Below are 57,671 nucleotides of genomic sequence, written 5' to 3'. Positions count from 1 at the left end.
TTTTAATTCACTGTTCAGTTGCTCAGTTACTTTTTCTCGCCAAAATTCGTACAGATTTTTATGACCTTCAAATTTAAATTTCCGACCCATTTCTAGGCGATAAAGCATTACCAGATCAGAAGGTTTGAGCAATCCATATAACCCAGAAAGCATTCGAAAGTTTTTCTGAAGATATTTAATGGCTTTTTCATCCAGCGATTGAGCATCTAAACCACGGTACACTTCGCCACTAAAAGCCATTAAAGCCGGAGCAGCTTCCTTCGATGAAGGTTTTGCTGTCCAGTTTTGATTTCTTTCCCAATTTTCATCAGCGAGTTTGGTTGATATTTCCATGAGCTCAATCAGATATTTGGGAGATTTCTTTTTTAAAGTTTCTTGTATTAATTCAGCTTCTTTAATAAAGTGGGGTTGGGTTGGTTTCAAAAAATTACTCGAATTTTCGATATTCATTAATTTTGCTGGAGAGGATATGATTTTCATTTTTAAAAAATTAGGGCTGTTAGTATTTAAACTGATGTTTTTAAAGAAGCTGGAATTGCGTCCCGGTCTGAGTGGAGCTCTTATTTGCGAAACATTGTGCAGCAAATAAAGCGGGAACGGAGGACGGATTAAGACGCCCGAAAAAACAATTTACAATTCCCCTTTTCCCTGACGTAGAATTTCTGGCTCACCAGAAGTTAAATCAACAATTGTGGAAGCGATATTATCGCCATAACCAGCAGCGATGACGATATCAACGAGGTTATCATATTTTTCAGCAATCAATTCTGGATCGGTAGAGTATTCGATAACCTCATCATCATCTTTAATCGAAGTAGAAGCGATAGGATGTCCCAATTTCTCAACAATCATCTGTGGGATGATATGATCAGGAACTCTTATCCCGACGGTCTTTTTGCCTTTGTAGGCGAGTGGCAAACTCTTGTTGGCTTCTAAGATAAAAGTAAAAGGACCCGGAATATTATTCTTCAAATATCGGAATGTACTGGTCGTAATTGGTCGAGAAAATTCCGAGAGATGACTCAAATCGTTGCAGATGATTGAAAAATGGGCTTTTTCTAAATTGATGTTTTTGATTTTTGCCAGCTTTTCCATGGCTCGAATATCAAAAATATTACAACCTAACGCGTATACTGTGTCGGAAGGATAAATGATTAACCCACCATTTTTTAAGGTGTGAACGACCTCGTCTATTAGGTTCTCCTGGGGATTGTCTGGATATATTTTTAGAATTTTTGCCATATACAAATTTACTAAAAATAAGATGAATAAAATATTTTAGTGATAAATTTGGAACTTTGGATTATAGTTGTATATTTGCACCACAATAACGCGGGGTAGAGCAGTAGGTAGCTCGTCGGGCTCATAACCCGGAGGTCGCACGTTCGAGTCGTGTCTCCGCTACTAAGTAAAGAGAATCATTTGATGGTTCTCTTTTTTTGTGGAGTCAATTCAAGCTTTTGTGTTTTTAATTTTTGATTATTTTCGCATAATACTTTTAAATTACAAGCTCAAAAAAGAAAGCCAAACACTGCTGTTTGGCTTTCCCTATTTTTAATAACTATTTGCTTACTGCTTAATAATTTTAAGATGACTCTGTCCCGAAGCATTACTGATGCTGACGAAATAAACGCCACTTGGTTGCATTGTTAAATCAATCTTCGCTGTATTGAAGTTGACGAAGTTCTGCTGATAGATTTTTCGGCCAGTAGTATCGTAAATTCTTACGTCACTATTTCCGGAAATAATTCTTTCACTTTTAATGTTAAAGATTCCATTACTTGGGTTAGGATAAATTTGATATTTGCTGGCTGTAACTTGATTATCAATAACTGCTAGAGGATTAACGATCGTTCCACCAGACAATTCATATAAATACGCAAATGCCTGATAGTATTGGTTCGCGATATTCAAATCGTGGACGATTAAGGTATTTTCATCATTTTTAGTTTCAGCACCTAAACTCCAGTTATGAGAACCAGTTAAGACCATTGGATCCGAGTTGCTATTATAATTATCCACGACCATAAATTTGTGGTGCATTACGCCTGTGGTACGGTCGGTTTTCACTCGTCCTTCACCAAGTTCATTTTGCAGATACACTTTTTGATTTCCTTGTGGATTTTGAGTATCCATCACCAATTGCGTTGAAACTATATCATTGGAAAACTTAGAAACTAAAGCAGAACTGATATCTTCTCTCGTGATTAGCATGATGGCGATATTGATATCCGTATTAGCACTATTAATGGTTTCTAATATTTTGCTATTTGTACCGTCACTAGGGCTAAAGTAACTGTTCACGATTTTCCCACCGATATTATAGGTGTGTGGAGTATTGTCCAATTTATAAGCCCCAAATCTGGAATTAAAAGGGATAGGAGTTGACGTTGACGAACCCCACATTTCCTCAAATTCTATTTGATAACCCAGAGCCAAAGTTTGATCTTGGATGACGATGGAGTTGTTTTTATCTGGACCATCGATTTGATTTTTTGTCCAGTTGGTAGAACCTGTCCAAACTACTGGTTTATTGGGGTCGCTATGGTTGGCGTCAAAAATTACAAATTTGTTGTGCATTAGTCCGTAATTCCGACCTCCTGGACTTGCAATTCTTTGAATGTCGCTGTTAAGTAATGGCAGCATCGAATTGTTAGTGCCTCCATCGTAAACAATTCTTACCTGTACACCTCTTGCAAATGCAGCATTAATCGCACCTGCAATTCCCGTCTCTTGGCTGGGAGAAAAGGTATTATAAATAGCAATATCTAGGGTGGTAGTACAAGCATTGATATACTCTACTAACTTGTCAACCATGGTGTTCCCAAGATTAACGGCATGTTGCACTTGGCTGTAGCTGGTATTCACAGGGTGATTAAAATAAACATCAATCGTTCCTGTTGATTTTGATGCAGTCGCAACGTAACTTGTTTGAAAACCAGTATTCTCACCCTCTAAAAGCTGATAATTCAACTTAATAATTGATCCTGGTGGCGTGTCCTTTAAAGTATAGACCAATTGGTTCGTTATTTTATTTTCTAAAACAACTTCATCATTGTGGTATCTACCGCTAAACGCTTTTGCGGTTACTGGATAATCAAACTTAAGGTCGATGCTGTTTTCATGATAAGTAATTTTGTAGTCTCGTTCTTTAAAGGAAATCTGGCTTGAGATTACGATACTTTGCAGCACTAAAATGAAAAGGAGTAAATGCTTCTTCATAATTAATATTTAAATGTTATTGTAAACATACAGCTATTTTACATTATTAAAAATGACCTATTTACCGGCTATTTTCGTTATATTAATACTTTTCATTTCTGATATAATGTTGCAGATTAGTGCCTCATAAAGCATTATGATTAAAAAATTAATATCGAGAATTAATCCGAGAATAATTTTAATCGAACATGTTGCAGTGAATCTACGTCATAGTTATAAACTTAATGATAAAGGACGTTTCGTTAAAAATTGTTTAAAGTAATCTCATGGTTTTTTCTTACTTTAAATAAAGTCGTTTAAGATTTGCTTAGTATTTTGAGACTTATAATTATCTGAGATAATTATATCAAGATCAATTTTAAACAATTGATACTTTTTGAGGAAAACTGATTATTATCATCCATGTTTCAAGTACGTCAGGAATTTCTTACAGATTTGAAAACTTCCTACTTTAAGCACAAATCTTGTCTAACCAATTATTGAATTTCTGAATTTTCCAAATTTGATAAAAAGATTATGCGCGTATTTTATCTGATACGGGTTCGTATCCGTTTTAATAACAATTAATACGTTAAATTTCAGCATAAATTTTGTAGTACTCTTTGCGAGATTAAGACTACCTTTAATTGTCAAAAATCAAAATTGATTCGCCATTATCCTGCTTCAAATTTTTTTATATTGAAGGACTTTGTGAATACATTTTTGGTCTATTAGCTCTTCCGATGGGCGTTGAGAGATGTTCATCATCAAAAATCACATCCCATTCTTGTTCAAGCAAATTCATTAGTATAAAGACAGATATACAATTCCTCGCCTAAAATCCAACCCTATGGAACCTAAAAATTTAATCCAAAGAAGTATCGACACCGTCAGAGTGTTATGTGCTGACGCCGTTCAAAAGGCAGATTCTGGACATCCTGGAACGCCCATGGCTTTGGCACCGTTAGGACATGTTTTATGGTCGGAGGTGTTGAACTATAATCCCATAAATCCAGATTGGGCCAATCGTGATCGATTTGTTCTTTCGTGTGGACACGCTTGTATGTTGCAGTACAGTTTTCTGTATTTAACTGGGTACAAAATTTCTCTTGATGATCTTAAAAATTTCCGGCAGCTGCACAGTATTACTCCAGGTCATCCAGAATATGGACTAACGCCCGGAATTGAAGTAACGACTGGACCTTTGGGACAAGGGTTTGCCAATGGAGTCGGGATGGCCATCGCGCAACAATATATGGCAGCGCGTTACAACCAACCTGATTTCAATATTTTCGACTATTATATTTATGCCATCTGCAGCGACGGCGACTTAATGGAAGGAATAACCGCAGAGGGCTGCTCACTCGCTGGTCATCTCGGCTTGGGCAATATGATTTATTTTTATGACAGCAACAACATTACCATCGAAGGAGATACTGATTTGACTTTTGAGGAAGATGTTTCCAAAAGATTTGAAGCTTACGGCTGGCATGTTCAAAACCTTCCTGATATTAATGATCTAGAAGCTCTTTCGACCGCTATTAAAAATGCCAAAAATGAAACCAGCCGTCCATCTTTAATTAAAGTTAAAAGTATCATCGGTTATGGAAGTCCAAATAAACACGGAACTGCCGCAGCGCACGGTTCACCTTTGGGCAAAGAAGAAGTGCGTTTGGTTAAAGAAAATTTCGGATTTGATCCTGGTAAAGATTTCGACATTCCATCTGAGGTTTTAGATTTTTATCACCAAGCTGGTAAAAAATCAGCAGAGAAGGAACAAGAATGGAACGAGCTATATAATAGATACAAGCAACGTCATCCAAACCTTGCCAAAGAATATGAAGACCTAACTACAGGTAAATTGCCCGAAGGATGGAAAGATAAACTGCCTGTATTTGAAGCTGGGGAAGAGTTGGCTACTAGAAAAGCTTCCGGTAAAACATTAAACGCCATTGCGGATTTTCTCCCTCAGCTCATTGGAGGTTCCGCCGATCTTGCTCCTTCTACCGAAACTAATCTTGATGATTATCAGTCATTTTCAGTGAAGCACCGCGATGGTCGAAACTTCCATTTTGGAATTCGGGAACATGCGATGGGAGCAGTCTTGAATGGAATGGCGCTCAGTAATTTTTTAATTCCTTACGGAGCCACCTTTTTAATATTTTCAGATTATATGCGTCCGCCCCTTCGGTTGGCTGCGATTATGAAAATCCGACCAATCATGGTTTTTACGCACGACAGCATTGCGCTGGGGGAAGACGGTACTACTCATCAACCAGTTGAACAATTGATTGGATTGCGAACAGTTCCAAATATGACTGTGATTCGTCCAGCTGATGCTAATGAAACGGCGCAAGCTTGGCGCGTCGCAATTGAACATAAAGATGGACCAGTTTGTATTGTGCTGACTCGTCAGGAAATTCCGATTATTGATCAAAAAAAATATGCAAGTGCCGAAAATTTAGAAAAAGGTGCTTATATCCTTTCCGATTGTGATGGTGAGAAAGATCTTATTTTGATTGCCACAGGATCAGAAGTTCATTTGATTATGCAAGCTCAGAAAAAGTTGAAGAAAGAAAATATCAACGCTCGAGTGGTAAGCATGCCATCTTGGAATTTATTTGATAGACAAAGTTCTGAGTATCGTGAAAAAGTTTTTCCTAAAAATATACGGAAACGATTGGCTGTTGAAGCAGGCTCATCAGTTGGCTGGTTAAAATATATCACTGATGATGGCGACGTCATCGGCATCGATACATTCGGCGAGTCAGCACCTGGAGATGAAGTGATGAAAGAATATGGATTCACCGTAGAAAATGTCTTGAAAAGAGCAAAAGATTTGCTTTCTAAGTAAGACTAAAATCGATTACATAAAAATAAAAGTATGCCTACACAACAATCATTAAAAATAGGAATCTGCGCAGATCACGGCGGTTTTGACCTTAAAGAGAAACTGATTTCCTTTCTCATTAAAAATAATTTTGAAATTATTGACTTTGGTGCAACAGAATTGAATAGCGATGATGATTTTCCAGATTATGTAATTACTTTAGCAAAATCCGTCGCAGCTGAGGAAGTTTTTCGGGGTATTGCAATTTGCGGAAGTGGAGTTGGAGCGTGTATTGCTGCAAACAAGGTTGCGGGTGTGAGAGCTGCGTTGATCACCGAACATTTTTCCGCTCATCAAGGTGTTGAAGATGACAATATGAATCTCATCTGTCTTGGCGGACGTGTCACAGGAGATGCGAGCGCTGAAGAATTAGTTTTGGCCTTTTTAAAGGCAAAATTTATTGGTGCCGAAAGACATTTGAGGCGTCTGAAAAAAATTGAAGATTTAGAAAATAATCGTAATTCTTCATAAATATCCTACGGAAAATTATTAATTTAAAAAAAAACAAAATGAACCCTTTAAATAAAATACAGGAACACAATCAAAGCATTTGGTTAGATTTATTAGATCGCGAAATTATGGATTCGGGGAAATTACAAGACCTTATTGATGATGATGATTTGCGCGGTCTCACTTCCAATCCCTCCATCTTTGAAAAAGCCATCAGCGGAAGTTCGGATTACGATGAAGATATTATAGACCTTTCAAAAACAGAAGACAGTAATGCTGCTATTTTCTTCGATTTAGCACTTTCCGATATCCAAAGAGCTGCAGATTTATTTAAACCAGTTTTCGATAAAACAAATGGGCAAGACGGTTTGGTAAGTTTGGAAGTTTCACCTTATCTCGCTCGCGATACCGACGGAACGATCGAACAGGCGCGTGACCTTTGGAAAAGGGTTAACCGTAAAAATGTGATGATAAAAATTCCGGGAACGAAAGAAGGTTTGATTGCGATTCGAGAATGTTTGCGAGAAGGAATCAATATTAATGTGACCTTGCTTTTTGGACTTCCTCGCTACCGGGAAATAACAGATGCGTTTATGGGCGGACTTGAAGACCGTCTCGCAGAAGGCAATTCAATAAAAGATGTTTCATCCGTGGCGAGTTTCTTTTTGAGCCGAATCGATGTTATGGTCAACCCGATGTTAAAAGAAAAAGGCGCTGATGATTTGGTTGGGAAAATAGCTATTGCATCTGCGAAAGAAGCCTATCAAATTTATTTGGAAATGATTGCCAGCGACCGTTTTAAAAACCTCGAAGAAAACGGAGCGCAAAAACAAAGAGTACTTTATGCGAGTACGGGAACTAAAGACCCTTCCTTTAGTGATGTCATTTATGTAGAAAGTATCATAGGTAAAGACACCATTAACACTTTGCCTATCGAAACTATTGATGCATTTCGGGATCATGGGAAAGTTGCTGAAACTTTGACCCAGAATTTAGATGAAGCCAAAAAAGCATTGGAAGAATTAGCAAAAGTAGGAATTGATATGGATGAAATCACCCGAAAATTAGAAAATGAAGGCATCGAGAAATTTAATCAAGCCTACGAAAAATTAATTAAAAGTATTGATACTCAAAAACGTAAACTTTAATTTTAAAACCTATTAGTAAAAATATGATGACACAAGAAAATATAAATAAAAATTCATTTGGAATGATCGGTTTGGGAACCATGGGTTCTAACCTTTTACAAAATATTGCTGACCATGGATATTCCTGTGCGGGCTACGATAATAATACGCAGACCGTTGAAAATCTTAATAATCTGAACAACAAAAATATTCATGGTTTTTCAGATTTAAAGGAATTTACAGACAGTCTTAAAAGTCCTAAGATTGTGATGATGCTCGTTCCAGCTGGAGAAATAGTTGACAGCGTGATCGATGATTTATTAGGAGTTTTAGATAAAGGCGATATCATCATCGATGGTGGGAATTCTCATTTTACAGATACCGAACGTCGGTTTATTGAACTCGAAGGAAAAGGATTTCATTTTGTTGGCATGGGCGTTTCCGGTGGTGAAGAGGGAGCTAGAAGAGGACCGAGCATGATGCCTGGCGGAGATCAGGAAGCCTATGAAATCATCAAACCGATTTTAGAAAAGATTGCAGCGCAGGTTGATGGTGAGCCAACCGTTGCTTTTATGGGCGAACGTTCCGCGGGTCATTTTGTAAAAATGGTTCATAATGGAATTGAATACGCTATTATGCAATTACTTTCTGAATCCTACGAAATTATGAAAAAGGGTCTTCAAATGGAGAACGACGAAATTCATAAAGTCTATAAAAAATGGAATGAAGGCCAATTAAAATCTTATTTAGTAGAAATTACAACTGATATTTTCGCCTACAAAAATGAAGGTGAAGAACATCTTTTACTAGAAAGCATTAGAGATCAAGCGAAAGCAAAAGGAACCGGAAAATGGACTTCTCAAGCTGCCATGGATTTACATCTTCCGACCCCAATTATTGATATTTCTGTTTCCATGCGTGACCTTTCAAGCCTAAAGGATTTAAGAGTAGAAGCTTCAAAAAAATATCCTGATTCTGTCAATATGGTTTACGAAAAAAATAATGAGGAATACTGCGATGAACTTGAAGAAGCTTTTTATTTTGCCATGGTTTCTGCTTATGCGCAAGGAATGCATTTGCTTTACCAGGCGAATGAGGAATTTGACTACGATTTGAATTTAGATTTAATTGCGAAGATCTGGCGCGGCGGGTGTATTATTCGCTCAGAATTTTTGGAGGATATTTACGCAGCTTATAATAGCGAGCCGAAATTGAAGCATTTGCTTTTAAATGCTGAGGTTGCGAAAAATGTAACTAAAACTATTCCCAGTATGCGAACGGTTGTTTCCGATGCAACGCTTCATGGAATATCCACACCTGCGTTTTCTGCCGCTTTAAGTTATTTCGATAATTTCCGAAATGAACATATGCCGACCAACCTTATTCAGGCGCAGCGTGATTATTTTGGGTCGCATACTTATGAACTCAAAGCTAAAGAAGGGGTCTTTCATACCAAATGGGTCATGGAAAATATCAAAGAATAATCCCTTAAAAAAAGAATTTATTAAATAAAATTAAACATGCCATATACGATTAATGCACATAAACCGACTGTCCTTATTGTTTTTGGCGGTAACGGAGATTTAACCAAAAGAAAAATTATTCCGGCGCTTTTTAATCTCTATCTCGAAAACAGATTGCCAGAAAAATTTGCGATCATAGGAACTTCAAGAACGAAATTTACAGACGAAAAATATCGAACTGATTTATTAGCCGGAATTAACAAGTTTTCCAGGACGGGCAAAGCCAAAAAAGAAGACTGGGCAAAATTCTCAGTTAACATTTCTTATCAGGCGGCAGACATTAAAGATGTGGCCTCTTATGATGAATTCGAATCGACGATTAGCAAGCTTAAAAACGAATGGAAAGAAGATCCTTCCGTTCTTTACTACTGCGCTGTATCTCCAGATTTATTTTGCACCATTGCCGAAAATATTTCCAAAAGTAAATTAGAAAATAATCACGAAACCACCCGTATTATTATTGAGAAGCCGTTTGGTCGAGATCTTGAATCGGCTAAGGCTTTAAACAAAAAACTGCTCACTATTTTTGATGAAAAACAGATTTACCGAATCGATCATTATTTAGGTAAAGAAGTTGTTCAGAATGTGATGGCTTTCCGTTTTGCGAATACGATTATGGAACCGCTCTGGAACCGCACGCATATTGAACATGTACAGATTTCGGTGACCGAACAAATTGGCGTCGAAGATCGGGGAAGTTATTTTGATAACGCAGGAATTCTACGAGATATGATTCAAAATCATTTGTTACAATTGCTTTGTATAATTGCGATGGAACCACCCGTAAATTTTGACGCTGATCTCGTTCGTGACAAGAAAGTAGAGGTCTTAAAAGCGATGCGCAAAATTGTGCCTGGCATGATTGATAAAGTTGCGGTTAGAGGTCAGTATGGCGCTGGCTGGGTTGAAGGCAAAGAAGTTTTGGGCTATCGCGAAGAAGCTGAGGTAAATGAAGATTCTAATATCGAAACTTTCGCGGCCTTAAAATTTTATGTTGATAACTGGCGCTGGCAAGGCGTACCGTTTTATTTGCGGACTGGAAAAAGACTTTTTAAATCTGCGTCGCATATCATCATTCAATTCCGGGAAGTTCCGCACAATATGTTCAATAATGTGGAGCGAAATCTGCCGAAACAGAACAGACTTATTATTAGCATACAACCTGATATGTCCATTAAATTTCAACTTGAAAGCAAAACTCCAGGTCTTGAGATGAATTTAAATACGGTCGATATGGTTTTTGATTACGATGGAAAAACCAAAATAGATTCGCCAGAAGCTTATGAAACACTCTTGCTAGACGTTATTTCTGGAGATCAAACTTTATACATGCGCGCTGATCAGGTAGAAGCTGCCTGGGAAGTCGTGATGCCAGTTTTGGACTATTGGGAAAATAATAAAATGAATGATTTTCCGAATTATCCTGCCAATTCCTGGGGTCCCGAAAATGCAGAAGCCCTGATTGCCAAAGATGGTTTTCACTGGATTAATTTACCCGATAAAAATAAAAAAGAGTAAAATGAATTTAAAAATTTATAATAAGACTACAGATTTAATTAAGGCTTTAGCCGAAACCATTTGCGATGTTGCCGAAGAATCTATTAAAAATCGAGGTCAGTTTAATTTTGTGCTTTCTGGTGGAGGTTCGCCTAAGATCCTTTACGAACTGCTCGCTTCTGAAGCGTATCAAGATAAAATCGATTGGGTTAAAACGTATTTCTTCTTTGGCGATGAGCGGTTCGTGCCAGCAGATGATTTCCAAAGAAATTCGATGATGGCGAGAAAAGCTTTATTCGAACCTTTAAAAATTAAAGAATCGAATATTTTTGAAGTGGATACATCGGGCACACCAGAAGAGGCAGCGGAAAAATATTGGCAAACGATTACTCAACATTTTGAGGGAAATCCAGTCGAGTTTGATTTTAATCTTTTGGGCTTAGGGGATAACTCCCATACAGCGTCTCTTTTTCCAAATACTTCCATATTGGATAAAAATGAAGCAACTGTAAAATCTGTTTTTGTGGAAGAAGTAGGAATGGATCGAATTACGATGACGGCTCCTTTAATCAATCAATCAAGACATATTGCTTTTTTAGTTTTTGGCGAAGGAAAGGCTGAGGCTGTATTTCATGTCTTAGAAGATCGATCTGGGTCAGAGAAATTGTATCCAGCAAGGTTGATTACCACGGATGATAAAAAAGTTCAGTGGTTTTTAGACGAGCCAGCAGCTTCTCGTTTGAAGTAGAAGCAGTTCAACTTGGATAAATATTTTAAAATAAAAAAAAAGTCATTCAAATTTGGACATCGCCGCATCATAAGCTGCACCCATTAAAAAAGGGAGAAGGTTGTAACTTTCATAACCACTCCAGTACACAGTCGAGGTAAAATAGATGATCGATTTTCAGAAGAACATTCCGACGCGGCTGTGCAAAATGGTTTTATTTAAAAATGGTCGTTACTAAACTTAAAGTAAAAACTTTTAAATGTTTCTACCACAAATTTTTTAAATATGATGATAGGAAAATAAATCACACCCTTAATTCAAAAAAAAAAAGGAATTCCAATCGGAATTCCTTTAGCTTTTAAAGCCTCTGAATTTTTTACAAAACCCTTTTAATGAAATAGGTCATTTAAAAAAAAGATAAATCTTGTCTAAGAGGAAGTAGGTACTCTAGACTTATTTGACTTGAACCGTCAACTCTTTCACCACAATTTCTTTAAAATCCTTTTCCCAGGGAAGAGTTTCATAAAAAGTCACTTTCGTTTCTCCGGGCTCAAGAGCTTTCATTTCAAAGGTGATCTCTACAGAACCTCCGAGTTGGTTGGAACCAGTCTCATCGCTTTTCTTATTTTGTGAAACTCGGCTGATGAGAAGAATTGAGTCATTGTCGGTACGGTGGAGCAGTTGTAAACCAGTAGATCCACGTCCTGGTAAAGTGATTCGCTGAACTTCACCTCTATTAAGGTGTACTATTTCGTTATTCATAGGATTGCAATTTAGAATGAAATATAGAAAGAAAAAGTAAATCAATTTTTTCATGGCGCTTTTATTAAAATGTGGGCCCGAGAATTAATCGAAACCCACACTTATTATATTACTTCTATCCGAACCATTTATGATAAAGTGTAGAATCAGTTCCATCTACAAAGCAATCCAGTCTTCCGGATGCCCAAGAAGAAACTCCCACACCAGAAGATAGTTGCCCACCAAGGTTTTCTTCACCACTCCAAACGGAACCGTTCCACCATTTGTGCATCATATTGAAATTTTTACCGGCATAAAAAACGTCGATTCTATTCGGACCCCACGATTCAGCTCCTGGCGCACCTTGTACTGTTCCGCCAAGATCTTCCCATCCGCTCCAGGCAGAACCGTTCCACCATTTGTGCCATAAATGATGATCCATTCCCTGCACGAAACAATCTAATCGATTACCTGACCAAGATGCTACAGCGGGAGCTGACCCAAGCATTCCTCCTAAATTTTCCCAGGAATGCCAGCGACCGTCATACCACATATGATAAAGCGCCGAATCCATTCCTCTGGCAAAAACATCAATTCTGCCGTTGCCCCAAGAAACCGCTGCAGGTTCACTTGACAGTACGCCGCCCAAATCTTCCCAGCCACTCCAGCCTCCTTGATACCAGCGATGCCACAAGTGATGATTCAAACCAGTTGCAAATATATCAAGTCGTCCATTTGCCCAAGAGCATATAGTTGGCGCATCTTGAATAAGACCACCTAAATTTTCGTAGCCATTCCAGGAAGAACCATTCCACCATTTATGATAAACGGCGCTATCTGTGCCGCGCACCACAACATCTATTCTGTTAGGGCCCCAACTTACAGCATTCGGTGTTGAGGTTAATAATCCTCCTAAGTTTTCAAATCCATGCCACGAAACTGCGGGTGCAGGTAGGATTACGCCTGTAACACCAACTTTGGTCCAAGTGTCAATGTCACATTCTCCGTAAGCAATTTTAAAATATCCTGCCATTCCCCAAGTGTTTCCCCAAGAATTCTTGCAGATCCAACATTGTTCGGCTTCAGAGTAACCAATGATCATCACGCAGTGTCCATCTTCAAATGCACCTGTGACGTGACGATAAACGCCGGTATGGTAAGCGTAAAAGTCTTCGTAAACTTTAAAACCACAGGCAATGGGACCTGTAGTGGTGAGGTAGTTTTTGGCTTCCTGATAAGAGTTTAAGTTATGAAGCTGGGTGATTTTGGTAACCCGAGAATTACGGTCTGCGCAAGGATGACAGGTAGGGGCGGGTGGTTTTGCCCACACATTATTTCCAGGAAAAGCAGATGCATAGGGAAAGCAGGCTTCATCAGAAACACCGCGAATTTTAATTTGATTAAAAGCATCAGTATGGTTCCAGCCTCCACAACTTGCGCCGTGCGAGGAACAGAAATGTGCGTCAGCTTCCGATAAATCCAAAAGTTGGCCTTTTTCAATAGAAGCCATAGATTCCGTAACTGCAACCGTACAGAAAGAAACGCAAGAACCGCAGCCTCCCTGACTTTTAACTGAGGTGACATGATTGCCACCTTTTCTGTTTCGCCAGTCTACTGCTGGATCAAATGCTAAACCACTCTTAGAATCTGGTTGGGCTGCTGAGAAATTTGCTTTCATTGCTGTAGAGATATCAAATCCCAGCATTTTTTTTCGTTCTACCGGTTCGAGTCGTGAAATTGTATTTTCCATCGCGCTCCAGCGTGCGCCGACTTTCCGTAGTTCTTTCGAAAGGTCTGCGAAATTAAGTTGTGCCATGATTATATGTTTTTATTTGCCTACTCTGGGTCGGATTTTCGGCTACACTCCGTCATTTGTGAAATTTCGACAACAAAATTAAAAGATGACCTCATCAAAACATAGCATAAATCCGACATCTTTTGAATTTTACTTAAAATTGAAAAAAGAATTATAGGTCAGAAAGATGCTATATGGAAGCACTTTTTTATCTCATCGCCTGTACTATTGCTAAAAAGTAATTTTATTGATTAGAGTAATGTAAAAAGCAAATTTATCCATCTAACAAGTTTAGGATTGCTACCTCAATTACTTTTTAATGAATTTGTGATTTTCGATTGTTCCATTGATATCAACTTGCAAAAAATAGGTTCCGCTAGTCAATAAGGAGAGATTTAAGATGGCAATGTTAGCCTCAGGTTTAAAACTTTTCACTTGCTGACCGACCATATTCGTAATGATAATGGAGTTAATCTTTCCTTTGGAAGTTAAGGTCAACATCGATTCAACTGGATTGGGATAGAATGAAACTTTATTTTTGATGTTTTCATTTACAGCCATCGTTGGTCGGCTGGAATCAAAATACAATCCGAAATCACTCGTTCCGCTAACATAGGTTCCAATCTGATAATTATTCGCATCGCTGGCAATGGCACTCTTCGCGGGACCAACTAAAACTTGCTGATCCGAAATCTGAACCTCATTAGCGAAATTTAAGTTGTTATAATCCGTAACATAAAAAATCCTGTCTTCCTCAGTGACAAAGGAGGCTGTAATGGCCGTATTTCCATCTACTTTTTTAGACCAAGAATCCCAATGGAGGACGTTGGTAGGATAGAAACCTGTTATGATTACAGTTTGAACTGAGCCCGGAGTAATGATTTCCGCTACACCTCTAAACTTAATTGTTGGTGAATTTTGCTTTCTGGACACAAAACACACGACCCGAAAATTCGCATAGGGTTTCCGTTCTGCCCTTAAACTGATATATTTTGATTCATTGACTGCAGAAGTCATGAGGGTAGTTCTATCGCTCCAGCCGGTGGGACTATTATAGCCGCTGTTGGACATGAAAAAATGGTCACCTGTCGCATATCCGATAAAAGATAAAAAGGTACTTCCTTTGCCGTATGTAAAGGCAATTTCTTTGGCTCCATATCCTAAATAATGTTCATCACCCCAATTGAAACCTGAACCATTATCAGAACTTCGGGCCGAGAACATACCGTCGTTAGACCTGGTGTAGATGGCATACAATTGGGGAGCTCCAGCAAACTCATAATCCACATCGATATCAAATAGTTTTACATTGTTAGCAATTGTTTCTGAACTCAACGGACCACCAGCTAAATTGAAGCGTAAATTTTGCAATTTCCCGTTCTCGGCAGAATAAGTGATAAATAAATATTTTGTAGCTCCTTTATCCATCAAAGATAATTTTATTTTGGTCATAACATCCGGTGTAGAGGCGGTTCCCCAAAGACTAAAGCTAGTCCCATTATTGGTAGATTTATAAATGTAAATTTCATCAAAAGCGCCAGGTTTCATGATAAAAGAGGCAATATAAATGGTACCATCTAAAGCGAGGTCAATATCAACGCCGTCATTCACAAAAAAAGGATTGATCTGCAGGTCTGTTCTCCAACGGGAATCACTTTTGGAAAAGGTTTCTGATCGGTCTTGTGAAAATCCAGTAATCTTATCTAAATCAGTTTGAATGACTGCGTTTGGTTTGAACTCGGCGGCCAGCGCTGGATCGATTTTTTGCCAAGCCGCTATTTGGGCAAGTCTATTTACCTGTAAACCTTTTAAATCACCTGCAGCTTTTAGAGCCGATTCTTGTGCATTTAAGGCGATAATTTCAGTAGAAGGTTTTGGAAGGCTTCGGCCAGGACCATCTGTAAGTTGAGAATGGGATAAGGCACCCATTATGACTGAGAAAAAAAGGATCGTAAATTTTTTCATGATTGTGATGTTTAATTGTTATGATGGATATTCTACCAGCAATATTTAAAAATACTGATAGAATATTTTTTAATTTAAGCTTTACATATTCCTAATTTTTGAAAAGCAAGAAATGTTTTATTTTTTCACCTGAAAATCTGGATGACCACATTGCCACATCATGAAGGCATATTGATCTGCAAAATTGGCATAGGTTACTTCCTTGTCTTCCGTAAAATGGCCGTTATCGTAATTGACTTTCATCAAAACTGGTTTGCCCGAAGATGTCGCATTTTGTAAGGCAGCTATAAATTTTCCAGGTTGCCACGCGACGACTCTGGGATCATTCCAACCAGCTACGCCCATAACAGCGGGGTAGGCAACTCCTTTTTTTACGTGTTGCATTCCATCCATCGCGAAGAGGGCTTTAGATTCTACTTCATCTTTTACGGTTCCAAATTCAGGAATATTTACCGGACCATTAGAACTGAACTCTACGCGCATTGCATTTGAAATTCCAACGTTTGTAACTGCAGCTGCAAACAAGTCGGGTCTTTCAGTGATGGCTCTGCTTATTAAAATTCCGCCAGCGCTAGTTCCCGTTCCTGCCAATCGATCTGCTTTTGTAAAACCTTTTTCAATTAAATATTCAGCACAGGAAATGAAATCTTTCCAGGTATTTGGTTTCGTTGTTTTATAGCCGGCTTTATACCATTGCTCGCCTTTTTCACTTCCGCCGCGAACATGAGGAATAGCGATCACCACGCCTTTAACTGCCAAAGAATTTAATCGAGCCGAAAAGCCTGGATTCATGCTAAAGCCATAAGCACCGTAACTTTCAATAAAACCGACATTGGAACCATCTTTTTTCATCCCTTTTTGATAAATAATAGAAAGTGGAATCATCACGCCGTCATGACCTTTTACATTAACTTCTTCTACGATTAAATTTTTATAAGCTTCGGGATAATTTGCTCGCTCATTGAAAGGGCTTTTTGTAAACTGATCTGTTTCTGCATTGTAAAGCATTTCTGTAAAGGGTTTATTCCAAGAAGTGATTTCGATGATGAGATTATTGGAGTTGGTGGATAAACGCTGACCAGAAACAGATCCTTCATAAGGAAGTTTTATAGGAGTTGTTTTCTTGGTTTTGGGATTGTATTTGTACAGAAAATTATTAAGTCCATCGCTATAAGCGAGAAATAGAAAATCTTTTGATCTGGTAATTCCTTCTAAAGTCATTGCATTTTCAGGTGCGATAATTTCTGCAGTTTTCCAGTTTGGATTTTTTAAGCTCGTTGCAATTAGCTGATAATTCTTTGCATCTTTATAAGTAATCGCATAAATTTTATCTCCAAATATTTCGATTCCACGCACTATTTTATCATCAGCGGTGGTAAGTTTTTTCCAAGGAATGATTTTAGAATTCATTTGATCGATTGGAGCGTAATAAGAATGCAATTCTCTGGCAACTGAATATAATGCTCCAAAAATATAATTGGGATTATCTTTATTAAAATAAGTGACGGGATACACTTTAGGGTCAATTTTTAAATTAGGATAACTGGCACTGCTGAAAAAATCGATATCCATGCTGGTTTCTGTTCCTAATTTATGCAACTTTGATTTCGGATTTAAACGTGCAGTTGGATCTGTGTTGTCCGCCGACTTTATCCACATGTAAAAAAAAGCGGAATCATCCAAGGTCCAGTCTGTTGCGCCGAAAGCCTCAGTTATTACATCATCTAAAAATTTTTTGGTTTTTAAATCCATCACGCGTATCGTCGAAACCTCTGCACCTGCTTCAGAATAAGCAATCAAGAGTTTGGTTCCGTCGTTACTTGGATTGATGGTTTGTACAGATAAAGTTTTTCCGGGAACAAATGTTAAAGGATCAAAAAGCAAAATATCTGCACTATTCAAACTTTCCCGATAATACACTTTACTCACTTTTTCCCCTGGAGTTCTTTTTTGAAAAAAATATTTTCCTTTTGCTTCTGCTATAGAAAATACAACAGCTGGCTGTAAGAGTGCGAGTTTTCGCCACTCTTCAATGAGTTCATCCCGACCTGAAATGGTGTTCATAACCGAATTGGTGAGCTCCGCTTGTTCTTTAAACCAGGAAATCACCTTGGGATCTTTCATGTTTTCGAGCCATCGGTAATTGTCTTTGTAAACTGTTCCGAATATAGTTTCACTGACCTCAATTGCAGGTGTTGCCGGATATTGAAGTTGGGCATTATGCTTTGAAAATAGCAATACCGTTAGTAATAAAAATAGTTTTTTCATGATAGGTGTTTTTTAAATAGAACACTGCATCTCAACATATTGCACAGTGGATTTCAAATTTAAAAAACAACCTTATTTACAACATAGTATAAATGCGACATTATAATTTTCGATATCGATTTAATTCGAGTGATAAAAAAGTTGTAAAAGTTTGCTAATTGTATATGAAAAGAGCACTAATGTTTATAACACCACTGAATTGAATCGCACAGAGTGAATTATTTCTTTTTCGTTTACTATGCTGGGATTGACCCCAGTGAAATGATGGAAATCCCGGATGAGATGCATTTGATCATAGTATCCAAAATGGTAGGCGATTTCGGTCCAGGTGATTTGGGGATTTCTTTCCTTGAATTTATATGCTTCAGAAAAGCGAATAAGGCGTGCAAAATATTTGGGCGGAAAGCCAATTCGTTGGAGTGATTGCCTTTCTAATTGGCGATTACTCAGGCAGCATTGAGCGGCCAGCTTATCCATTGAAATTTTACCCTGCGCATTGACAAGATTTTTCATGGCCAAGTCGATTGATAGGATTGGTTTTATTTGGGCAACCTTTTGCAGGAGGTACGTTTGAACAATATGATTTCGTTCTTGGCTGGTAGGACTTTCCATCAACTGCTCCGTCAAACTATTGATTTCTGGACCGATCACCAAAGTAGCATCAAAATCACAATCTACCATTTCACTGAGTGGAATACCGAGTAAGCGATAAAGACCGCACGGCTTTAAAATAACCAGAAGATTCACGTTTTTTCTTCCCAAATCTAAAGTTACGGGAGTTACTTGAGGACCGATAATAATGGAACGTCCATGATCTTCAAAATCAGATAAATTTTTCTTTTTAACTTTTACAGAATCTTCGAGATAAAAGCAAAGGAAACGGGTATGCGTGGGCATGAATGTATAAACCGGCGATAGGAAATTACCGGCGTTGAAATCGTGACCCATGATGCAGATTACTTCTACGAAATCCGCCAGAGCTGGATGCGGAGGATAGTATAGGGTGTACATGACATTGATTAGGTGTCAATTAGATCTCAAATATACTTAATTTTAAATTATTATGCAATGTGAACTACTTAGTGATAAAATGGGCATTATGGGTAGAGGACTAACTCTGAAATCTAATCGTTTAACTGCTTAGAAGTACACAACAGTTTTTATCTAATTCTTTTAAAAGTTAAGGTATCGTGCTCTGTTTGAAACCTTAAATTTTTATCATTGAGCTGATATATTCCTTTGAGATAGTAATTGAAGTTCGAATCATCAGGTGCAGAATTTTTAGGCGCAAAAATTTTATCGTCCGCTACAATTTTCAACTTTAAGGAATCTTGGGTGAACGTATAAATTCCACTTTTAAAACTTTTATTTTCGTTGTTGCGAATGAGCTGAAAAGAATCACCCGCTTCAAAATGCAGGCGATCTGCATTAACCGTATTCTCCCAGGTTCCATAAAATTTAGTCTGACCCATATATTTTTTTTTCATCGTGGTCAACAATAGAAATAGGCCAACGAACACGATGGGAATGTAGATGAATTTTAAGAATCTTACTTTCTTTTGCCACTTTGATTGTTCGACGTCAGCGAACAAAGGCGGCTCTTGCAGAAAATATTTAATTAAAAGTTTGTAGTCCGACAATAAAACAAAAAGAGCCATACCCGTTAGAATCAGGGCCATTATTTTTGCTTCCTTAATGTCATACGCAAAATCCATTAAGGTGATATTTACCATAAAGGTCAGGAAGAGAATAATTCCGATACGAACCGTTTTTCTATAAAATAAAAGTAAGGCGCTTATGATCTGAGTAAATGCGATGACCAACCCATACCAGTAGGAGTAGCCGAAATAAAACCAGGTTAACTGGAAACCATTTAAGGAACCGATCGGTCTGTCGTAAGTACTCGGCTGAGATACAAATTGTGTTTCTAAAATTTTAGCAAAAGCATACGAAATAATCATCGTAGCTAAAAAATACCTGCAAAATGTGTAGAGATAATAGTGAAACTTTTTCCAGTTCATTGTTTACTTTATTTATGGTCAGAAGCAAAAGTACTCAATGAATTGTTTCTAAAATTGTAAAGATGTAAACTCTTAAATAAATAACCAGATGTTTTCTTTTTCCGTATTGACATTTTTGAAAAATTGATTTGGACTTTTGCCGGTAAATTTTTTAAAATCTTTGTTAAAATGAGATTGATCATAAAACTCGAGCGTCGAAAGTTCAGTTAGATTTCTGGCAGTTTTGTGAGCTTTAAAGGTTTTTCGAAAACGGTCTATTTTTTTAAATTCTGACGGCGTTTTTCCTAATTTACTTTTGAATAAACGACCGAGGTATTGGCGGCTCATATGATGCTGGTCAGCAATTGTTGCTACGGCAATTCCTGCCTCTACATCTTTTACAATCGAAGTGATCAGATCAACCTCGGTATTTTTCATATTAGCCAGTAAGATGTCTTCTATTTGGGTAATCTGATCATTTCGCTCCAAGTTGAAAAGTTCCGAAAGAGTAGCGGCAAATCCACTTAAAAAGTCTCGGTTTAGTAGCGGGCCAGGCTCGAAAATTTTGGTGACATCCTCGATAAAATAATTGATTCCTAAGGGTTTAAAATAAATGGTGATTTCATCAATTAAATGATGGTACTGAATCTGGAGTGGCTCCATGTAACGCGTCACCAAACTTACCGTTAAATTTTTGACTTCTGAAGATTCAAGTGTAACTTTGTGCTCAGAAATTTCAACTTTGAAATTGCGGTTGATCGTAAGAATACAATAATTGTTTGGAAAAGTCAGGTACGAAACTGGTTCTGCTTTTTTATCTTCTTTAATGAAATAAAATCCTGCAATATATTTTTTTAATATTTCATTTGTCGGGCGATAAAAGTGAAAGTTCATTTTTACTTTTAAAGCTTTTTCGCAGCATACTCACTTTCGTTCCCCAATCGATCAACCGATTTAACGGCGATCGTGTTCAGTTTCTTGCCGTTTTTGGTTGATGGAAGATTCTGAGAAATGAAGTCCTTTTCCAAAATTTCTGTTTCCCAAGTTTCGCCATATTTGACATAAAGGATCCATTGAAAAACCTTTTGGTTATCCAGCGAATTCCACTTTACATGAAAAGAATTGGCACTGTTTTCCACAAAAAGAATCGGTTTTTCTAAGGGAGTTGTTTTGATCCAAGGAGTTTTAGGAATTAAAGCTTTAGTCTTATAAGACGCTTTTACGGCAGCTAGCATTGCCGGACTTTTCGATAATCCATCAACACTGTAATGAATAGTTCCAGCGCCATTTTTCAGCAGGCTTCTGGTGGAATTGATCTGATTCACAATCTCGGTTGGTCGGTCGGTAACTCCTTTTAAGCCAATCGTATTTAAGCCTGGCCATAGATGTCTTTTTTCGGTATTTTCACTTTCCCACCACTTCAGCAACGAAGTAAAACTTTGGGGACCCTCATTTTTCCAGTAGAGTTGTGGCGAGAAATAATCAACCCAACCTTGATTCAACCAAAGTTTAGCATCAGCGTATAATTCATCGTATTGTGAGGACCCTTTTATACCCTCTGGATAACCAGGTTTCCAGATGCCAAAGGGGCTAATTCCAAACTTGACATAACTTTTCTCGGCTTTAATTTCATCATGAATTCTCTTAATAAATTTATTCACATTCGCTCTTCTGAAATCTGCTCGGGAAAGGTTTCCGCCACGTTTTTGATAGTCGTTCCAAGTTCTGTTGTCTGGAAAATCTTTGCCACCGTTATACTCTCGGTACGGATAAAAATAATCGTCAATATGAATGGCGTCGATGTCATATCTTTTCACCAAATCCTTAATTACTTTTGAAGTATGATCTTGAGTTTTGTCATCAGAAGGATCCATCCAATACATTCCGTTGCGCAGTTTAATAATTTGCTCCGGCATTTTCTTTACCATCGATTCATTCGTAATTGGGCCGCCAGTGGTGTGATGCGCTCTGTAGGGATTCAACCAAACATGCAATTCCATTCCACGTTTGTGAGCTTCCTCAATCCAGAATTCTAACGGATCATAAAATGGAGTAGGAGCTTTACCAATGGAACCAGTCAAGAAATAAGACCACGGTTCCAATTCACTTTTATACATGGCATCCGCAGACGGACGCGCTTGAAAAATGACTGCATTAAAATTAGCATCTTGCAACAAATCTAAAATTTTGATGGCTTCGTCTTTCTGTTGTTGCGTTGATAAATTATTTTTTGAAGGCCAGTTGATGTTTGCTACTGTCGCGATCCAGGCTGCCCGAAATTCACGGTTAACTTCTGGTAGATTTAATCTTGCTTCCGGTTTTTCAATGATTGGTTTTGGCGGAGCAGGTTTGGTCGTAACAACTGGTTTCTTAGTGTTTTTTACAGCTGGCTTTTTAGTAGCGCAAGAGGTAATAAAAAGGAAAATAAGTAAAAATAATATCGAGGTTGCTTTCGCAAAAGAATATTTCATAGATCAATTTTAAAGGAAAAATATAGAACGGACTGATTTTATTTAAATTGTCGGTTTCTGCCTAAGAAAAACTCAATTTCGCAAGGACAAAAATAACAATCGCAAATATATAAAAAGGAATGTGATTAATGGTTTGGATTTAAAAGCAAAAAAACTTAGTGGCTCAAAGTCGGAGAATTTGCGCAGCAGTGAAATATCCTGTTAATAAATATTTTTCTAATTACTATTAATTTCGAAAATTTTTGATGGTATAAATCTAATATCGCTTTGAGGTGCAGCTTTAGATACTAAAATAACAAAATTTTTACTACTTAAAACTGTATCCTTAACAACGTATTTCTGTAGATTGAAATTTTTATTTTTTGGATTAAGTAAAACATAATATTCATATGATGGATCAGGCGTTTTAGCATAAAATAGAATATTTCTTATGTTTGATTTTTCGGCTTTAAGTTCTTTATAAATATCCTTTGTAGTTGCGAACTTGAAATCTCCATAAGTCAAAGATTTGAAATTTGCTGCGGGATTAAATACTTTTATGAACCCATCTTCTCTCCCAAATTCTGTTTTATCTGAAATTTTTACAAATGTTTTACAATTAATTAAAGAAACTGCCAGAATGATTGTTAAAATTATTTGCTTCATTTTTATTTTATTAAAAATTAAATAGATTACACATAAATATGCTGAATATTAAAGAGCTAAATTAGATAATAAATAAACAAAGAGTTCCAAATAAATTTGGAACTCTTTTATATAACTGGCTAAGCCAATCTATTTTAAATAGTATCGTTTGATTAAGCTTTACCGCCTCTTTCAATACGTTTTCTTTCGTTTTCTGAAAGTACTTTTTTACGCATTCTGATAAAGTTTGGAGTTACCTCAATCGCTTCATCACCTTGGATGTATTCCATACATTCTTCTAATGAGAATAATTGTTTTGGAGCGATATTACCATCTTTATCTTTCCCAGAAGCACGCATGTTGTTCAACTGTTTTGCTTCCACGATATTTACCACTAGATCTCCTGGTTTGTTTTGCTCACCAATGATCATTCCTTCATAAATTTCCTCGCCCGGATCAACAAAGAAACGGCCTCTGTCCTGTAATTTTGCGATGGAATATTCAGTAGCCGGTCCTTGACCTTTACTGATTAATACTCCAACCAATCTTCCTGGAATCGAACCTTTGTAAGGTTTGTATTCGCTGAAACGGTGCGCCATAATTGCCTCACCTGCAGTTGCAGTCAACATTTGAGAACGCAATCCGATTAATCCTCTTGAAGGAATTTCGAATTCCATATGTTGCATTTCACCTTTAGTTTCCATGATATGCAAATCACCTTTTCTTTGGGTTGCTAAGTCGATTACTTTAGATGCATATTCATCTGGTACATCAACAACCATTGCTTCATAAGGCTCACATTTTACCCCATCAATTTCCTTGATGATTACTTGTGGCTGACCAATCGTCATTTCATAACCTTCTCTTCTCATTGTTTCAATCAAAACAGAAAGGTGAAGAATACCACGACCGAATACTAAGAATGTATTCGCATCTTCCGTAGGTTCCACTTTTAAGGCTAAGTTTTTCTCTAACTCCTTGTACAACCTTTCTTTCAGGTGATTTGAAGTTACATATTTACCATCTTTTCCAAAGAAAGGAGAGTTGTTAATCGAGAACGTCATGTTCAAAGTCGGCTCATCAATAGCAGTTCTTGGCAATGGTTCTGGGTTTTCTAGATCAACGAATGAATCACCAATCTGGAATTTATCAAATCCAACAATCGCGCAGATATCTCCGGCTTTTACTTCCTGAACTTTTTTCTTTCCTAAACCTTCGAAAACGTAAAGTTCCTTTACTTTTCCTCTTACTACTTTTCCGTCTGCCTGAGCTAAACCGATTTGTTGTCCTTCTTTAATTGAGTTTCTTCTAATTTTTCCGATCGCGATACGACCTAAGAAAGAAGAGAAATCCAACGAAGTAATTTGCATTTGCAAGCTACCTTCATAAGTTTCTGGTTCTGGAACATATTGAATAATTCCGTCTAATAATGGCGTAATATCTTCTGCAGGAGTTAAGCTCGTGTTGAACCAACCTTGTTTAGATGAACCGTAGAATGTTGGGAAATCCAATTGCTCTTCAGTTGCTTCTAAGTTGAAGAATAAATCAAATACTTTGTCATGAACTTCATCAGGACGACAGTTTGGTTTATCAACTTTATTAATAACTACGATTGGCTTCAATCCTAATTCCAAAGCTTTGTGCAATACAAAACGAGTTTGTGGCATTGGTCCTTCAAAAGCATCTACTAAAAGTAAAACTCCGTCAGCCATTTTCAAAACTCTTTCTACTTCACCACCGAAATCGGCGTGACCTGGTGTATCAATTACATTAATCTTGTAATCTTTATACTGCACCGAAATATTTTTCGATAAAATGGTGATTCCTCTTTCACGTTCCAAATCATTATTGTCCATGATCAGATCGCCTGAATCTGCTTGATTTTCACGGAAAACACTGGTTGCGTGGATGATTTTGTCAACCAAAGTCGTTTTACCGTGGTCAACGTGCGCAATAATTGCGATATTTCTAATGTTTTGCATATTCGTTTTTTGACGGGGCAAAAGTAAGCTTTTTTCGTCAAATTCTTTTATAAGTTGTTTAATTTAATAAATATTTATGTTAAAATTTAGAGAAAATTTAATATTGGCTGCTTTTCAACCGGATAATTTAGGTTCAAAGGCAAAATAGAATAGGGAATAGGTACCAAATAAACCACTTAATTCTGAAAAAAATTATTGTACACTGGGAATTTATTTTTTTAAAAATGATTAATTGGTTAGATTTCAATTTACTTTAAAATTATAATGCATCATCTTTAACAATAACAGAAAGTCCAGCGATTATTACCTCAGCTGGACTTTCATTAAAAACAGAAAATAAGGACCTTTCTAAAGAACTGCTCCGGCAGCATCTTCAATTTCTTGCATTTGTGTTCTTTTCAATTTCTCTTTGTGTCGTCTTCGATCCGCCGTTACTTTTATTCCACGATACATTTTATGTCGATCCTCACCAAAATTATAGGCTAATATATAAAGGAGTACCCCAACACCAGCGATGCAAACGTAACCCAGCAATCTTTTGTTCGCCGCGATTATGGCATTGAACTGAATGGCTTTCATATTTCCCATCACTTGATTATAACTGAAAGCACTGCCATCCATATATATGGCCAGATTACCTACTGCTTCAATTTGAAACTGATATTGTAACCAAGCAAACAAAGCGGAGAAAATACCGACAGAAAAGAAGGTTCTCCAAACCAAAACCAAACCGGTAGCGGCCATCATCTGGGTCATTTCTAATTTATCCAGCGTGTAATACCAAACAGCAATAAACAGCGCACCCATTCCGAATCCTTTTAATAACAAAGGTAAAATCCAATTTTCAAAACTGAATTCCAGACTCATTGATAGATACATAATCACGGTGTAAGCCAACATCGCAGCAAATCCTAGGAAGATAAACATCTTTAAACCGCGACCTTGTTTAAACCAGAAAGCCATGTAAACGCCCGCGGCTACAATGCCTGGAATCATTAATAAATTTAATTTTGCATTGAGTACCGAATCGTAACCCAAAATTCCAATTGTAAATATATTCTGAATCGCGCCTGTCGCCAGATACATTCCGGTCATCAGCAACATCAATAAGCCATGAATTACATTGTTCTTTCTAAATATTTTAAAGGAAATGTAAGGCCGTTTTAAAGTGTATTGCCGCACAACCAATAATAGTAAACTTACGAAAGACGCAGTACTCGCATTAATAATTTTCGGAGAATGAATCCAATATTGTTGCTTTCCAAAAGCGAGCACGTACGACCCAAACATAAATACTGACACAAAAAGCAAGATACTCAACCAGTCTATATAATAGAGCGGCATTTTGAATCCGAAAAATTTGTCGTGCATAAAGATCCAGGAAAGTAACGCCAGAAATAAACAAACTGCGGCACTTGCAATATGTACAAACTGCCAGTTAAAATCAAAGGCGATAATGGTAAGGATATAACCTGCGATCTGCGAGATAATGATGGAGAAAGGGTAGAAGACCGAGTAGAATTTGCCACGATTTCCTTCTGGACTGATCATAAACATAATCGGAATAATAAATTCCAGCATCACAATCATTTTTAAGTAACCGATGATTACAGAATTCGCCACGATCAATAAAGGTCGATCCGTCGTTCCATTAAGATAACTTAAGATGGCAATTAAGATAAAAATGACAGTCACTTTGTCCCGAATTTTATACCTCCATTTCATTCTTAAAATGATCGGCATCGCGGCACCCATTCCAATAGTGCTTCCGTAATTTGCCCAGACATAATACTCCGATGGCATTCCCGTACCGCCGACCATGTATGAAACATTTCCTACGTAAACGCCATTAATAGGTACGATCACGGAAATGAATATAATGATGAGCAGCAGTTGAACCAGCTTTGGAACCCAAGCTCTGAAGAGACCCTGATTATACATTAATGATTATTTTTGTTATGCAACCGCTCATTTATTTAGATTTTGCAGTTTCTTTATTGGAAGTCACCGTCACGGCCATATTCATTCCAGCTCGTAATTTTGCAATGTCTGCCTGTTTGTTATTTTTAGTAAACTCAATTCGCACGGGAATTCTTTGCTGAACTTTTACGAAGTTTCCCGTGGAGTTGTCGGTGGCAACATTAGAGTATTGGGAACCAGTCGCTGCAGAAATCGCAGTTACGGTTCCTTCAAATTCTTGTCCGCCCAAAGCATCAGCTTTCATCATAATCTTTTTACCGATTGCGATTTCAGGCATTTGACTTTCCAGAAAATTGGCAGTTACCCATTTTTCACCATCCAAAACAATGGTTCCAACTTGTTGTCCACCTTGAATAAGCTGTCCCTCAGAAATCAGTCTTCTACCCATAATTCCATCATAAGGTGCAGTAATTACGGCGTAGGACAAATTGATTCTCGCCATATCCAGCGCGGCTTTGGCTCTTTTAATTTCAGCGTCATTAATTCCGATTTTGCTTCTTACTTCAGAAGTGGAAAGATTGGCTGAGTTTTTTTGATTCAATAAAGTTTGATAAGAGGCTCTGGTTGCATCATATTCTGTTTTCACCTGATCGTATTGTTGTCTGGTTACCGCCTCTGCTTTTAAAAGGTTTTGATATCTTTTTAGGTTTTGCTCGGCATTCCACAATCTCGCTTTTTGTCCGGCAATGTTGCTTTCTAAAACTGAAACGTTACTGGAAACGGTGTTGATTGAAGAATTGGTCGCCTGTCTTTGTGCTAAAGTATTTTGATAAGCGGCTTCCGCTTGAGCCAACTGCGTTTCTATTTCACGATCATCCAAGACCACTAAAGTGTCGCCTTTTTTAACTGCTTCATGCTCAGTGAATTTTATTTCTTTGATGTATCCTGAAACTCTTGAGTTGATGGGATTAATGAACTCCTGAACTTGCGCTGACTCTGTGTAATTTTCTTTACCAACATTAAAATATTCTTTGATCAACCAATAAAAGCCAAATGCAACCACCACAAAAACTGCAATATTAGCTATCGTGTTTCTAAGCTTATTCGTTTTATTTTTGCTGACCTTTTTCTCTGCTTCTGGATTGGCAACTTTCGTCGGTGCCGCTGGTTGCTGCGCTTCTGCGTCAGTGTTTTCTATCTCTGGGTTATTTTCCTTATTTTCCATTGTATATTTTCTTATTCTGTTAGTCGTTTATTTAAAGTGTTCCGGTCGATTTCAACAAGTTGTAATATTGATAAAGTAGATCGATTTCCGCATTCACGTAATCTAATTCAGCCTGAATTTTCTGATTCTGAGCGTCCGTCATTTCTGCTTGTACGGCCAGTTGATTCAGATATTTTGCTTCTGTAATTTTGTAATTCTCGTTGGCTAATATTTGTGCTTCTTTTAAAATTACTAAATTTTCAATTGCATTCTGATGTTTGATATAAGCGGCATTTACTTGCATGTTGATATTTTGTTCAACAAGATTAAACGTTTTCTCAACCTGTTCCTTTTGCAATTGTCCTAGCTGTAATTTTTCTTTCGTTTTAAACAAGTTGTCGATATTATAACTCACCTGAATTCCCGCCTGAAAACCACCTGAATACATATCAAGAACGGGCGAACTGCTGGTCAAGGGTTTATTCAAACTATAACCTCCGAAACCAGCGATGGTCGGCATTTTGTCGGTATTAATGATCTCAATATTCTTATCCGCAATCTCGATACTTCTTTTAACATATTTTTGATTTGGATTATTTTGGTGTGCCAGCTCGAGGTAATAGTTTAAATCACGCAGCGACTGTTCTCTCTCAATATTTTCAACAGGGACGATTTCGGTACTCTCTGGTAATCCCAAAGCGTTGTTCAAATTGTAATTCAAAATTTTGCGGTTATTATTTAAGACCAAGATTCCCTGATCGATGTTCATAATTCCGAGCTCACCACGAATCACTTCATTTCGGGTGATCATTCCTTGTTGATAGAATTTTTGAACATTCTTCAACCGTTCTTCCGCTAAGTTTTTATTGTTCAAATAAACTGCGTTCTGATTGATTGTTTTGAAAATATCCAAGTAATTCGACATCACTAAAAACTTCACATCTTGCTGATCTTTTTCATAATCCAATTCAGAAAGTTGTTCCTGCAAAGCCGTAATCTCAATTGATTTTTTAACCAAACCCCCTTTAAAAATGAGTTGACTTGCCTGTAATCCGTACGTGCTTCCGTAATGGGGCAATTGTACCGTCATGGAATTAGAAAATTCTTTATCGATAATTAAAGAATTTCCTAAATAAAACTGACTGGTTGAAGCCGTAATCGATGGTAGTTTTTGAAGTTTTGCAACCTCTGTATTTTGCTTTGATATTTCTATTGCTTTTGCCGAAACCGCCAATTGGGGATGGTTTTGCAAAGCCAACGACGTCGCTTCATTGATGGTCAGTTCTCTCACTTGTGCGGAAAAACTTCCAGCCCAAAAAAGAGCAATCGAAAGACTGGCTATTTTAATATTTTTATTCATCTGTCCTTATTTTTATGCAAAATTATGGTAACGGGACGCTCAATACAATGATTAAAACAATTAAGAAAATGTCTAAATGTAAGATTCTATAAATCGGACTGTGTTCTATAGTGAATTGGACTCATTCCCTCATGTTTTTTAAAGAAATGTGAAAAGGAATAAGGATCAGAAAATTTCAGCACCGTCGCAATCTCATGCACGGGCTCTTTGCTGGTACTTAATAAAATTTTTGCCTCGTTCATTACAAATTCAGAAATGATTTGGTTCGCGGTTTTTTGCGTCACTCCTTTAACCACAGAACTCAGATGCCGGATGGTGAGTTGCTGTTCATCAGCATAAAACTGAAGCGTTTTTTCGGTTCGAAAATTTTCAAAAACATTTTTCAAGAATTCGAAAGTAATTTCTTCCTGGCGACTCATCCTGTTAGACTCCAGTTTTTCCTGATTTAAAAGAAAGCCTGAAATAGAATAAATAAAGGCGGAAAACAAGTGTTCTACCACATCATCATTATAATTCAAAGGAATCTTATGATCTAAAAGTATCGCCATTAAACCCAATTGCGCCCAAATGAGATTAAACTCTTCTATCGGTAAATGGGCGGTTTTATTGATGTGCGTTTTAAAATGTTTAAAAACTTTCAGCTTATTTAATTTTAAACCCAGCTTCTCTACAAAGTCATTATTGTAAATGATCGCGCGGGCTTCGAAATCGTCACTCAGAAAGTGAATTTGAAAGACGGATTTTGTTTCAGATAAGACTACCGAATTTGCATTGATATCAATCTCATTAATTTGAATGGTGATTTTTCCGCTGCCCTTTTTCACAAACAGAATGGCAGGGCGATCCTGTTGGTAAAGTTTTTCCAACTGAATTTTTGAACTCATGAAAATTTCGTCGAAAATCCGAATTGGTGGTTTTTCCATTATTTATAAAATGTCAGTCGTGCAGCTTATTTCAATACTTAACTTGATGCTACTGTAAAATTAATTTTTATTTTAAATAAAAAGGTATAAAAGATGAATGTTTATGTAGAAAAAATTCAATTATAGAAAGCTGAAGGCCAAAAAAAAAAGCGACCGTTGAAGCCGCTTGGTAAATTATTCGAGGTAATTATTGTCTCAATTTTTGTGCAAATAAGAATATAAATCGTCTTTTAGATAAACTCTTTTCTTCCTTAAATCAGTTAAGTGTTCGTCAGTGGTGTGATTTTGTTCGCCTTTTTCATAGTGCTGAATCAACGCGTTTACTTCTTCATAATTCACATACATTTTTTTGAAAACTTCATCTTTTAATTTAAGCTCATTTATTTTAACTTCTAATTCAGGGAATTCGTGGGTAAGATTGTGATTTTCCATGACTTTAAATATTTAATTTTTAATAGATTAAAGTTAAGGAAATTTTGCTTCGAACAAATATGAAAATAATCAGTAACTATTTTTAAGGTTTTCTAGAATTGTATTGTAAAGTGGATTTCTTTCGATCGTAAAGTAAAATATTATCCTATAATCTTAACATTAAATAAAGCTTAAAGTAGCTAAAAGGAACTATTCTTGCTAGGTAAAGTCTGATTAATAAAATTTTAAATTATGGATACTAAAAGAATTTCGTCAACTCTCGAAGAAGCGTTGAGCACACAAATGAATGTCGAATTATTTCAATCTCACACCTATTTATCGTACGGAATTTGGGCAACTGATCAAGGTTATGATGGCATTGGCAATTTCCTTTTGCGACACTCCTTAGAAGAAAGAAATCACGCTATAAAATTCATGCAATATATTTTGAATCGCGGTGGTAAACCGAGGGTAATGGCCTTAGAAGCGCCAGGTCATGATCCGCAGAGCTTGCAGAATTGTTTCAATTTGGTTTTCAAACATGAAGTTGACAATACTGAGAAAATTTATAATCTCGTTAATATGGCGTTAGAAGAAAAAGACTGGGCGACTTGGAATTTCTTACAATGGTTTGTGAAAGAACAGATCGAAGAAGAAACTTTGGCCATGGATCTTATTGACAAATTAAAAATTGCTGGCGGAGATCGCGCCACCGATGAATCGCTATTGTATTTGGATAGGGAATTAGGAACTGCTCCTGATGATGCAGACTTAGCCAGAAACGCAACTTCGGAAAATCCTTAAAATTTTTTACACATAAAAATAAATCTGCTTTGATGAAAGGCAGATTTTTTTTATTCCATAACTCACTCAAAATCTTTATCTTTGCCCACTCTCAATTTAATGGGTTGAAGCAGCGCTTTAAACCTTGATTTATAAACTTTGAACTAAAGATATGAAATGTGGAATTGTAGGTTTACCCAATGTAGGTAAGTCAACCCTATTTAACTGTTTAAGCAATGCCAAAGCGCAATCTGCCAACTATCCTTTCTGTACCATCGAACCCAATATCGGAACTGTTTCTGTACCTGATGAACGTTTGTTTGAATTGGAGAAATTAGTAAAACCAGAAAGAGTTTTGCCAGCCGTAGTAGAAATCGTAGATATTGCAGGTTTGGTAAAAGGCGCTAGTAAAGGGGAAGGTTTAGGAAATAAGTTCTTAGCAAATATCCGAGAATGTGAAGCAATTATTCATGTTTTAAGATGTTTCGAAAGTGGAAATATTATTCACGTTGAAGGTTCTGTAGATCCAATGCGTGACAAAGAAATTATCGATATCGAACTTCAATTAAAAGATATTGAGACTCTGGCTAAGTCAGTAGAAAAGGCCAAGAAATTCATCAAGTCTGGCAAAAAAGAAGATGTGCTTACCTACGAAACTCTTCTAAATCTGCAAAAGTTTGTAGAAGAAGGCAATAACGCCCGTGAATTTCCGATGGATGATTTTGCAAAAACTATTATCGACGAAGTTCAATTGTTGACTAACAAACCAGTTCTTTATGTTTGTAATGTAGATGAAAATTCCATTAAAAACGGAAATCCGTGGATTGCAAAAATCGAAGAAATGGCAGCCAAAGAAAACGCGGAAGTAGTCGTTTTAGCAGCGCAAATCGAAGCTGACATTAATGAACTGGAAACTTTTGAAGAACGGGAAATGTTTTTAGATGAATTAGGTTTAACGGAACCTGGCGTTAACCGACTCATCAGAAAAGCCTACCATCTTTTGCATTTGCAAACTTACTTCACCGCCGGTGTAAAAGAAGTTCGAGCCTGGACGATCGGAAAAGGCTGGACAGCGCCACAAGCTGCCGGCGTTATTCATACTGATTTCGAAAAAGGATTTATCCGCGCTGAAGTCATTAAGTATGAGGATTTCTTACACTTCGGTTCAGAAGCCAAAGTAAAAGAGGCCGGAAAACTTTCAGTCGAAGGTAAAGAATATATCGTTCAAGACGGTGATATGATGAATTTTAGATTTAACGTTTAATTAAACGATCTCATTTAGAATCAAAAAAGTTTACTGAATTTTCGGTAAACTTTTTTTTTCTATATTAGTCCTTTAAAACCTAAAAAAATTAATATGATTAAAAAATTACTTTTGGCTTCTAGCTTAGGATTAGCAGCATTTTATTACGGACAAACTACCGTGTTTGAGGAAGATTTTGAATCACCAGCAAGTAGAGCTCTTTGGACTATTGGAGATCGTGATGGTGATCTTGATACTTGGGATTATTATGACGCTACGGCAGATGATGTTGATTCTTTTCAAGGATTTTTCGCAGCTTCGTTTTCTTGGTATTTTAGTGCCTTTACCCCAGATAATACATTGACCAGTCCCGCAATTACGCTACCAGCAACTGGAAATTTAGAATTATCTTTTAAAGTGGCCGCTGGTGATGATGAAGTTTTTGACGAGCATTACGCCGTGTATGTTATTCCTGCAGGCGCCACGTTTACGGGAACTGAAACGCCAGTTTTTGAAGAAACTTTAGATAATGGCTATTACCTCGCAGCCAAAACCGTGTCGGTTGATATTTCTTCTTTTAAAGGTCAAGAAGTTCAAGTTGTTTTCAGACATTATGATTGTACAGATGTTTATTATATTGGAATTGATAATGTAAAAATTCTGCAAAGTTCATTAGCAGTTTCAGATTCTAAAACAGCAGTGGTTTCTATTTATCCAAATCCAGCTTCAGATTTTATCAAAATTCAGAATGTAAAAGAATTGCAATCTGTTCGTATTTTTGATATGAGTGGTAAAAAAGTTGTTGAAACATTTAACTCAGATATTGATGTTAGAAAACTTTCTTCAGGTCAATATATCCTAAATGTCTACACCGGAAATGAGGTGATTTCTAAAAAGTTTATCAAGAAATAATTCCAAATAGAAAATATAAGTTTTAAAGTGAAAGTTAATTCTTTCACTTTTTTATTTGTGAAGAAGTTTGCATTTGTTTCTTTAAAAAAATAGTTTTTAAATCATTATGTTTATCTTTCAATCAAATTTAAAAGTATGCAGAAAAAAGTAGCATTGATCGTCGGTAGTTTACGCAAGGAGTCGTTTAATAGAAAAGTAGCCAATGAATTCATTCGGTTTGCTCCCGACAATCTAAAGTTAGAAATCGTTGAAATAAAAGAGCTTTCTTTCTTTAATGAAGACATTGAAAATAATCCTCCGCAAGAATGGCTTGATTACAAAAAGCAACTCGATGATGCTGATGCGTTTTTATTCGTATCTCCAGAATACAATCGAACAATTCCAGGCGTTTTAAAAAATGCCATGGAAATCGGAGCCCGCCCTCCAAAAGAAAACTCTTGGAAAGGAAAACCAGGTGCAGTAGTGACCGTTTCTCCTGGCTTAATTGGTGGTTTAGGTGCTAATCAAACTATTCGTGAAGCAGCAGTTTCTTTAAATATTCCAATGATGCAGCAACCTGAAGCGTACATTGGTCAGATCAAAGACAAATTGCTGGAAGACGGCGTTACCGTCAATGAAAAAACTGAAAAATTCATGAAAACTTTCCTAGAAGCTTTTGAAATATGGGTCAACCGTTTTTAAATTAATTTCAAAATTCCCCGTTAAAAATAGAACTCAAAGTTCTATCATCGTTACTGATATAAGTTGTCGAAAACTTTTCAAAAATATTTTAGAAATCAGTTTCCTTTCCCTATTTTTGTGAGTTACTGAATTTAAAAAGTAGTTTCTAAAACCAATGAGCGAAAACACCGTAGTTAGTTATTCCGAAGATAACATCAGAACCCTCGACTGGCAAGAGCATATCCGACTTCGGCCGGGAATGTACATTGGTAAATTGGGCGATGGTTCTTCGGCTGACGACGGAATCTATATTTTGCTTAAAGAAATCATCGATAATTCAATTGATGAATTCGTCATGAAATCGGGAAAAAGAATCGAAATTAAAATTGACGATGGCAAAGCTATCGTTCGTGATTATGGCCGTGGGATTCCTCTAGGCAAAGTCGTTGACGTAGTTTCTAAGATGAACACCGGTGGAAAATATGATTCGAAAGCGTTTAAGAAATCTGTTGGTTTAAATGGAGTAGGAAGCAAGGCAGTGAATGCTCTTTCAGAATTTTTTAAAGTGAAATCTATTCGAGATGGCAAAATGAAGATGGCCGAATTTTCTCGAGGATTGATTACGGAAGAATTCGCCGAAGCTGAATCTACAGATCGTAACGGAACCGAAATTACCTTCATTCCTGATACTACGATCTTCACCCACTTTAAATTTAGAAAAGAGTATATCGATAAAATGCTCAAAAATTATTGCTACCTGAATCCGGGTTTGAAAATAATTTTTAATGGCGAAACCTATTTCTCTGAAAATGGATTGAAAGATTTGCTTCAGGAAGAGATTGAAGGGGAGATTTTATATCCAATCATTCATTTAAAAGATGACGATATTGAAGTCGCGATCACGCATTCTGATAAATCACAATCGGAAACTTATTTCTCTTTTGTAAACGGACAAAATACTACGCAAGGTGGAACACACTTGAATGCTTTTAGAGAAGCATATGTGAAAACTATTCGCGAATATTTCAATAAAAACTTTGAGGCAGCCGACATTCGAAAGTCAATTATCGCCGCCGTTGCGATTAAAGTCATCGAACCGGTTTTTGAATCTCAAACAAAAACGAAACTGGGTTCTAACGAAATGGAGCCTGGAAAAGAAACCGTTCGTTCGTTCATTACCAATTTCTTAAAAAATAAACTCGACAATTTCCTGCATCAAAATCAGGATATTGCAGAAGCGATACACCGCAAAATCATTGTTTCTGAGCGAGAAAGAAAAGAACTTTCGGGCATTCAAAAGTTGGCACGTGAAAGAGCAAAGAAAGTCTCTTTGCACAATAAAAAATTACGCGATTGCCGACAACATTATAACGATCAAAAGGCCTTAAGAAAAGGCGATTCGATGATTTTTATTACCGAGGGAGATTCTGCTTCTGGCTCAATTACCAAGTCTAGAGATGTGGAAACGCAAGCCGTTTTTTCCTTAAAAGGAAAACCTTTGAACTGTTACGGTTTGACCAAAAGAGTGGTGTATGAAAATGAAGAATTCAATATGCTCCAAGCGGCGTTAAATATTGAAGAATCTTTAGAAGATTTGCGCTACAATCACGTAATCATCGCGACAGATGCCGATGTTGATGGAATGCACATTCGATTGTTAATGATTACTTTCTTTTTGCAGTTCTTTCCTGATTTAATTAAAAACGGACATTTGTACATCTTACAAACGCCTTTATTTAGAGTTAGAAATAAGAAAGAAACGAGATATTGTTATTCGGAACTTGAACGGGTAAAAGCCTTAGAAGATTTAGGAAAAAATCCCGAAATTACCCGCTTTAAAGGTCTGGGAGAAATCTCGCCAGATGAGTTTAAACATTTTATTGGCAAAGATATTCGGTTAGAACCCGTCGTTATTGGAAAAGACCAGACTATTGAGCAGCTCCTAGAATTTTATATGGGGAAAAACACACCAGATCGCCAGCTGTTTATTCTGGAAAACTTAGTGGTAGAGGATCCGGAGATTGATAAAAAAGAAACGTTAGTTGAAGCGGAGAGCGAAGAAAAATAAAATGATCAAAGAAACCTGATAAATGAGACTTAATAACAAAACCAAAGCTGGTTATTTTAATTTCCTCGGTACCTTGGTTATTATGCTTTTTATATTTGGAGTAGGTGCTTTCCTCTTGGAATATTTTGTTTATGATTATTTCGGGTGGGCGCAGTGGTTGTTTCTGATTATTCCGATCGGCTGTATCACCTTATTTTATGCTAGAGGAAGACAAATTTTTGAATATGACAGTGATGGAGAGGCATTGAATTTTAAAAACAGAAATGTCGTTTTATTTTTAGATAAACATCTAAGCGATGAGTTTCCCAAATATAAATTACTGAAGTATGACGTGGTTAACATCATAATTTTAAAAAGATTGTATGTGTCCATCTCGAGTAAAAAAAGCCACAACATTACGTTAAGATATGATATTTCCTACCTCACGAAAAAAGAATTAAATGACTTAAAATTTTCCCTCAGTAAAGTCATTAAAAATAATAAAGAACGAAAGAGAGAGCCTAGTAGTTAATGGAAGAGCAAGATAATCACCAAGAAGAATCCCTGAGAAAAGTTTCCGGTCTATACAAAGACTGGTTTTTAGATTACGCCTCATATGTAATTTTAGATCGTGCAATTCCTTCTATATTTGATGGATTCAAGCCGGTGCAAAGAAGAATTATGCACTCGATGCGCGAGCTCGAAGATGGCCGATATAATAAAGTGGCCAATGTCGTGGGAAACACTATGAAATACCACCCACACGGTGATGCGTCGATTACCGACGCCATGGTGCAAATTGGTCAGAAAGAATTATTGATCGATAACCAAGGAAACTGGGGAAATATTTTCACGGGAGATTCCGCCGCGGCCGCAAGGTATATTGAAGCGCGATTAACGCCTTTTGCGCTGGAAGTCGTCTTCAATCCCAAGACAACTGTTTGGGCAAAATCTTATGACGGCCGAAATAATGAACCTATCGATTTACCCGTAAAGTTTCCGTTATTATTAGCTTCGGGAGTAGAGGGAATTGGGGTTGGACTTTCGACCAAGATTATGCCTCATAATTTTAATGAATTAATTGATGCTTCTGTCGCTCATTTAAAAAGCAAGAAATTTCAAATCTTCCCAGATTTTATTACTGGTGGAATGTTGGATGTTTCTAATTATAATGATGGCGAACGCGGCGGACGAATACGTGCCCGCGCCAGAATTATTCAGAAAGATAAAAACACCCTGTGCATTAATGAACTTCCTTTTGGAAAAAACACAGGTGATTTAATTGATTCCATCATTAGAGCCAACGAAAAAGGAAAGATTAAAATCAAGAAAATTGAAGACAATACTTCAGATGCTGTTGAGATTAATATTTACCTGGCCAATGATGTTTCGCCGGATAAAACCATCGATGCTTTGTACGCTTTTACCGATTGCGAGATCCCAATCTCGCCAAATGCTTGTGTGATTGTTGGCAATAAACCGATGTTCCTCAATGTTTCTGAAATCCTCAGACAAAACACAGAGCACACGGTTTCTCTGCTTAAAAAAGAACTGCAAATAGAACTCCATGAGTTGCAGGAAAACTGGCATTTTTCTTCTTTGGAAAGAATTTTTATTGAGAATAGAATTTACCACGATATCGAGGAAGTTAAATCCTGGGATGAAGTTATTGCAACCATTGCCAAAGGATTGAAACCTCACACAACTCATTTATTAAGAACCGTAACTGAAGAAGACATTTTAAGATTAACCGAAATTCGAATCAAAAGAATTTCTAGGTTTGACTTAGATAAATTCAAGGAAAATATTGTCGCACTTGAAGCGAAAATAGAGCTGGTTAAACATAATTTGGAACATTTGATTCCGTATGCGATTGAGTATTATCTAAATATTCAAAAGAAATACGGCAAAGGACGAGAACGCCAAACGGAGCTCAGAATATTCGACACCATCGATGCTTCGAAAGTGGCCGTGGCTAATGAGAAATTCTATGTTAACTGGGAAGAAGGTTTTGTAGGAACTTCACTCAAAAAAGACGAGTTTTTATTCGACTGTTCTGATATCGATGATATTATTACTTTCCAAAAAGATGGTACCATGAAAGTGGTGAAAGTAGAAGCCAAAACCTTTATCGGAAAAAATGTGGTGCACGTTGCCATTTGGAAAAAGAACGATAAACGCACGGTTTACAATATGATTTATCGCGAAGGGAAAGACGGCTCCTATTACATGAAGCGTTTTTCTGTCACGGGCGTTACCCGAAATACCGATTACAAATTAGCATCTGATAAAAAGGGTTCAGACATGTTATATTTTTCAGCCAATCCCAATGGGGAAGCCGAAAAAGTAACGGTCTTGTTGAAACCAAATGCCCGCGTTAGAAAAAACAAAATCGATATCGACTTTTCTGATTTAGCCATAAAAGGTCGCGATTCAAAAGGGAATTTGGTGACTAAATATACCATCAAAAAAGTAGATTTAAAGGAAGAAGGTCACTCCACTTTGGCGCCGAGAAAAATTTGGTTTGATGATACGGTGCGACGATTAAATGCTGATGCTCGCGGAACTTTGCTGGGAACTTTTAAAGGTGACGATAAAATTTTAACCATCAACGCGCAAGGAGAAGCGAAATTGGTGAGTTTCGAATTAGGTAACCGTTTCGATGACGATTATTTAATTCTCGAAAAATGGAAACCTGCGCAACCGATTACCTGCATTTATTTCGATGGCGATAAGCAGATTTACTTTATTAAAAGATTCTTGCTAGAGAACACCATCAATGTGCAACAATTCATGCCATCTGACCATCCGAAATCTTTTGTTGAAAATATTCTGGTTGCCAATAATGCCACCGCCGAAATTACTTTTGCGAAGGTAAAAGGAGTAGAAAAAGAGCCGGAAACTATTAACATCGATGAATTCATTACCGTGAAAGGAATTAAAGCCATCGGCAATCAATTTATCAAAGACAAAGTAAAATCCATTAACATCACCATTCCCGATGCTGAAGAAGAAATTCATGAAGGTTTTGATGTTGTCGAATCTACCGAAGGTCACATTAGTTTTATCGATGAAGATGTAAAAGATGAAGACTTCCCTGAAGAAGGTACCATTGGTGACTTGTTCGAATTTCCGGAAGAATAATTAAATTAAATAAATGAAATAATTTTTACTCCTGGTATTTCTATTTTCAGTGAGTCTGGTATTTGGGCAGCATGAATTCAAAATTTTCAATCCGAAACCGGCTGCCGCCAGAGCTCTGGACATGGCTTTTTCTACGGACCAAAATAGGTTTATCTTTCATTACCTTTCCGCGGAACTTAATTTCTCTCAGTTTAAGGCAGGCGTTTATTTCGGTGAAATTTTTTCTAAAAGATTAAACGCGGGAAATTATTAAGATTATCAAAAAGTAAATTGCAAGAATCTCCCTTTGAGAAGTTTTCTTTTGCAGTACTCTAGAGGTGATAGAAATAAAGTGATGATCAGGATTGCTTTCATCTTAGATTAAAATTTAAACCTATACGTAATTATCTTTTTACAATTTGAACGCTTCTGGATCATAAAATAAAAACCTTCAATCTTGATTTAAATCAATTTTTGGTAAGTCAGATTCTTTTATATTTACCCATAAATAAGTAATCTATACTATTAACTTAAAAAAACAACTATTATGAAAAGTGGAATAATCAAATTGCTTTTAGTTTTCGGAACGTTATTTTTAGCAAGTTGCGATCGGGGAGAAGCTAATAGTGATTTAGAAGCTGCATTACCCTATTATCAATTCAGGGATAGTGAGAGAGCGAACTTGGTAATTGCACCCAAGGTTGATGATCAAATTGTTTATAAAAATCAAGATGGCGATGTGATCACCTTTAAAGTAAAAGGATCAGAGCTCGGTAAAACTGCCTATTCAACTGGAAATTTGTCGAGTAGTTCTTCGATCAAACATTTCTTTTACGACCGACAGGAAATTTCGATGTGGTATGTTGATAATGATCTAAGGGCGAAAAGCACCATCAATATTTCTAAATACCCGTTGGGATCTAATTACAATGTTGATCCACCAATCACTGGTACACCAACATTTTCGGGGTGGATTGATTTTCCTTTATGGAATGGTGGTAGCTACCTTTATTTAGATTTCAACAGCGTTTTGTATCCAATGACTTTTGGCGGCAAAACATATTCAAAGGTGATGGTTTTTAAATCAAATAAAACTGTCGTAATCGGGGCTGAAAATCAGTTGCCGATTCGCCCACGCAATGTGAATATCGTTTACTATGATTATAATTATGGCATTATTGGGTTCGATGATTTGAATGGGAAATTGTGGAGGTTGCAATAACTTATGAATTTTCCCTCTGTTTCAGCAGCTACTTTAAGGTGAAATAATGTGAAACCTGCCATTAAAAATCAATTAATGATGAAAAATCTTTTTTCCTTTTGTTTATTTTTTATTCTGCTCGGTTGTTCGCAAAGAGAGGAGGAACCGCAGACGGATATCTTACCCGCCCTTACAGAAATCGGCGCAAATACTGCCGGCGTTATCATCGAGGAATTTGTTCTTGTTCCCAAGGATGGTATCAATCAATCCTACGGCGGACCGGGGATTATTAAAGGTTTAAATGTTACCTTAGGCAGTACATTTATTGAATCAAAGGGCAACGATAGTTTTTCATTAGCCCTAAAAAATGTTCCCCTAAAAAACGGATTTACTTTTTTTATGGATATCGGAATTTTAAATCGTACAGGAGATTATTTCACCGAGGATTATCCGAAATGGCCACAGATCTATGTTCAAAAAATAGTGGAGGGCAACTCAGTCAAAAAGTTTTACGCCAAAAAAAATAGTTGCAAGGTGACCCTTCGTAAATTAGATTTTGAAAGCGGTATTATTTCAGGTACGTTTTCGGGTGAGCTCTATGACGATGACGGTAATAAGATCACTCTCAAAGACGGGCGATTTGATATTAAGATAAAATAGCCTTCGAAGTATTTATAAATTTTAACCGTCGCTTCATTATTTGAAGATACGGTTTTTTAATAATCTTATTTTAATCAGAAATTCTAAACCATTTCCGCGTTCCACAATCAGATTTTTTTTCAATTCATCTTTAAATAAAATTGTAGCATCGCTTTAATTTAGGTCGAAAACGATGTCAATTTTTTTTCGGGAACAAGTCGGTGTACTCCTTCAATTACTTCCTTTCTGATTGAAAACCCTGCATTTATGGCCTTTTTACGCTGGAAGTCTTCTCAGTTTACTCAAAAAATATATTGATTCACTTCAAACATATTTTGATTTCAGGATTGGGCTCTTTGATTCATTCGGATGGGGTTTTGATTCATTGGGATAGCTCTTTGATTCACTGGGATGGGGTTTTGATTCACTGGGATGGCTCTTTGATTCGCTGGGATGGCTCTTTGATTCACTGGGATGGCTCTTTGATTCACTAGGATGGAGTTTTGATGCGCTCGGAAGAATCTATTTTAAGCTCGTCGATACTGAAAACTGGGCAACCCACTAAGTCAAGATATCTTTATGATAAATTCAAAAAAAAGCGTCTCGCCAAATGATGACGAAACGCTTTTCAAGTTGTCTTTTCAAATAAGAAAACCTAGAACTTCACTTTCCAGATCACTTCTTTGCCTTCCCGCAAAACCGTTACGGGAATTTCCTCCCCCGAATTGACTTTCGCCAGACAGTCCATGTAAGAATAGACTTCTTTAATTTCACATTTGCCGATTTTGGTTAAAACGTCACCCGCCAGCATTCCCGCGTTCGAGCCTGGTCGGTTTTCGGTAACACCATCGATGTGCAAGCCGTCTTTGGTATCGGCATAACTTGGCATAATTCCTAAAGTCACTTTGTATTTGGGAACGGATTTACTCTCCGACATTTTGGTTTTGGTAAAAGGGATTTTTTCAGCTTCCGATAAAGCCTTGGCTAAACCGAAAACGTAATTCGTAATCATTCGGACTCCCTTAAAATTAATTTTGTCGGTATCATCGGTCGGTTTGTGATAATCGCTGTGCGTGCCCGTGAACATAAATAAAACCGGAATATTCTTTAAATAAAAACTGGTATGATCTGATGGTCCAACGCCAGAACTGTCGATGGCCAAGTTGATTCCGGCGGGTTTGTAGCGATGAATATAATCTGGAAATAGGGGAGAAGTTCCCACGCCACCTACAGATAAATCTTCGTCTTTATTGAGACGACCGACCATATCGAGATTAATCATTAGATCGATTTTTCTTCCAGCTGGTAAATGATCGGCCATATATTTTGAACCCATTAAACCATCTTCTTCACCCGAGAAAAGCGCGAAAATATAGTTGGCTTTCTCAATGGTTTTATTTTGAGAAAATTGTCGAGCTAATTCTAAAACGGCAGAAACACCAGAGGCGTTATCATCAGCACCATTGTGGATTTGGCCGTTAGAATTCATCAAAGTAGAGTTGTGATGTTCATTCAACCCAAGATGGTCGTAATGAGCACCAATGAGGATGGTCTTGCTTGCTTTATTATCTAAATAAGCAATGACGTTTCTGGCATTGATCTTCACGGAAGATCCATCTTCATGCGGATTTAGTTTTACTGAATATTCAAAGGGTTGAATATAATCTGTCCCAACATAAGGTTTTAATTGCAGCTTTTTAAATTCTTTAACAAGATATTCGGAGGCTTTTTTCTCGCCGAGACTTCCCGCCAATCTGCCTTGTAAATCGTCAGAAGCTAAATAGGTAATATGATTTCTTAAATTTTCCTCGGAGACATTTTCGGCTGAATCGGTATCAACCCAATCTGCGATGAAAACATTGGTTTCATTTGGTTTATCGCCCTCACGATTGCTGGAGAAGACTAGTTTTTTTCCATCGGGCGAAAACATCGGGAAAGCATTAAACATACTTTCATACGTTACTTGTCTTAAATTGTTTCCGTCAAGATCGACCGAATAAATCTGGAAATCATAGCCTCTTGTGGAATGATGATTGGAGGAAAATAAAATCTTTTTATCAGACGGATGAAAATAGGGCGACCAATTCGCTTTGCCTAAATGAGTGACTTGCTTTAAATTGCTTCCATCAATATTCATGGTATAAATTTCCATATTGGTGGGCGCGACTAAATTTTGCGCCAACAAATCTTTATAGTCTTTAATATCTTCGGGAGTCGTCGGTCGCGAAGAACGAAAAACTAATTTTTTGGAATCATGGGAAAAGAAAGCGCCGCCATCATAGCCTAAACCAGAGGTTAATTGTTTTAAATTTTTACCATTAATATCCATTCGCCAAAGTTCCAAATCGCCGCTTCTGCTCGAAGTAAAAACGATGTATTTTCCGTCGGGAGAAACAACAGCTTCAGCATCATAGCCAGGTTCGTTGGTCAGCTTCTTAACTATTTCTCCTTTAAGATCAGCGATGTATATATCGAATTCAGCGTAGACTGGCCACAAATATTTTCCATCAGCACGCGGCGCAGGTTTTGGTGGACATTCTTTATTGGCTTCAAAAGTAGAGGCGTAGAGAATATGTTTGCCATCAGGCATAAAAAAGGAACACGTTGTGCGACCTTCGCCATTTGAAATCAACTGAAGGTCTTTGGTGCCAATATTCTTTTTGGAAAGATCCAGCAGATAAATTTGGTCGCAGTGCGCTCCAATTAAAGGATTGCTCACCTGCATCGTTATTTTCTTACTGTCTGGCGAAAAATAAGCCTCTGCATTATCGCCACCGAAAGTTAGTTTTTGAATATTTCGAAGGTTATGCTCTTGTGAAAATATAAGGGGAGAAACGCTTAAAAACGTAATTTTTAAAATAGATTTTGACCAATTCATACGGATTTGTTTTTTGAGTCCTAACAAATGTAGCAAAAAAAATCGCAGAATAATCTGCGATTGTATTTTTAGAAAGGATACCCAAAAGCGAAATTGAGAACCGGTTTCAGCGGTTGCCATTTGCTGATGACCCAACGGTCGCCCATCGGTTTGTTCGGATCATAAACTTTGTAAGCAGCATCTAATCTGAGCGTGATATAGGCCACATTAATTCTAAGCCCTAGACCAGTCCCGACACCCATTTGAGAAATAAATTTATTAAACTTAAACTCATCGCCAAATCCAGAATCTTTCAAACTCCAGATATTTCCGGCGTCGACAAAGGCAGCGCCTTCAAACATTTTAGTAAACGGCATTCTGTATTCAATGTTGGTCGTCAATTTCACATTGTCCATCACGTAGGAGCGAACTTTCTCATCAAGTTGGGAATCGGCCGGACCCAAACCGCCGAATACACGCCAAGCTCTGATATCATTTGACCCACCATTAAAGTAAGATCTTACAAAAGGCATCGAGGAAGAGTTTCCGTAAGGAATTCCGATTCCAATAAATTGTCTTAATGCCAGCGTTTGTTTTTCATTATTAAAAGTGAAATATTTTCTGACATCAAAATCAAATTTTACGAATTGAGAATAGGGTATATTAAAAATGGTTTTTGAAGACCCAGAGACAATTCCGTCTTCTTTTCTACTGCTGTTAAAGATGCTGAAGACATTTCCGGCCATTTCAAATTTTCCATTAAAGTAGAAAGGATTCGGTCGGTCTTTTTTGCCAATTTCATTATAAGTAAAATTATAAATCATAGAAGAAATCAGGATGTTCTGCGTTTGCCGATCCTTGTTAATTAATGATTGCAGAAAAGTATTGAGGTCAGATAAATCCTCGCCCCCTAACGATTGTTGAAAATTGAGATCGTCAACAATGGTGGTTGAAAACTCATCAGACGTAATTAAACCATCTCGGAAATCTTGCCACAACGAAGGCGAATAAATTTGGAAAATTTTATCACGAACATCTTGATCGCGCGGGAAGAAATCATAATAACGGTCTTTATTTCGAGTCAAACTTAGCTGCGTGTTGAAGATCGAAAGACGATGCGATACGATATCATTAGCATTAGCAAAATAATTTAAACTTGCATTAAAGTTAACTCGTCCTAATCCGATATTATCCTGAACTGATGTACCTAAAATAATGGATGAGTAGGGCGAATATCTTTTAGGCACCACTTTCCAGGTTTGAAATGGTAGGAGTAAACGCGGAAAATTCAGCGCTACCTGCGCGGAGATTTCGTAAGCGAGCGCCCGCTTATCGGTGCTTTTGGAACTCACCACGGAGCCAAAAATCCCAGACAAACCGGTGGTTAAGTTTTCTGCGCCACCGAAAATATTACGGCTGGTAAGATCAATAGACGGCGAAACACCGAAATTTAAAATCTGAGAATAATTAAGATCGGTCGCAACTTTCAAATCGTATTTTGGAAGCGGCGCCAAATAATAACTAACATCAAGAATGCTGTCGCTTTGTTTACGAAGTGTTTCATCATATTTTATAATGCTGAAATTGTTCATCGCGGCGATGTTACGTTTGGTTAAATCTAAATTTCCCTGATCATAAACGTCGCCCGGTCGTAAGATAATAGGTCGCCACAAAGACAATGTTTTGTATTGATTGTCAAGTTTGTAAAAATTGATTCTTAACAAAGAGTCTTTCACGGTATCTACAGAATCTGATAATTTTTCCAATAGATGAACCTTGATGTTACCAATAGTTGTCAACTTATAGGGAGAATCCAGCGAGTCTTTGTGAATATCCATTGTCAGAGGAACATTTTTCCGGCTTTTTAAAGTATCTGCGGTAAAATAAATTTCTTCATTGGAATTATTAAATTTATAATAACCTTCATCCCGCATTAAATCATTGATCCTTTTTACTTCTCTTTCCAGAACCGATTGATCCAGGATTTTTTTACCACGAACTAAACTCTTGGTAAGATTTCGCTCATAAATATTTTTAATGTTACTATCTGGAATATTGTAATAGTAATCACTGATATTGGTCGGATCTTTATGGGTGATTAAATAATTGACCTGTGCTTTTTTAGCGGCAGAATCAAGATCGTGACTGTATTTCACATACGTATCCCAATATCCTTTGTAAACTAAAAACTTTCTAACGGAGTTGGCGCTTTCTTCTGTTTTACCTTGATCTAAAATCACAGGTGGCTGACCGATACTCTGTAAAAACCTTTCAAACAAAAGACTTTTGCCCACATATTCTGGATGATTAAACTGGACGAAAAGAGAATCCCGAAGTTTTTGATTTCTCATTTCGGTGGGGTAAGTCATGTATTCGGCGAGAATCGAATCGTATTTTGGATCTGTCGCATTATACATCCACAAACCGACTGGTAAGATAAAAAGCTGTTTTTTATTTGGTCTTTGACTTACGTGCGTTTCTACTTCATCATCATGTACTTTTCCATCTTCATATTTAAAGTTATTTTTGGTCAAAAGAAATTCACCATCAGGAACTTTTTTCGTTGTACTACAAGCATACAAAAAAAGAATAGTGATTGCAGATGAAAAAAATAAGTAATACTTTTGAAAATATTTTGAAAAATGCTTACGGCTCATAAAATAAAAATTTTACAGTCTCTTGATAAAAAGAAATTCAGACAAAAATACAATTTGTTTTTGGTTGAGGGCAATAAAACGATCAAAGAAATACCAAATTCTCACTACAAAATCCACGATATTTATTCGGTGGCTCCTACAGAATTATCAGTTGGAAACCTTATCACCACAGAAATCTCAGAAGCTGATTTAAAAAAGATTAGTTTCTTGCAACACCCAAAAGATTCGGTCGCAGTATGTGAACTTAAGGAAGAATTTATGGAGAGGGAAACTGGCGTTCAATTGATTCTAGACGGAATTCAGGATCCTGGAAATTTGGGAACGATTATTCGGTTAGCCGATTGGTTCGGCATCTCTCAAATCATCTGTAGTGAAGATACTGCGGACTTTTATAATCCGAAAGTAATTCAGGCAAGTATGGGTTCTTTTCTCCGGGTAAAAATTGTTTATACTGACTTGGAAAATTATATTCCCACAAATACAAACTTAATTATCGGAACCGATATGGCTGGAACTGATTTCTATGATTTTGAATTTCCAGAAAAATTTAATTTAGTTCTCGGCAATGAAGGTAATGGAATTCGGCCTGAGATCGAAAATCTCTTGACTGATAAAATAACCATTCCACGTTTTGGCAAATCACAAGCCACAGAAAGTTTAAATGTCGCGATGTCGGCTGGAATTATTTTAGGTCAAATTTTTAACAAAAAATAAGTCGGAAAAAATCCGACTTTATATTTTATATGAGTTGTTCAAAACTCGAAGTAGTTTTACTTTTCTGATACTGATCAATTTTTTGTCTGATAAATCGAAGTGCCATAGGTGCAAGATAAATTAGGGCTAAACCTATTAACTTCTTCTTCCAGCTCTTGTCATAAAGACTCTTTCTAGCATAATTTCCAACAAAGGTAACCGCGCCAATTTTCAAAGCATTTTCAACAATACTTACTCCTGCCTCGCTTTTTGCAAAACCGTAAACACTGCTTCTACTAAAGATAGAATCTTTAATGGATCCAGAAATTTCTTTTACAATTTCATTTGTTTTCAAAGATACCGTGGTTTCACCGTCTTCATCGATTTCTTCCTCCAAATATTTATCGGTAAAGCCATGAGTTAAGGCACTTAAACTTTCTTTGGTGTTATCGAAAGTTAAAAGATCTTCTAAATCGGCAACCTCTTTTTTCAATAGAGCTTTCTTGCGTCTAAGTTCCTCCAAACTATTATATTTAGTACTCATCTTTAGGAATTTATAAAGTTAATAATTTTATCGGCCACCTTATTTTTAATGGAGTTTCGAGCAGCAAAGGTGATAATGATGATCAACAAATAGAACGCTGCCATTATCAAAATTCCGTACGCATAATTTCCGAGCCAAGAACCAATCAATAAACCTAAACCAATATTTAATAGGATGATGAAGAATAAAGCCGCAACTGCTGCAATGATCAAATAGCTTAATGTTCCTACTGTTACGGAGGACTTTTCAGTCGCTTCCATTTTTAGCAAGTCTATTTTTTTTGAGGCGAACTCTTTTATAATGTCAACCATAATATTTTTTTTAAAGTTACAAAAAAAGGAACTTAAACTAAGTTCCTTTTTATTTTATAGGAATAAATTGTCGTAGAAATTACGATCTCATTCCGTCTAATTTATTCTCAACGTCTTCTGCAACTTCTTTCGTTGTAGCGATTGCTTGATCTTTGTATTTGTCATAGCCTTCTTTTACAGAGCTAACTACTTTATCAGTAGTTTCTTTAACTTGAGAAGAAATACTATCGTACTGATTTTTTACTTTTCCAGACACGTCTTCATACTGCTCTTTTGCTTTCTCAGAAACTTTACCGTATTGATCAACCGCTTGGTCTTTCAAATCACCAGCTTTAGTTTTGATTTTTTTTCTTGTTTCTGCACCTTCTTCTGGAGCGTAAAGCATTCCAAGAACAACACCTGCTGCTGCTCCTGCTAATAAACCTGCTAATACACTTGCTGCGTTACTACCTTTCTTTGACATCTTAGTTAATTTTTTAATAGTTAATAAATTTTGGGTGATGGATTTCTCCGTCTCTTCTAAAGTTACAATTAATATACCAAAGAAAAAAGCAACAGTCTTAAAATATGTTAAAAGTGACTAAGGTGAGACAATATCAAATCAATTGTTTCAATTTTGGTGAAATTAGAGTTGTCAATAACAATGGCATCTTCTGCTTTTTTTAGAGGAGCAACCGCTCGTTCGCTATCTGTCTTATCTCGAGAAACAAGGTTTTCTCGGACGCTATTTTCATCGGTTTCAATGCCTAAACCTTTTAATTCCAGAAAGCGTCTTTTTGTCCGTTCTTCAATACTTGCTGTCAGAAAGAACTTAAAATCTGCTTTAGGCAGAATTACGGTACCGATGTCACGTCCATCCATGATCACGCCGCCTTTTTCAGCCATACTTCGTTGAGCATCGAGTAAAAAATCGCGCACTTCTTTTTGGCTGGCAATTAAACTTACATTTTGTGAGATTTGATTGGTTCTAATTTCTGTAGAAATATCTTGTCCATTCAGGAACATCACCAATTCGGTATCGACTAGTTTGAATTCTAATTGAATTTCATTAAACCTGTTGAAGAGATCTGATAAATTGATTTCACCATTAGCGCCGAGGCAATTATTTAAAGCAAAATAGGTGATCCCACGGTAAAGCGCTCCGGTATCTAAATGTACCAAACCCAGTTTCTGAGCGATAATTTTAGAAATCGAACTTTTGCCAGTAGAAGAGTAGCCGTCGATAGCAATTACAGGTTTTCTCATAAGACAAATTTCCTGAAAATTTTTGAAGGGTACAAGTTAATTGTAGAACTACTCAGTGGTTAAAAAAAATGCTTCTATTATCGAACTCTATAAGTCAATTTGACATATTACAATACAAGAAATTCCTTCTTGTTTGAAAGGAACTTTTTTAATAAATATTTATTCTAAAGAAAATTATCTTCTATTTCCAGAAACTTCGATTAAGTCTAGTGTTACGCCGAATAAATTAACATTGGAAGCATTGTGGTACCTCACATGAGCGTAATCAAACCGGAAACTTGAAATCTTAATTCCGAAGCCCGCAGATAAACCGGCAAAACTTCTTTGATCCAAAACAGCGAGTTCATTTCCGCGCCGTACATTGTAGCCTAAACGAATGTTGAAAGCCTGTTCTGGGAAAAGTTCGGCACCTAATGAAAAGTGATCGGCAACCTTACGACTCCAGTTAATTTCCTGTCCATTATTATTAAAATCTTGGGAAATATTGAGTTTTTGTAAATCGTGTGCCGTGATTGTAAAGGCTAAAGGAAATTCATCTAAAATCTTGGTGTAGCCCAAATCTATACGAAAGGCTACATTTTCCCGCGTTCCATTAAATGATTTGAATTGGTAGCCGAAATTTCGAAAAACTAACGCAATTGTTTCTTTACTTTTTTGATTATGATAAGTAACTCCAGCTGTTCCAACCACGGCCATAGAAGTGTAGTTGTCAATTTTTGAAGTAATAAAATTAGTTCCACCTGCGATGGTGAAATCTTCATCAAACTGATAAGCGTAGGAAAGTCCAATCGAGGCATCCATCGCCCCAAACTCTCCGTCGATTGTGGCACTCTCATCGGTTCTGGGCATTTTGCCGTAATCCATATAACGAGCATTGAAACCAATCAGATGACCTTGTTCCAAATCTTTCACATAACTGATTGTACCGTATTGCGAACCGGCAAGATAATTAGCGTAGTTAACCGAAATCATATCGCTTTGTTCCAAGTTCATTAAACCCGGATTTACGGCTGCAAAACTTACATCAAAATCCCTAATTGACACGGCATCACCACCCAGGGCCGCTTGTCTGGCAGACGCAGGAATATTCAGAAAAGGGTAAACACTCGTTCCTTCCTGAGCAGTCAGTAAGCCAGCAATAAGTATCGTGGAAAATGCGGTAATTTTTTTCAATTGATTTGGTAAAGATGCGAAAATAATATATTTAAGTACTTTTCAAAAATAATTTCGGTGTAAATATAAATCTATTAACGAAATTATTTGTGTTTCCTTATATTTGTACCGCAAAAAAAAAGTAATAAAATTGTAAACATGAAATACGAACGAATTCTTCTAAAATTAAGTGGCGAGGCGTTAATGGGAAACCGCCAGTACGGAATCGATAATGACCGATTGAAAGAATATGCAGCAGAAATAAAAAAAGTGGTCGATATCGGTTGTCAGGTAGCGATTGTAATCGGTGGCGGAAATATTTTTCGGGGCTTAGCTGGTGCGGCGAAAGGAATGGATAGAGTTCAAGGTGATTACATGGGAATGTTGGCGACGGTAATCAATGGAATGGCTTTACAAGGAGCTTTAGAAGATGCTGGCATTTTCACCCGTTTACAAAGTGCAATCGAAATGGATAAAGTGGCCGAACCATTCATTAAAAGAAAAGCAGTGCGTCATTTAGAAAAAGGCAGAGTAGTTATTTTCGGGGCTGGAACGGGAAATCCGTATTTCACAACTGATACTGCGGCAACTTTGCGTGCAATTGAAATTGATGCCAATGTTATTTTAAAAGGAACAAGAGTCGATGGAATTTATGATTCTGATCCAGAAAAAAATGCTGATGCTGTTAAATTTAATAACTTAACCTACGCCGAAGTTTTCGAAAAAGATTTGAAAGTAATGGATATGACGGCGTTTACTTTAAGCAGAGAAAATAATTTACCCATTATTGTTTTCGATATGAATAAAGAAGGCAATCTATTGAAAGTAGTTCAAGGTGAAACCATCGGAACATTAGTGAATTTATAAAAAATTACCCTATTTTTGAGTGCTTCAAATAAAATATTAAAATAGAAATTTAAGATACAATGGAAGAATTAGAACTTATTGTAGATATGGTCAAGCAGGAAATGGATGCCGCCATTAAACATTTGGAACATGCTTTTCAGAAAATTAGAGCCGGACGCGCTTCTACCACAATGGTACAAGATGTTATGGTTGAATATTATGGCGCGCCAACACCGCTGAGCCAAGTTGCCAATGTGATGGTTCCCGATGCGATGACAATTTCTATCCAGCCGTGGGATCGAACTGCGATTGGAGCAATTGAGAAAGCAATCATCAATTCTAACTTAGGTTTTGCGCCTTCTAATAATGGCGAGAATATTATTTTGAATGTTCCACCATTAACGGAGGAAAGAAGACGTGAATTGGCAAAACAAGCCAAATCTGAAGCAGAGTCTACTAAAATAGTCGTTCGAAACGCTCGTCAAGATGGGATGAAAGAGCTTCGTAAATTAGACGGAGTTTCTGAAGATATCATTAAAGATGAAGAATCGAAAATTCAGGAGTTGACCGATAAATACATCAAAATGTGTGATGAACAAGCTAAAGTAAAAGAAGCTGAAATTATGAAAGTGTAATACTTTCCATATTATATAGAAGCCGTTTCAATTTTGTTGAAACGGCTTTTTTATTCTAAAGGTTATCCTGAATTCTCGAAATTTTGAACTGAAGATCTTTACGGCTTTTGTTATTTAAATTAATTATGCTTTTCAGCAAAACTGAAGATGTTCCCCAACTTAATTTTAGAATATCCTTTCGATTTAATTTTAGAAGCGTTGACCATTGCTTTAGCCAGAATATTGGTTGGTAGAGGCTTCTGACTTTTAAGCAAACCAAATTTATTAAGAAAGATAATTACTTTCGCACCCGCAACTTCAGCAAAGCGATCAGAACTTTTACGCTCCAACATTCCAGGTTGAAAGATAGTTAGTTGATTGAAATGTAATTCTTTAATTTTTTCTTCTAATTCCCCTTTCAGTTTAGAGTAGAACATATTGGAGTTGCGATCGGCACCGTAAGCGGAAACCAAAATAAAATCTTCAACGTTGTTTTCCTTGGCACTTTTTGCGAATTGGGCATTATAATCAACATCAATTTTGCGCTGAGCATCTTTACTGCCAGCAACTTTCAATGTAGTTCCTAAACTGGAAAAGGCCACGTCTCCTTTTACCAAATTCTTCCACTCTTCGGGTTTTTCAAAATCTACGAGGTGAACTTTAAGTTTTTCGTTTTCTACTTTCAAAGGTTTTCTGACGAATACATGAACTTCTTTAAAATCAGGATCCTGCAGAAGTTGATGAACCAAGTCTTTTCCAGTTGCGCCAGTCGCGCCTATTATTAGAGCCTTCATAATTTTTGTTTTAATGGAACGTCAAGAATAATTTTCGCAATCTTAAATTTACTAAATTTGTTTCTATTCACGTTATAATAATCAGGTTTTACAAATAATTATGAATATTACTGAAGTTTTAGAACATTGCCAATTAAAAAAAGGAGTAGAAGAAACATTTCCGTTTAATCCCGAAACTTTGGTTTTAAAAGTTGCCGGAAAAATGTTTGCCCTAATTCCTTTAGAAAAGCAACCATTAACTATTTCTTTAAAAGCTGATCCCGAAAAAAGTGCAGAACTCCGCGAACAATATTCTCAAATTGAAGGTGCGTATCATATGAATAAAACGCACTGGAATTCGGTGCTATGTGAAGGTTTGAAGAAGGAATTAATCTTGGAATTAATTGATGATTCTTACGATTTAGTAGTGAAATCTTTAACAATGAAAATGAAAGAAGAATTATTGAAACTTTAAAAATTAAATTCTGCAGTTAGCTTTTTATCCTCATGTAATCTAACCATCAATTCCGCCAGATCATTAAATTTAATTTCCTCGTGAAGAAATTCTCTGAAGTTGACGGAGATTTTTTGGCCGTAAATATCTTCATCAAAATCTAAAATATAAACTTCCACTGAAACTTTCGTTCCATTTACGGTAGGATTGGTGCCGATGCTCAACATTCCTTTATAATGGCAATCCCTTACAAATACATCAACAATATATGCTCCTTTTTTCGGCAGTAATTTAATAGGATCAACTTCAATATTGGCTGTTGGATACCCAATCGTGCGACCAATTTTTTTACCATGAACAACCGTTCCAGAAATAGAGTAGTTGTAACCCAGCATTTCATTCGCCAAAAGAACATTGCCATGGGACAAGGCATTTCTAATTTGCGTGGAACTGATGTTAAAGTTTTTATGATTTACCGCTTCCACTTGTTCCACTTCAAATCCGAACTCGGGACCCATTTCCTTTAATAATAAGAAATCACCACTTTTATTTTTACCAAAAGTGTGATCATAACCAACAATCAAATGTTTTACTTGAAGTTTTTCAACCAAAATCTTTTTAACGAACTCTTCACCTGTTAAGTTTCTGAAATCCTGATCGAACTCTTTTAAGAATAAATGCTGCAATCCATTTTTCTGAAGCAAATATTTTTTCTCCTCGATGGTGTTCAATAATTTTAAATCATCGTTTGGATTAAAGATTTTTCTAGGATGAGGCCAAAAAGTAAGAATAGCAGATTCCAGGTTTTTAGTTTCAGAAATGGACTTAAGTTTTTTGATAATACTTTGATGTCCAAAATGAACACCATCAAACATCCCAATCGAAAGTGCTAAAGGATTTTGGGGAAGTGAACCGATAAAGTTTTCTGTAATAATCAACTGAAATTCTTAATTAGAGTGGGGGATATTGCTGTAAAAATAGCGTTAAAGTAACTTTGTGCAAATATGACAAAAATCTTCTTTTAAACCAATTGCAAATTTGACAATAATCATTATATTTGCACCAAGAAAAAAATTAGCAATGGCAAACCAACTTAAAGGAAAAATTTCTCAAATTATCGGTCCAGTAATCGATGTCCATTTTTCAGATGCGGCAGAACTTCCAAACATCTATGATGCCTTGGAAATTACGAAAGCTGATGGTAATAAAGTTATACTTGAAGTAGAACAACATATTGGTGAAGATTCTGTAAGATGTATCGCGATGGACGCAACAGACGGACTTCAAAGAGGTCTTGAAGTTATTTCACAAGGAAGACAAATAACGATGCCAACAGGTGAGGCAGTTTATGGTAGATTGTTTAATGTAGTTGGAGACGCGATTGACGGAATTCAGCAAGTTTCGAAAGAAAACGGATTGCCAATTCACAGAGAAGCACCAAAATTTGATCAGTTATCAACGTCGGCGGAAGTTCTTTTTACAGGAATTAAAGTAATTGACTTGGTTGAGCCTTATTCTAAAGGAGGAAAAATTGGTTTGTTCGGAGGAGCAGGTGTTGGTAAAACAGTACTAATCCAGGAATTAATTAACAATATTGCGAAAGGTCACGGTGGACTTTCTGTTTTTGCCGGTGTAGGTGAAAGAACCAGAGAAGGAAACGACCTTTTGAGAGAGATGCTAGAATCAGGTATTATCAAATATGGTGATGCATTCATGGAATCCATGGAAAAGGGAGGATGGGATTTATCTAAAGTAGATTTGGAAGAAATGAAAGACAGTAAATGTACTTTCGTTTTCGGACAAATGAATGAGCCACCTGGAGCAAGAGCTAGAGTTGCTTTGTCTGGTCTTACAATCGCTGAATATTTTAGAGATGGTGACGGACAAGGACAAGGAAGAGACGTTTTATTCTTCGTGGATAATATCTTCCGTTTTACACAAGCGGGTTCTGAAGTATCTGCACTATTAGGAAGAATGCCTTCAGCAGTAGGTTACCAACCAACTTTGGCTTCGGAAATGGGTGCAATGCAAGAGCGAATTACTTCAACTAAAAACGGTTCCATTACTTCGGTACAAGCAATTTATGTTCCTGCGGATGATTTAACTGACCCAGCGCCGGCAACGACGTTTGCTCACTTAGATGCAACAACAGTATTAGACAGAAAAATTGCTTCGTTAGGAATTTATCCAGCAGTAGATCCATTGGCTTCCACTTCTAGAATCTTAACTCCTGAAATTTTAGGAAACGAACATTATGACTGTGCGCAAAGAGTAAAAGAAATTCTTCAAAAATATAAAGCGTTACAAGATATCATCGCGATTCTAGGAATGGAAGAGCTTTCTGAAGATGATAAACTATCAGTTTATCGTGCAAGAAAAGTGCAGAGATTCTTGTCTCAACCTTTCCACGTTGCAGAGCAGTTTACAGGATTGAAAGGAGTATTGGTAGATATCAAAGATACCATCAAAGGATTTAATATGATCATTGATGGTGAGTTAGATCATTTACCTGAAGCTGCTTTTAACTTGAAAGGAACGATTGAAGAAGCGATTGAAGCAGGTGAAAAAATGTTAGCGGAAAACGCATAATTAGGACTTAGGTAATTGGTTTTAGGTCATAGTTCACTAATCCTACAACCTACAACCCATAATCTAGAACCCAAAGAAAATGAATATCAAAATTTTAACTCCGGAGTTTGTAGTTTTTGAAGGTGAAGTAAAATCCGTTTTGCTTCCCGGAAAAAATGGTGAGTTCCATATCATGAAAGATCACGCCGCTATTGTTACTTCGCTAAACGGAGGAAAAATAAAAGTGTTCACCAATGAAATAAAAGAGGAATACAGTCAGCATTTCACCAAAGAAAGCGAAAAGGAAAGCGTATTTTCTTTTGAAATGAAAAGTGGAGTGGTAGAATTCAGTAATAATAAAGGAATTATTCTCGCCGAATAAGAATCTTCTTATCTATATAAAAATCCCGTCTTATAATAAGGACGGGATTTTTTTGGTTTGAATGGTTTTTTTTGGCCGACAATTCCTGAGCTTGTAGAAGTACTACGACTTTTTTGCTCCATTACGTTTCGCAAAAAGATCCGTTCAAGCGGAGTCGCAAACAAGATTCACAAATAAGACAAATTATTTGTTACCACCGAGATTCCTAAAATATCCAAATCCTTAGAATCTCCAGATTATAATCCTTAATAGATTTAATGAAAAATAGCGAAACTTTAAAAAACTCAAACCTGAATCAATTTCAACTTACTTTAATAATCGTTATATTGATGATCATATAAATACGTTATTCATGAAACATTTAATAGGTTTTTTAATGATTTTATCCAGTTTGTTTTCTTGCGCTCAAAATTTTGAACATAAAGTTATTCCGCTAAAAGATGCATCGAGTTTAAATTCGCTTCTAGATGCGACGGTGGATAAGAGGCTAGTTTTACTAGGCGAAGCGAGTCATGGAACCCACGAATATTATTTTTGGCGCGACAAGATCTCAAGAAGGCTAATCGCGGAACAGAATTTTAATTTCATTGCGGTAGAAGGTGATTTCGCTAGTTTATCCCATCTTAACAATTATGTGAAAAATGTACCCGGTGCCGCTAGTAACGCCAAAGAAGTCTTACTAAAATTGGATCGATGGCCAACCTGGATGTGGGCAAATGAAGAGGTTGTAGAGCTCGCTGAATGGCTTAGAAATCATAATGATCAATTACCCCAAAATAAAAAAGTTGGCTTTTATGGCATGGATGTTTATGATGAATGGAACTCGAAAAAAGTGGTCTTAGAATTACTTAAGACTACGGATCAAGCTGCTTATAAGTATGTGAAAAA

At 36.8% G+C, this 57,671-nt stretch carries 49 protein-coding genes, 1 tRNA gene and 1 pseudogene (2 of these 51 cut by a window edge); 24 read left to right on the top strand and 27 right to left on the bottom strand.

The features are described from left to right. Together yaaA and BMX49_RS11425 are read right to left on the bottom strand one after the other, a co-directional pair. Nucleotides 1-480, bottom strand: the 5' portion of a protein-coding gene (gene yaaA / locus BMX49_RS11430) for a peroxide stress protein YaaA (RefSeq protein WP_034720883.1). Its footprint begins 279 nt before the window's first position; the window shows 480 of its 759 coding nt (coding positions 1-480); the start codon lies at nucleotides 478-480; its stop codon lies beyond the left edge, outside the window. A 150-nt stretch (nucleotides 481-630) separates the two neighbouring features. Then, nucleotides 631-1,242 carry an L-threonylcarbamoyladenylate synthase gene (locus BMX49_RS11425; protein WP_034720879.1) on the bottom strand — a complete coding sequence of 204 codons (612 nt, stop codon included), beginning with the start codon at nucleotides 1,240-1,242 and terminating at the stop codon, nucleotides 631-633. A gap of 89 nt (nucleotides 1,243-1,331) precedes the next feature. On the opposite strand from BMX49_RS11425, the gene BMX49_RS11420 reads away from it, so the two are divergent. Then, nucleotides 1,332-1,404: transfer RNA gene (locus tag BMX49_RS11420), tRNA-Met, on the top strand. 165 nt (nucleotides 1,405-1,569) lie between these two features. Here the strand turns inward: BMX49_RS11420 and BMX49_RS11415 are convergent. Next, the gene (locus BMX49_RS11415; RefSeq protein WP_051803854.1) at nucleotides 1,570-3,222 is read right to left on the bottom strand and encodes a phospholipase D-like domain-containing protein; all 1,653 of its coding nucleotides are present in this window, start codon (nucleotides 3,220-3,222) and stop codon (nucleotides 1,570-1,572) included. Nucleotides 3,223-4,051: 829 nt separating this feature from the next. On the opposite strand from BMX49_RS11415, the gene tkt reads away from it, so the two are divergent. From tkt to pgl, 6 genes are read left to right on the top strand one after another with little or no spacing between them, the layout of a single operon-like run. Further along, nucleotides 4,052-6,055: a transketolase gene (tkt, locus tag BMX49_RS11410; protein WP_034720876.1), complete on the top strand. Its 2,004-nt coding sequence runs from the start codon at nucleotides 4,052-4,054 to the stop codon at nucleotides 6,053-6,055. 30 nt (nucleotides 6,056-6,085) lie between these two features. After that, nucleotides 6,086-6,562, top strand: a complete 477-nt coding sequence (locus tag BMX49_RS11405) for an RpiB/LacA/LacB family sugar-phosphate isomerase (RefSeq protein WP_034720875.1) — start codon at nucleotides 6,086-6,088, stop codon at nucleotides 6,560-6,562. 38 nt (nucleotides 6,563-6,600) lie between these two features. After that, on the top strand, nucleotides 6,601-7,689 hold the full coding sequence (gene tal, locus BMX49_RS11400; RefSeq protein ID WP_034720874.1) for a transaldolase: 1,089 nt from the start codon (nucleotides 6,601-6,603) through the stop codon (nucleotides 7,687-7,689). Between the two features lie 23 nt (nucleotides 7,690-7,712). Further along, complete coding sequence (gnd, locus tag BMX49_RS11395; RefSeq protein ID WP_034720873.1) at nucleotides 7,713-9,152, top strand: NADP-dependent phosphogluconate dehydrogenase; 1,440 nt, start codon at nucleotides 7,713-7,715, stop codon at nucleotides 9,150-9,152. A gap of 36 nt (nucleotides 9,153-9,188) precedes the next feature. Beyond that, entirely contained in the window at nucleotides 9,189-10,709 is a 1,521-nt protein-coding gene (gene zwf / locus BMX49_RS11390) for a glucose-6-phosphate dehydrogenase (RefSeq protein ID WP_034720871.1), read from the top strand. A gap of 1 nt (nucleotide 10,710) precedes the next feature. Further along, entirely contained in the window at nucleotides 10,711-11,436 is a 726-nt protein-coding gene (gene pgl / locus BMX49_RS11385) for a 6-phosphogluconolactonase (RefSeq protein WP_034721570.1), read from the top strand. 432 nt (nucleotides 11,437-11,868) lie between these two features. Here pgl and BMX49_RS11380 read toward each other — a convergent pair whose 3' ends face one another. The 15 genes from BMX49_RS11380 to BMX49_RS11310 all read right to left on the bottom strand — a co-directional run bounded on the left by BMX49_RS11380 (nucleotide 11,869) and on the right by BMX49_RS11310 (nucleotide 31,100). Continuing rightward, entirely contained in the window at nucleotides 11,869-12,177 is a 309-nt protein-coding gene (locus BMX49_RS11380) for a protease inhibitor I42 family protein (RefSeq protein ID WP_034720869.1), read from the bottom strand. 115 nt (nucleotides 12,178-12,292) lie between these two features. After that, the gene (locus BMX49_RS11375; protein ID WP_051803852.1) at nucleotides 12,293-13,972 is read right to left on the bottom strand and encodes a DUF8189 domain-containing protein; all 1,680 of its coding nucleotides are present in this window, start codon (nucleotides 13,970-13,972) and stop codon (nucleotides 12,293-12,295) included. 288 nt (nucleotides 13,973-14,260) lie between these two features. Continuing rightward, nucleotides 14,261-15,916: a T9SS type A sorting domain-containing protein gene (locus tag BMX49_RS11370; protein ID WP_081864379.1), complete on the bottom strand. Its 1,656-nt coding sequence runs from the start codon at nucleotides 15,914-15,916 to the stop codon at nucleotides 14,261-14,263. A 117-nt stretch (nucleotides 15,917-16,033) separates the two neighbouring features. Then, the gene (locus tag BMX49_RS11365) at nucleotides 16,034-18,184 is read right to left on the bottom strand and encodes a prolyl oligopeptidase family serine peptidase (protein WP_034720864.1); all 2,151 of its coding nucleotides are present in this window, start codon (nucleotides 18,182-18,184) and stop codon (nucleotides 16,034-16,036) included. Nucleotides 18,185-18,367: 183 nt separating this feature from the next. Continuing rightward, nucleotides 18,368-19,195 (bottom strand): helix-turn-helix domain-containing protein, encoded by an 828-nt coding sequence (locus BMX49_RS11360; protein WP_034720861.1) that lies wholly within the window; start codon nucleotides 19,193-19,195, stop codon nucleotides 18,368-18,370. Nucleotides 19,196-19,344: 149 nt separating this feature from the next. Beyond that, entirely contained in the window at nucleotides 19,345-20,205 is an 861-nt protein-coding gene (locus BMX49_RS11355; RefSeq protein WP_126337100.1) for a hypothetical protein, read from the bottom strand. Between the two features lie 72 nt (nucleotides 20,206-20,277). Beyond that, a complete protein-coding gene (locus BMX49_RS11350; RefSeq protein WP_034720859.1) occupies nucleotides 20,278-21,078 on the bottom strand; it encodes a helix-turn-helix domain-containing protein in 801 nt (266 codons plus the stop codon). Between the two features lie 8 nt (nucleotides 21,079-21,086). Next, a complete protein-coding gene (locus BMX49_RS11345) occupies nucleotides 21,087-22,655 on the bottom strand; it encodes a glycoside hydrolase family 10-like protein (protein ID WP_034720858.1) in 1,569 nt (522 codons plus the stop codon). A gap of 216 nt (nucleotides 22,656-22,871) precedes the next feature. Next, the gene (locus BMX49_RS11340) at nucleotides 22,872-23,300 is read right to left on the bottom strand and encodes a hypothetical protein (RefSeq protein WP_034720856.1); all 429 of its coding nucleotides are present in this window, start codon (nucleotides 23,298-23,300) and stop codon (nucleotides 22,872-22,874) included. Nucleotides 23,301-23,452: 152 nt separating this feature from the next. Beyond that, on the bottom strand, nucleotides 23,453-25,261 hold the full coding sequence (gene typA, locus BMX49_RS11335) for a translational GTPase TypA (RefSeq protein ID WP_034720854.1): 1,809 nt from the start codon (nucleotides 25,259-25,261) through the stop codon (nucleotides 23,453-23,455). Nucleotides 25,262-25,609: 348 nt separating this feature from the next. Then, nucleotides 25,610-27,202, bottom strand: coding sequence for an MFS transporter (locus BMX49_RS11330; protein WP_034720852.1), 1,593 nt, complete (start codon nucleotides 27,200-27,202; stop codon nucleotides 25,610-25,612). A 31-nt stretch (nucleotides 27,203-27,233) separates the two neighbouring features. Beyond that, nucleotides 27,234-28,406 (bottom strand): HlyD family secretion protein, encoded by a 1,173-nt coding sequence (locus tag BMX49_RS11325; protein ID WP_034720850.1) that lies wholly within the window; start codon nucleotides 28,404-28,406, stop codon nucleotides 27,234-27,236. A gap of 31 nt (nucleotides 28,407-28,437) precedes the next feature. Then, on the bottom strand, nucleotides 28,438-29,745 hold the full coding sequence (locus tag BMX49_RS11320) for a TolC family protein (RefSeq protein WP_034720848.1): 1,308 nt from the start codon (nucleotides 29,743-29,745) through the stop codon (nucleotides 28,438-28,440). An 86-nt stretch (nucleotides 29,746-29,831) separates the two neighbouring features. Continuing rightward, nucleotides 29,832-30,668: a helix-turn-helix domain-containing protein gene (locus BMX49_RS11315; RefSeq protein ID WP_034720845.1), complete on the bottom strand. Its 837-nt coding sequence runs from the start codon at nucleotides 30,666-30,668 to the stop codon at nucleotides 29,832-29,834. Between the two features lie 195 nt (nucleotides 30,669-30,863). Then, nucleotides 30,864-31,100, bottom strand: a complete 237-nt coding sequence (locus BMX49_RS11310; protein ID WP_034720842.1) for an HP1242/YdcH family protein — start codon at nucleotides 31,098-31,100, stop codon at nucleotides 30,864-30,866. Between the two features lie 231 nt (nucleotides 31,101-31,331). Between BMX49_RS11310 and BMX49_RS11305 the strand changes: the two genes are divergently transcribed. The 10 genes from BMX49_RS11305 (at nucleotide 31,332) to BMX49_RS11255 (ending at nucleotide 42,181) form a co-directional block, all read left to right on the top strand. After that, nucleotides 31,332-31,883, top strand: a complete 552-nt coding sequence (locus BMX49_RS11305) for a ferritin (protein WP_034720841.1) — start codon at nucleotides 31,332-31,334, stop codon at nucleotides 31,881-31,883. Nucleotides 31,884-32,034: 151 nt separating this feature from the next. After that, a complete protein-coding gene (gene ychF / locus BMX49_RS11300) occupies nucleotides 32,035-33,126 on the top strand; it encodes a redox-regulated ATPase YchF (protein ID WP_034720839.1) in 1,092 nt (363 codons plus the stop codon). Between the two features lie 93 nt (nucleotides 33,127-33,219). Continuing rightward, a complete protein-coding gene (locus tag BMX49_RS11295; protein WP_034720838.1) occupies nucleotides 33,220-34,017 on the top strand; it encodes a T9SS-dependent choice-of-anchor J family protein in 798 nt (265 codons plus the stop codon). Between the two features lie 135 nt (nucleotides 34,018-34,152). Next, on the top strand, nucleotides 34,153-34,698 hold the full coding sequence (locus BMX49_RS11290) for an NADPH-dependent FMN reductase (RefSeq protein ID WP_034720836.1): 546 nt from the start codon (nucleotides 34,153-34,155) through the stop codon (nucleotides 34,696-34,698). A gap of 154 nt (nucleotides 34,699-34,852) precedes the next feature. Next, on the top strand, nucleotides 34,853-36,745 hold the full coding sequence (locus BMX49_RS11285; RefSeq protein ID WP_034720835.1) for a DNA topoisomerase IV subunit B: 1,893 nt from the start codon (nucleotides 34,853-34,855) through the stop codon (nucleotides 36,743-36,745). 22 nt (nucleotides 36,746-36,767) lie between these two features. After that, nucleotides 36,768-37,256 (top strand): hypothetical protein, encoded by a 489-nt coding sequence (locus BMX49_RS11280; protein WP_034720833.1) that lies wholly within the window; start codon nucleotides 36,768-36,770, stop codon nucleotides 37,254-37,256. Beyond that, complete coding sequence (locus BMX49_RS11275; RefSeq protein WP_034720831.1) at nucleotides 37,256-39,868, top strand: DNA gyrase/topoisomerase IV subunit A; 2,613 nt, start codon at nucleotides 37,256-37,258, stop codon at nucleotides 39,866-39,868. Before BMX49_RS11280 ends, BMX49_RS11275 begins: the two co-directional genes overlap by 1 nt. 526 nt (nucleotides 39,869-40,394) lie before the next feature. Then, nucleotides 40,395-41,069, top strand: coding sequence for a hypothetical protein (locus BMX49_RS11265; RefSeq protein WP_034720826.1), 675 nt, complete (start codon nucleotides 40,395-40,397; stop codon nucleotides 41,067-41,069). Between the two features lie 75 nt (nucleotides 41,070-41,144). Further along, nucleotides 41,145-41,708, top strand: a complete 564-nt coding sequence (locus BMX49_RS11260) for a Riean_0653 family protein (RefSeq protein WP_126337103.1) — start codon at nucleotides 41,145-41,147, stop codon at nucleotides 41,706-41,708. A gap of 293 nt (nucleotides 41,709-42,001) precedes the next feature. Then, nucleotides 42,002-42,181 carry a hypothetical protein gene (locus BMX49_RS11255; RefSeq protein WP_034720823.1) on the top strand — a complete coding sequence of 60 codons (180 nt, stop codon included), beginning with the start codon at nucleotides 42,002-42,004 and terminating at the stop codon, nucleotides 42,179-42,181. Nucleotides 42,182-42,342: 161 nt separating this feature from the next. Here the strand turns inward: BMX49_RS11255 and BMX49_RS11250 are convergent, their stop codons facing one another. Next, on the bottom strand, nucleotides 42,343-44,565 hold the full coding sequence (locus BMX49_RS11250) for a M20/M25/M40 family metallo-hydrolase (protein WP_034720820.1): 2,223 nt from the start codon (nucleotides 44,563-44,565) through the stop codon (nucleotides 42,343-42,345). A 68-nt stretch (nucleotides 44,566-44,633) separates the two neighbouring features. Then, entirely contained in the window at nucleotides 44,634-47,201 is a 2,568-nt protein-coding gene (gene tamL, locus BMX49_RS11245; protein ID WP_081864378.1) for a translocation and assembly module lipoprotein TamL, read from the bottom strand. Between tamL and BMX49_RS11240 the strand changes: the two genes are divergently transcribed. Next, nucleotides 47,187-47,915 (top strand): RNA methyltransferase, encoded by a 729-nt coding sequence (locus BMX49_RS11240; RefSeq protein WP_034720819.1) that lies wholly within the window; start codon nucleotides 47,187-47,189, stop codon nucleotides 47,913-47,915. The genes tamL and BMX49_RS11240 overlap by 15 nt on opposite strands. 25 nt (nucleotides 47,916-47,940) lie before the next feature. On the opposite strand, the gene BMX49_RS11235 is transcribed toward BMX49_RS11240, so the two are convergent. The 5 genes from BMX49_RS11235 to porQ form a co-directional block, all read right to left on the bottom strand. Further along, complete coding sequence (locus tag BMX49_RS11235; protein WP_034720816.1) at nucleotides 47,941-48,438, bottom strand: hypothetical protein; 498 nt, start codon at nucleotides 48,436-48,438, stop codon at nucleotides 47,941-47,943. A gap of 2 nt (nucleotides 48,439-48,440) precedes the next feature. Next, a complete protein-coding gene (locus BMX49_RS11230) occupies nucleotides 48,441-48,749 on the bottom strand; it encodes a phage holin family protein (RefSeq protein WP_034720813.1) in 309 nt (102 codons plus the stop codon). 79 nt (nucleotides 48,750-48,828) lie between these two features. Further along, the gene (locus BMX49_RS11225) at nucleotides 48,829-49,212 is read right to left on the bottom strand and encodes a YtxH domain-containing protein (RefSeq protein WP_034720810.1); all 384 of its coding nucleotides are present in this window, start codon (nucleotides 49,210-49,212) and stop codon (nucleotides 48,829-48,831) included. A gap of 107 nt (nucleotides 49,213-49,319) precedes the next feature. Continuing rightward, on the bottom strand, nucleotides 49,320-49,994 hold the full coding sequence (cmk, locus tag BMX49_RS11220; protein ID WP_034720808.1) for a (d)CMP kinase: 675 nt from the start codon (nucleotides 49,992-49,994) through the stop codon (nucleotides 49,320-49,322). A gap of 174 nt (nucleotides 49,995-50,168) precedes the next feature. Continuing rightward, nucleotides 50,169-51,167: a type IX secretion system protein PorQ gene (gene porQ / locus BMX49_RS11215; protein WP_034720806.1), complete on the bottom strand. Its 999-nt coding sequence runs from the start codon at nucleotides 51,165-51,167 to the stop codon at nucleotides 50,169-50,171. Nucleotides 51,168-51,305: 138 nt separating this feature from the next. Here porQ and pyrH point away from each other — a divergent pair, with 138 nt between their 5' ends. Next, nucleotides 51,306-52,013, top strand: a complete 708-nt coding sequence (gene pyrH / locus BMX49_RS11210; protein ID WP_034720805.1) for a UMP kinase — start codon at nucleotides 51,306-51,308, stop codon at nucleotides 52,011-52,013. 59 nt (nucleotides 52,014-52,072) lie between these two features. After that, a complete protein-coding gene (gene frr / locus BMX49_RS11205) occupies nucleotides 52,073-52,627 on the top strand; it encodes a ribosome recycling factor (protein WP_034720803.1) in 555 nt (184 codons plus the stop codon). 119 nt (nucleotides 52,628-52,746) lie between these two features. On the opposite strand, the gene BMX49_RS11200 is transcribed toward frr, so the two are convergent. Beyond that, nucleotides 52,747-53,400, bottom strand: coding sequence for an NAD(P)H-binding protein (locus BMX49_RS11200; protein ID WP_034720801.1), 654 nt, complete (start codon nucleotides 53,398-53,400; stop codon nucleotides 52,747-52,749). A gap of 100 nt (nucleotides 53,401-53,500) precedes the next feature. On the opposite strand from BMX49_RS11200, the gene BMX49_RS11195 reads away from it, so the two are divergent. Next, entirely contained in the window at nucleotides 53,501-53,854 is a 354-nt protein-coding gene (locus tag BMX49_RS11195) for an MmcQ/YjbR family DNA-binding protein (protein ID WP_034720797.1), read from the top strand. On the opposite strand, the gene BMX49_RS11190 is transcribed toward BMX49_RS11195, so the two are convergent. Continuing rightward, nucleotides 53,851-54,771 carry a bifunctional riboflavin kinase/FAD synthetase gene (locus BMX49_RS11190; protein WP_051803849.1) on the bottom strand — a complete coding sequence of 307 codons (921 nt, stop codon included), beginning with the start codon at nucleotides 54,769-54,771 and terminating at the stop codon, nucleotides 53,851-53,853. The two genes, BMX49_RS11195 and BMX49_RS11190, sit on opposite strands and share 4 nt — an antisense overlap. 142 nt (nucleotides 54,772-54,913) lie before the next feature. On the opposite strand from BMX49_RS11190, the gene atpD reads away from it, so the two are divergent. The 3 genes and pseudogenes from atpD to BMX49_RS14895 all read left to right on the top strand — a co-directional run. Next, a complete protein-coding gene (gene atpD / locus BMX49_RS11185; protein ID WP_034720795.1) occupies nucleotides 54,914-56,422 on the top strand; it encodes a F0F1 ATP synthase subunit beta in 1,509 nt (502 codons plus the stop codon). A gap of 79 nt (nucleotides 56,423-56,501) precedes the next feature. Further along, complete coding sequence (locus BMX49_RS11180) at nucleotides 56,502-56,783, top strand: FoF1 ATP synthase subunit delta/epsilon (protein ID WP_034720793.1); 282 nt, start codon at nucleotides 56,502-56,504, stop codon at nucleotides 56,781-56,783. Nucleotides 56,784-57,135: 352 nt separating this feature from the next. Then, nucleotides 57,136-57,671 (top strand): annotated as a pseudogene (locus BMX49_RS14895) (erythromycin esterase family protein); it runs 757 nt beyond the window's last position.

The sequence above is a fragment of the Kaistella antarctica genome (assembly GCF_900109615.1).
Classification (GTDB): Bacteria; Bacteroidota; Bacteroidia; order Flavobacteriales; family Weeksellaceae; genus Kaistella; species Kaistella antarctica.
The sequence above is the reverse complement of the archived record's forward strand: the minus strand, read 5'-3'. Positions and strand labels throughout refer to the sequence as shown.

Coding starts and splice junctions, on each gene's coding strand:
- BMX49_RS11425 (WP_034720879.1), bottom strand. CDS start 1,242: ATGGCAAAAATTCTAAAAATATATCCAGACAATCCCCAGGAGAACCTA.
- BMX49_RS11415 (WP_051803854.1), bottom strand. CDS start 3,222: ATGAAGAAGCATTTACTCCTTTTCATTTTAGTGCTGCAAAGTATCGTA.
- tkt (WP_034720876.1), top strand. CDS start 4,052: ATGGAACCTAAAAATTTAATCCAAAGAAGTATCGACACCGTCAGAGTG.
- BMX49_RS11405 (WP_034720875.1), top strand. CDS start 6,086: ATGCCTACACAACAATCATTAAAAATAGGAATCTGCGCAGATCACGGC.
- tal (WP_034720874.1), top strand. CDS start 6,601: ATGAACCCTTTAAATAAAATACAGGAACACAATCAAAGCATTTGGTTA.
- gnd (WP_034720873.1), top strand. CDS start 7,713: ATGATGACACAAGAAAATATAAATAAAAATTCATTTGGAATGATCGGT.
- zwf (WP_034720871.1), top strand. CDS start 9,189: ATGCCATATACGATTAATGCACATAAACCGACTGTCCTTATTGTTTTT.
- pgl (WP_034721570.1), top strand. CDS start 10,711: ATGAATTTAAAAATTTATAATAAGACTACAGATTTAATTAAGGCTTTA.
- BMX49_RS11380 (WP_034720869.1), bottom strand. CDS start 12,177: ATGAATAACGAAATAGTACACCTTAATAGAGGTGAAGTTCAGCGAATC.
- BMX49_RS11375 (WP_051803852.1), bottom strand. CDS start 13,972: ATGGCACAACTTAATTTCGCAGACCTTTCGAAAGAACTACGGAAAGTC.
- BMX49_RS11370 (WP_081864379.1), bottom strand. CDS start 15,916: ATGAAAAAATTTACGATCCTTTTTTTCTCAGTCATAATGGGTGCCTTA.
- BMX49_RS11365 (WP_034720864.1), bottom strand. CDS start 18,184: ATGAAAAAACTATTTTTATTACTAACGGTATTGCTATTTTCAAAGCAT.
- BMX49_RS11360 (WP_034720861.1), bottom strand. CDS start 19,195: ATGTACACCCTATACTATCCTCCGCATCCAGCTCTGGCGGATTTCGTA.
- BMX49_RS11355 (WP_126337100.1), bottom strand. CDS start 20,205: ATGAACTGGAAAAAGTTTCACTATTATCTCTACACATTTTGCAGGTAT.
- BMX49_RS11350 (WP_034720859.1), bottom strand. CDS start 21,078: ATGAACTTTCACTTTTATCGCCCGACAAATGAAATATTAAAAAAATAT.
- BMX49_RS11345 (WP_034720858.1), bottom strand. CDS start 22,655: ATGAAATATTCTTTTGCGAAAGCAACCTCGATATTATTTTTACTTATT.
- BMX49_RS11340 (WP_034720856.1), bottom strand. CDS start 23,300: ATGAAGCAAATAATTTTAACAATCATTCTGGCAGTTTCTTTAATTAAT.
- typA (WP_034720854.1), bottom strand. CDS start 25,261: ATGCAAAACATTAGAAATATCGCAATTATTGCGCACGTTGACCACGGT.
- BMX49_RS11330 (WP_034720852.1), bottom strand. CDS start 27,202: ATGTATAATCAGGGTCTCTTCAGAGCTTGGGTTCCAAAGCTGGTTCAA.
- BMX49_RS11325 (WP_034720850.1), bottom strand. CDS start 28,406: ATGGAAAATAAGGAAAATAACCCAGAGATAGAAAACACTGACGCAGAA.
- BMX49_RS11320 (WP_034720848.1), bottom strand. CDS start 29,745: ATGAATAAAAATATTAAAATAGCCAGTCTTTCGATTGCTCTTTTTTGG.
- BMX49_RS11315 (WP_034720845.1), bottom strand. CDS start 30,668: ATGGAAAAACCACCAATTCGGATTTTCGACGAAATTTTCATGAGTTCA.
- BMX49_RS11310 (WP_034720842.1), bottom strand. CDS start 31,100: ATGGAAAATCACAATCTTACCCACGAATTCCCTGAATTAGAAGTTAAA.
- BMX49_RS11305 (WP_034720841.1), top strand. CDS start 31,332: ATGGATACTAAAAGAATTTCGTCAACTCTCGAAGAAGCGTTGAGCACA.
- ychF (WP_034720839.1), top strand. CDS start 32,035: ATGAAATGTGGAATTGTAGGTTTACCCAATGTAGGTAAGTCAACCCTA.
- BMX49_RS11295 (WP_034720838.1), top strand. CDS start 33,220: ATGATTAAAAAATTACTTTTGGCTTCTAGCTTAGGATTAGCAGCATTT.
- BMX49_RS11290 (WP_034720836.1), top strand. CDS start 34,153: ATGCAGAAAAAAGTAGCATTGATCGTCGGTAGTTTACGCAAGGAGTCG.
- BMX49_RS11285 (WP_034720835.1), top strand. CDS start 34,853: ATGAGCGAAAACACCGTAGTTAGTTATTCCGAAGATAACATCAGAACC.
- BMX49_RS11280 (WP_034720833.1), top strand. CDS start 36,768: ATGAGACTTAATAACAAAACCAAAGCTGGTTATTTTAATTTCCTCGGT.
- BMX49_RS11275 (WP_034720831.1), top strand. CDS start 37,256: ATGGAAGAGCAAGATAATCACCAAGAAGAATCCCTGAGAAAAGTTTCC.
- BMX49_RS11265 (WP_034720826.1), top strand. CDS start 40,395: ATGAAAAGTGGAATAATCAAATTGCTTTTAGTTTTCGGAACGTTATTT.
- BMX49_RS11260 (WP_126337103.1), top strand. CDS start 41,145: ATGATGAAAAATCTTTTTTCCTTTTGTTTATTTTTTATTCTGCTCGGT.
- BMX49_RS11250 (WP_034720820.1), bottom strand. CDS start 44,565: ATGAATTGGTCAAAATCTATTTTAAAAATTACGTTTTTAAGCGTTTCT.
- BMX49_RS11240 (WP_034720819.1), top strand. CDS start 47,187: ATGCTTACGGCTCATAAAATAAAAATTTTACAGTCTCTTGATAAAAAG.
- tamL (WP_081864378.1), bottom strand. CDS start 47,201: ATGAGCCGTAAGCATTTTTCAAAATATTTTCAAAAGTATTACTTATTT.
- BMX49_RS11235 (WP_034720816.1), bottom strand. CDS start 48,438: ATGAGTACTAAATATAATAGTTTGGAGGAACTTAGACGCAAGAAAGCT.
- BMX49_RS11230 (WP_034720813.1), bottom strand. CDS start 48,749: ATGGTTGACATTATAAAAGAGTTCGCCTCAAAAAAAATAGACTTGCTA.
- BMX49_RS11225 (WP_034720810.1), bottom strand. CDS start 49,212: ATGTCAAAGAAAGGTAGTAACGCAGCAAGTGTATTAGCAGGTTTATTA.
- cmk (WP_034720808.1), bottom strand. CDS start 49,994: ATGAGAAAACCTGTAATTGCTATCGACGGCTACTCTTCTACTGGCAAA.
- pyrH (WP_034720805.1), top strand. CDS start 51,306: ATGAAATACGAACGAATTCTTCTAAAATTAAGTGGCGAGGCGTTAATG.
- frr (WP_034720803.1), top strand. CDS start 52,073: ATGGAAGAATTAGAACTTATTGTAGATATGGTCAAGCAGGAAATGGAT.
- BMX49_RS11200 (WP_034720801.1), bottom strand. CDS start 53,400: ATGAAGGCTCTAATAATAGGCGCGACTGGCGCAACTGGAAAAGACTTG.
- BMX49_RS11195 (WP_034720797.1), top strand. CDS start 53,501: ATGAATATTACTGAAGTTTTAGAACATTGCCAATTAAAAAAAGGAGTA.
- atpD (WP_034720795.1), top strand. CDS start 54,914: ATGGCAAACCAACTTAAAGGAAAAATTTCTCAAATTATCGGTCCAGTA.
- BMX49_RS11180 (WP_034720793.1), top strand. CDS start 56,502: ATGAATATCAAAATTTTAACTCCGGAGTTTGTAGTTTTTGAAGGTGAA.